The organism is Affinirhizobium helianthi (assembly GCF_042680945.1).
In the GTDB taxonomy this organism is placed as follows: domain Bacteria; phylum Pseudomonadota; class Alphaproteobacteria; order Rhizobiales; family Rhizobiaceae; genus Neorhizobium; species Neorhizobium helianthi.
This window is the reverse complement of record NZ_JBHUEQ010000016.1, coordinates 1-56126: the sequence shown is the minus strand read 5'-3', so window position 1 is coordinate 56126 and position 56126 is coordinate 1. Positions and strand designations below refer to the sequence as shown.

The window sequence follows — 56126 nt, the reverse complement described above, 5'->3', positions numbered from 1 at the left end:
GCTCCTTGAGGAAGGCCGTCGGTTCGCGCGAGCCAACGAAACCGCGTGGCTTGAACAGCATGACCACGACCATGGCCAGACCGAAGATCAGCATGCGGTAAAGCTCGGGCGTGAAATCCTCGCCGAAGACATGCTTGAGGAATTCCATTTCACGAAGCAGTTCCGTGCCACCCACCATGACGATGGCAGCGACGGCAATGCCCGTCAGCGAACCCATGCCGCCGAGAACAACGATCGCCAGAATCACCGCAGATTCCAGGAAGACGAAGCTTTCCGGAGAGACGAAGCCCTGGCGTGCAGCAAAGAACGAGCCGGCAAAGCCGCCGAACATGGCGCCAATGGCAAAGGCCGTCAGCTTGGTCTTGACCGTATCGATGCCAAGCGAGCGGCAAGCGATTTCATCTTCACGCAGAGCTTCCCAGGCACGACCAATGGGCATGCGACGCAGTTTCATCGTCACGTAGGCCGTAAGGAGGCAAAGCGCCAGAATGACGTAAAACAGGAAGATCTTGTAATAGGCGGAAGACATCGGCAGGCCGAAGACCTTGGCGAAGTTGTTCTCCACCCCGACGTCGAAGGAATAGATGCCGAACACCGATGCCTTGGCAATGCCGGAAATACCAGCCGTACCACCCGTGACTTCGGTCCAGTTCATGAGCACGAGGCGGATGATTTCTCCAAATGCAAGCGTGACGATTGCAAGATAGTCACCGCGAAGACGCAATACGGGGAAGCCCAGGATAATACCCCAGAAAGCAGCAAGGATGCCCGCAACCGGCAGAAGGATCCAGAAGGAAAGCCCGAACGTGTCGGAGAGAAGCGCGTAGGAATAGGCACCCACCGCATAGAAGGCCACGTAGCCGAGGTCGAGAAGGCCTGCGAGACCGACAACGACATTGAGGCCCCAGGCCAGCATCACGTAGATCAGAATCTGGATGCCGAAGTTATCGACAAACTTGAGGGATCCCTGAACGCCGTTCAGCGCAATCGCTACAGGCGGATAGAGAACGAGCGCGACAAGAGCAATCTTCAGAAAGTGCTTATGAAAAAAGCCTTTGTCGTCAGAGATCTCTGGAATGCCCGCCTTGGCCTTGGCGAGCTTGCGGCGATCGATATGCGGGGTGATGAAGCCAACCACGAGGAAGCGCCCAACGGCAGCCACCACCACGAAGACAGCCAGCAGGCCCCAGCGCGTGCGCCAGACCAGACGGTTGTCGATGTCCTGGTAGGTTTCAATACCCACATAGAGAAGGAACATGCCGAAGGCAATGGTGCCCGCCAGCAGCCCTTCCTTCAGCGCTTTCACCATCAGGCCGGGCGCGCCCGCAGGGGCGGAATTTTCAACATTCGCCATGAGATTATACCTTCTCCACTTCAGGACGACCCAAAATGCCGGTCGGCTTGAAAATCAGCACGAAGGCAAGGATGGCGAAGGTCGCGACATCCTTATAGGCGATTGAGAAATAGGCAGACCAGAGAGACTCGATCAGGCCGATCAGCAAGCCGCCGAGAACGGCCCCTGGAAGCGAACCGATACCGCCGAGAACGGCAGCCGTGAAAGCCTTGACACCCGGGATGAAGCCATCGGCAAACGAGGCAACACCATAATACATAAGATACATGGTGCCAGCCACAGCAGCCAGAGCCGCGCCCATGACGAAGGTGATCGAAATGGTGCGATCCACATCGACACCAAGCAGAGCCGCCATCTTGCGATCCTGCTCGGTTGCGCGCTGGGCGCGGCCAAGCGGCGTCTTGTTCACGATGTACCAGAAGGCTGCGAGGAGAATCGTGGTCAGAACGACAATCACCAGCTGCTTCAGGGAAACGGTGACAGAGCCAAAGTGATAAACATCATTGACCAGCGGCGGAATCGGCTTGTTGCGCGGACCCTGCGTGACCTGGATGAAGTTTGACAGCACGATGGACATGCCGATGGCCGTGATCAGCGGCGCAAGACGGAACGAGCCTCTGAGAGGCCGGTAGGCGATGCGTTCGATCGTCCAGTTCCACAGGCTGGTGACAAGCATGGCGACGATCAGCATCACCAGAAGCGCCAGAGCGACAGGAATGCCGGCAAAGAAGCTGGTCACGATGAGGAAGATGATCAAGGCAGCGAAGCCGCCAAGCATGAAGATATCGCCATGGGCGAAATTGATCATGCCGATGATGCCGTAAACCATCGTATAGCCGATCGCGACCAGACCATAGATGGATCCAAGCGTCAGCCCGTTCAGGAGCTGCTGGATGAAATATTCCATAAACTTTCCCCCGACGCACAGCGGCCTCATTGCCGCAGCGCCCATGTCTGTGTGGCCCTTAAGGGTTCTTGCATTTGGCGGAAGTCATAACCATTTCTTCAAAAATGTGAAGCAAAAAAGCTTTAATGTCGCCATCATCCCCCAAACAATGCTTGAAGTGATCTCGGAACGCACAAAAGTACTATAATTTCAGCAGCCTGTGCCGAAAAAAGGGCCTCTTGGCCCATCATTCCAGGTTCATTCGAGGTTCATGCCCGGTTGTTGAACATCAGGCATGAACATGCGCTACAGGCGCGACTTTCGCCGCAGCGCAGCAAAAAAAGCCGAGCTATCGCTGCCATTCGGATGGATGATCTGCCACCTCTCCCGCACCACATCAGTACCTTAGCGGAAATAGATCCCCCACTCGGATTCCGGTTTTAGACTGTTGTTCCAGACAACAGCGGAGTTCTATTTATGAATGATGAAAGTAATAATCTAGGTCTTCCTTTCATACATCCAGCGCAAGCGCAGAAGCATGTGAGCTTCAACGAAGCGATTTCCATCCTCGATGGGCTGGTTCAGCTCGTCATTGAGGCACAGGAAACGACGCCACCGGCATCCGCCCTGCCCGGTTCACGCTATATGATTGGCGCGAATGCCACCTCCGCCTGGACCGGCCACGACGGCCACATTGCCGTGCGCGAGGAAAGCGGCTGGGCGTTTCTGGCGCCCCGCAATGGTTTCCTTGCCTGGTTCGCACAGGAAAAGGTGCTGAAGTTTTTCGAGAATGGCCAATGGAAAACGCCTCCCCTGCCGGAGGCAATTTCCACGTCTCGGCTTGGCATTGCAGCCACCGCCGACGCCACCAATCGCTTCAGCCTGTCCTCACCCGCAAGCCTTTTCAATCATGCCGGTGCCTCCCATCAGATCAAGATCAACAAGGCATCGGCGAGCGATACAGCATCCATGCTCTTTCAGAACAATTGGTCGGGACGCGCCGAAATCGGCCTGGCAGGAACTGACGAGTTCGGCCTGAAGGTGAGTGGCGATGGCAGCCAATGGGTGACGGCCCTGACGGTGAGCAGCAAAGGTGTTGTCACGCAAAGCGTTCGTCCGGCAGGCAGAGCCTTCAGCGCAGCGGGCACCTTCAGCCCGGCCAGCAACACGCCGCGCGGCTTTACGGAATTGGCAACGACCCAGGGCGGGGTGAGCCTCGGCGCCACGGTGTCAGGCGGCGGCAATGTCCTGCTGATACCCGAAGAGGGCCTCTACGCCCTCAGCCTCAACATCACGCTGACGGCGGCAAGCGGATATTCCGTCAGCCTCCTGCGCAATGGCAGCGAGACATTGTTCACCTGCCGTTGCACATCTCCTTCGCCGCTGACGCTGGGCAGAACCACAATCGCGAACCTGAACCAAGGCGATGCCCTGACGCTCATCCACAAGGGATCTGCGACACTGGAAGAAGGATCACCAGCAACAGAGCTTGTTATCGTGAGACTATAGAGCCGCATCCTGTGCGCGGCAGCCTGCACCGGAATGAAGGACGCAGAAGCAGCGCGATTACATAAGGATAGGCAAATGTAGAGCTAATTGATGCAAGATTCGAAACGTGATCCGCAAGAACAGCACCTTGTGTCATGATTCATACAAATTGCGGATCACGTTTAGTTAATTGTTAAAGCTGGCGGGTTACCGTCGGCCTCGTGGTCTTGTGTAGTGTAGAGAGTCCAATGACCGAAATGATCCGTCCACGAGTAAAATATGTCATCGGCCCCGATGGCAGCCCCCTGACGATTGCGGACCTGCCGCCGGCCAATACGCGACGTTGGGTTATCCGCCGTAAGGCAGAGGTGGTTGCAGCGGTGCGCGGTGGCCTGCTTAGCCTCGAGGAAGCCTGCGCGCGTTATACGCTGACTGTTGAAGAATTCCTGTCCTGGCAGTCCTCGATCAACGATCATGGTCTTGCCGGCCTGAGAACCACACGCATCCAACAGTATCGCCACTAGCCATTCGCCAGTCCGCTGTTCATTCAGCTTTCTCTCTCGGGTCGCCAGCCGGGAGATTTTGGGCTGAGACAGCACCTCTTGCGATGGCAGATGGAAATAGCAGGCCCACGCCAATGGCGGAGGCCGCATAGAACCAGAGGCCCGGCAAAACCGCAATGGATGCCAGGCCACTGCTCTTGGCCGCGAAAATCGCGATTGCGACCAGCATCACGTCAACCATAGACCACTTCGACAGATGCGGCAGCACGCGGCCGAGCCTTCCCCGCAAGGAAAAGGCACCCATTTCCGTTCCCAGCAGGATCGCAAGTTTGCTGAACGGAAAGACCGCCGAAAACAACGCTATGAGCACGGCCAGCCCGAACTCTCCATCACTCCATAGCTCGCCGATAAGGTCGAGGAGCGACGGCGTGCGGGTGAATACATAAAGCCGTTCGAAATGCATGATTGGCAACGAGATTCCCGCGCAAAACAATGCGGCGATCAACAGGGCAGCCATAGGCCGCCATCGTCTGCGCAACCTGGCTTGCACCATCCCCTCTCCTTTTACCGACAAAATGCTCAACCAAGCGGAAGCGTTTCGCGACATTTCAGATCCACCTGTTGCGTCTTGTTTACCTGTTTGGCGGCCTGTTCCTATTCCATAACCGGTTTCCGCTGAGGCGGGATAGACATCCTGCCACCCCACGCACTTACCGCGAGGGTCCGAATCGGAAAGATCGCATTGCGCTCTTTGTAAAACCTCGGCGATGGCAGCAAAGCACCGGCGCACTTTTGTCTTCGGCCCGGTGCAACCTCGCCTTATCGTTGGCAATGGAATGCTGTGATGATGAAAGGAAACAGGGAATGGACATAGTCCACGAAGAACACCAATCCGGCGGGGTTTATCGCATCAACCTACCGGCGGGATCTGCGGAAATGACCTACTCGCGCAGTTCAACAAAGTTAATCATCGTCGATCACACAGGTGTGGATGACCGGCTGCGCGGTCAAGGTATCGGTCAGGCCCTGGCGGAATATGCGATTGCCGAAGCACGAAAGGGTGGCTGGAAGATCATTCCTCTCTGCCCCTTCATGCGCGCGCAGGCGCAGCGCCACCCTGACTGGCAGGATGTGATCCAGATCTAATACTGCTGGCGTCGATCCCAGCAAGCAGAAAGTTCTCACAAAACGGGTTCACCGCAGAGCGCAAGCGCCTGCGGTTCAACCGGTCGTTCCTAAAGCATGTCGCGGTCTCCAAGATCCGCAATTTACGCTTTAAGTCTTTGTTTTCACGCATGCCACTTTTGCAAAACCGCTACGAAATTTTGCGTGACATGCTTGCCTTCCTCAGGCGCGGGCGCGAACGCCCCCATCCCTCTCTTCCAATGCGGTTGCCTTGGCAAGCTCAGCCTGAGCTTCCTCCAACGCCAGCTCCGCCGCATCCTGCTGCACCCGCAATTCGCGGATGGAAACCTGCAGGTTATCTGCACGCTGACGCGCCGCCTTGGCGAAGGTTGGATAAGCGAAGTGATTCGGGTCTGAGATTCCCGATTTCTTTTCTTCCAGCGAAATCTGGTGCTCCAGCTCTTTCGCCATTCTTTCGAATTCCGACATCATCATCTGCAACTGCTGCAGCTGACGACGCTTCTCATTCACCTGAAATTCCTTCAGGCGTACAAGGCTGTCACGCGTCTTCATACGCAATACTCCCGTGGATAGCGAGACCCCGGCTATTTCACTACTCTCAACCCTGAGTCCGCCGTGCAACACTTGGGACCTAAAAATTGCCACGCCGTTAATTATTTCACGTACGCGGTAACCTTTCATTTACGGGCATCATTAATGATAGGGACGATCATTTAAGGGTCCGTAAATGCCATGGCCGGTTTTCGGCAGACGACAATGATGAGTCGTATGAATCGCTTAGAGGGAAATCTTCCCAAAAAGATTCAGGAATGGCGCTGGCAGATTCACGTGAGAAATCAGGCGAATACCAAGTTTGTTTAACGAATTCCTGTGCCTTGCCAAAGGCGGTGAGATTTTGTTAACCAATTGGTGTCAGCTTCCAAATCAGGCAACGTCTGGATCCGTTTCGCGTTGGGGGGCATTCACAACCTTCGCGGCGGTAAAGGGGAAAATTATGCGGGTTCTACTCATCGAAGATGACAGCGCGACTGCCCAGAGCATCGAGCTGATGCTTAAGTCCGAGAGCTTCAATGTCTATACGACAGATCTCGGAGAAGAAGGCGTCGATCTCGGAAAGCTGTACGATTACGATATCATTCTGCTGGACCTCAATCTGCCGGACATGTCCGGTTACGAGGTACTTCGTACACTGCGTCTTTCCAAGGTAAAGACGCCAATCCTGATTCTGTCCGGTATGGCAGGGATCGAGGACAAGGTTCGTGGTCTCGGCTTTGGCGCCGACGACTACATGACCAAGCCGTTCCACAAGGACGAGCTTGTTGCACGTATCCACGCTATCGTTCGCCGCTCGAAGGGCCACGCACAGTCGGTCATCGTCACGGGCGAATTGATCGTGAACCTCGATGCAAAGACGGTTGAAGTGGGCGGCCAGCGCGTTCACCTGACCGGCAAGGAATATCAGATGCTTGAGCTCCTTTCACTGCGAAAGGGCACGACGCTGACGAAGGAAATGTTCCTCAACCACCTCTATGGCGGAATGGACGAGCCGGAACTGAAGATCATCGACGTCTTCATCTGCAAGCTTCGCAAGAAGCTGGCCAACGCAGCCGGTGGCGCGAACTACATCGAAACCGTTTGGGGCCGTGGCTATGTGCTGCGCGAACCCGATGGTGCCGAATACGCCGAAACGGCCTGACCGGTTGCCACCCGCAGGGTTTAAGAATTCCGCCCGCACCCTCCCGGTGCGGGCGTTTTCATTTCTACGCCTGCGATGAGTTCCTGACTATTTAAAGCACGTCACGCAAAAGTGTGCAGCGGTCTTGGGGCTACGACATGCGTTACAAAACCGCTGCGCATCGGTACGCCACACGCTTTTGCACCGTTGAGTCACACAATTCACCTCAGGAGAATGGTTTGCCGTTACACGCGATAAGCGACGTGGCAGGGCCATCTGACGTTCGGCCAGATCAGGCAACCTTGCTCAGATTGGAAAAGACGGAAAACAGGATCTTTCGGTCGAAGGGCTTCAGAAGAAAGTCATCCGCCCCTGCCCGCTTGCCCACCATCATCTTTTTCAGGTCAGCCTCGATCACGCAGTAATAGATGCGAACATTCTTGCCTTCGGGCAGCGCGCGAACGGCGGCAATTAGCTCAAGAGCGCCTTCCAGCCCGGCATCGACGATGAGAATATTGGGAAGATCGGCCTGGCAGCGCATCAGGGCCTCCCGATCGCCCGATGCTTCCACGACCAGGAAGTTCATTTCGGTCAGAATGCGTTTCGCAACGGTCCGCACGATATCCGAACTATCGGCAATCATCAGGCGCTGCATTCTTGCTTCCTCCCGGCCAGAATGGCCAAACCCGCGCACGACAGGGTACACGGGTTCAGGTTAATCGTCTGTCGCTAACGAAGTGTTACCGTTTGCCTCTCGTTGAGTCAGCCCATCAACGCAGAGGCAAGGGCTTTACTTCACGCAGCCGCAGCTTCCGCCATGAAGGTGATGCGGTCTTCATGCACCACATGCTTCAGCTCCATATTGCACTCGTCTGCCAGCAGAACGGTGTAATAGGGCTGGATCGAATGGGCATCGACCGCCTCTTCCATCTGGCCGGAGCTGACCTCGGCATATTTGGCCGGAAGGCGCAGCATGCGGCCCCTGGCCGTGATGCTGAACTTCAGGTCCGTCTCCGGGTTCTCCAGAACCACATCCAGCGAGCCGCCGCGCGGAATGGCGCTATAGGCAACCATGAACAGATTGAGCAGCAACTTCACCTGGTTCTTGGGAATGATCGCACGCGGGCCGGTCCAGGTCACTTCCGTCTTCTTTTCGGCAGCAGCGAAATCCTTGGCAGCCTTCTCGGCCTCGCCAGTGTCAATCGAAGCGCCAACCGAGCCGGAGGCACCGAAGGCCAGACGGGCGAATTTCAAACGCACGGATGCATTCAGGGCCGATGTGCGGATCAGATCCAGTGCGTCGGCATCGGTACCGCCCTCATCGAGCAGCTCAAGACCGTTGTTGATGGCGCCCACCGGCGAGATGACATCGTGGCAGACGCGGCTGCACAGGAGCGCGGCCAGATCGGGACCGCTCAGCGTCAGGTTCGGGTTCTTCGGCATGGTTCATTCCTGTTCAGGATAGCTTGGCTGTTGCAGCCAGATGACACGACAATATTGCCCCGACCTTTCTGCATCGCGAAAGGAGCGGGAGTTTCGCCGCCATAATGACACCATTTTTGGTAAACCGGTTGTTAACGCGATGGCAGCAAGATAATCCCGCCGTAACAACTGGCATTCGAAATCGGAAGGAACGGACAAAGCTCATGCACTTCGAACGCGTTTCCGCTGTTGCCCGGCTGCTAGCCGTCACAATCTGTTCAGCGCTGCTGGCCCTTCAGGCCGCACCCGCACATGCGCAACAGGGCGCTTCTCAATATTCCGTCCAGGAAATCGTCGATGCAGGTCACGGCTTTTTCGGCTCCACCAGCGGTGGCCTGGCAAAGGTCGTCGAAAATGCCTTCGCGCAATACGGTCTGCCCAACGGCTATATTCTGGGCCAGGAAGGGTCCGGTGCCTTCATAGCGGGCCTGACCTATGGCGAGGGGCAACTTTACACCAAGAATGCAGGGCAACATCCCGTGTTCTGGCAGGGGCCATCGCTTGGTATCGATTACGGTGGGCAAGGCACGCGCACCATGATGCTGGTTTACAACCTGCCGTCCGTCCCCAACCTTTATCAGCGCTATGGCGGCGTCAGCGGTTCGGCCTTCGTCGTCGCCGGCGTCGGGATGACCGCGTTGCGCAACGGAGACGTTACCGTCGTGCCGATCCGCACCGGGCTTGGCGCACGTCTTGGTGTCAATGTCGGCTATCTGAAGTTTACCCAGGCTCCAACCTGGAATCCCTTCTGATCGCAGTAATGAAGGCGGCATGGCCGCAGGTCTGAACAGGCTTAAGCGACCTCCCCAGGGGCTGGCTCTATCTTAATGCTCTTGCCCATATTGCCGAACCTCCTGCGAGGCTTTAGCTCTATCGGAAACACCATCCCACAATGGACCGCCCGTGATACAGTTCGCGCTACTTTTCGGCTTTGGCTTTCTCAGCGCGACGCTTCTGGTCATGATTCTGGCCCCTGCCGTGCATCGGCGCGTCGTCCGCTACACGGAAAACCGGTTGAAGGCGACAATGCCCATCAGTCCGGCGGAAGTGCGCGCGCAACGGGATATGGCGCGGGCAGTCTACGCCGCGGAAAACGCCCGCACCAAGCAAGAGTTGCTGCAAGAGCGGGATAAGGCAGTCGATCTGCAGATCCGCTTCGACAAGCTGGTGCGCGAATCGAGCGAACTGCATTCTTCCAATCACGAACTGCAGATGCAGGTTCAGGATATGAGCACCGAAGCGGCGGAATTGCGCTCCCGTCTGCGTCGGGAAGAAGGTTTCATCCGGCAGCTGAAGGAGTCGCTGGCGGCGGTTGAACATGCAAGTGCCGCCAAGGATGAGGCGCGGGAAGCGCTCGAGAGACGCATGGCCCGGCTTATCTCCGAACTTGACGACGCCAAACTGGACCTTTCCGCCCGGGAAACCGAAATCCAGAACGCCAGACTACGCGCCACCGCCCTGCGGGAAGAGCGCGATACCTTGCGCATGGATGTGAAATTGCTGACGGCGCGAGCCAAGGATGCAGAACTACGGCTGCACGAAACGGAACGCAAGCTTCAGCGGCTGGAGGCCAAGCTGGAAAAGGAAGTGGCAGCAAAGGCCGATCTGCTCTCCCGCCTCGACTGGCGCGAGCAGGAACTGGAGCGACTTCGCTTCAGCCGAGCCGATAGCGCCGACCTTGTACAGCCGGTCACCGGCAATTACCCCCTTCCCCGCAAGAAGCCTGCATCGGCCAAACCCGCCGCCAGGAGCACGCTTCATGCAATTACGGATCTCAACCAGTCCATGATGCAGGCCAGCAGCGAACTCGAAACCAGGATACAGCACCAGGCATCGGCGCTCTCCACGGCCATCCTCGAAGCAGAAAGCGCAGAGGCACAGGAAACCGTGCGTGGCGAACTCGCGGCACTTGCCGCAGATATGGTCGCACTGACAGCCTTGAAGGATGGGGATGCCGCCTCCGTGAAAGCGGCGCTCTCCGCCAAGCTTTCCGAAACGGACCATTCGCGCGAAAGTCTTGCAGCACGGGCCGTCGAGGCTATCGATGCCCTTGCCGTCACGACATCTGCGCGTCAGCTTCCTGCCAGCAAGCTCTGAGCACGAGCCATTTCGTAGAGCGCAATCCCGGTTGCCGTCGCCGCGTTCAGACTATCCAGATGCGGCATCTGCGGAATGCGCGCTGTGCGGAAGCGCTGCATGATATGGGGTGGCAGGCCCTCGCCTTCCGTGCCGGTAACCAGCGCAAGCTTTGAGGTCTGGGCAATCGCGCGAATGTCCATCTCGCCTCTGGGAGAAAGACCCCAGATGGAAAAGCCCGCTGCATCCAGATCCTCAAGCAGCGAAAGCGCATTGCCGCCCCGCGCAAAAGGCACAGACAGAACAGAACCGACGGACACCCGCAGGGCCTTGCGGTAGAGCGGATCGCAACAGGTTTCATCCAGCAGCAGGCAGGATACGCCGAAGGCCGCAGCATTGCGGAAGATCGAGCCCATATTGTCGTGATTGGAAATCCCGCAGCAGACCGCAATCAGGCCGGACTGCCGCACCTGTTCGATCAGAGAAGCGGCATTTGGGCTGGCCCTGCGCCGTCCCAGCGCCAGCACACCGCGATGCAGATGAAAGCCCGCGATCTGGTCGAGCACCGGGGCGGAGGCAACATAGACCGGAACATCCTCGGGAAAGGCAGCCAGCAGGCTCTCGATACCGCTTACCCTATTCTCCAGAAGCAGAAGCTTTTCGGCGGCAAATGCACCATCGACCGCGCAATGGGCCGCGGCCAGCATACGCAGCACCACCGTTCCCTCGGCAATGAAGCCAGCCTGACGCCCGACAAGATCGCGCTCACGGATATCCCGAAATTCGGCGATGCGTGCATCTTGCGGGTCATCGATGCGGATGAGGTTCGGGCGCCCGGCCATCATGCTACTGGTTCGTCACCGCGATATCGGCCACCACGCGACCCACGGCAATATCGAAAATCAGCGCCTTCTTCTGCCCGTTGAGCGTGCCCCAGAACAGAATCTGACTGCCGGAGTGAGAGACAGACTGGATCTCGAAGCCAGCAGGCAATGTCGCCCGTGCCGCAAGCGGCTGATCGGCAGGAACAGCAAAGCTTGTGGGCGCTGCGATCTTTTCAGCTTCCGCCCGACTGCGCACCTTGTAGACAACAGCGAACAACACAGCCATAAGGCTGACAATAATGATGCCGCTGGCGACGATCTGCAGGCGCACCATCTTGCGGCGAACGTTTTCCATCACCGGATCGAGCGGCTCGTCTTCATGCTTCTGCTCGGGTTCAAGATGGGCCATCTGTCAGGCGTCCTTGCTGTCAACGTGTCACTGGAACGAAAAAATGAACGACCCCTTTAACCAAGGCGAGACCGCAAGGAAAGTGCTGACTGCGGGTGAAGACGCCGAAGGACGCCTGGATGCCTGGCTTGTGAGCGTTCTTGATGGCGAATTTTCGCGCAGCCGCATCAAAACACTCATCGAACAGGGGGCGGTGGCACTGAACGGCAAGGTATGCACCGAGCCGAAAAAGAAGGTGCAGCCGGGCACAGCAGTAGAGATCACCCTGCCCGAGCCCGAAGATCCGGAACCCAAGGGCGAAGACATTCCACTCGACGTGCTTTACGAGGATGAAGATCTCATCGTCATCGCCAAGCCAGCCGGTCTGGTGGTCCATCCCGGCGCTGGCAACTGGACCGGCACGCTGGTCAATGCGCTGATCCATCATTGCGGCGACAGCCTCTCCGGCATCGGCGGCGTCAAGCGTCCGGGCATCGTTCACCGCCTCGACAAGGAAACGAGCGGCGTCATGGTCGTGGCGAAAAACGACAATGCCCACCGGCATCTGGCCGCACAGTTTGCCGATCATGGCCGCACCGGCGACCTGGAACGCGCCTATCTCGCACTCGTCTGGGGCAGGCCGCAGCAATTGCGGGGTACGATCGACGCGCCGCTCGGCCGCTCTTCAGCCGATCGCACCAAGCGCAGTGTCAAGCGCGAGGAAAGCATCGACGCGCGGGAAGCCATTACCCATTACGAGGTGGTAGAGCGTTTTCTGGAGCAGGAGGATGCCACAGCGCTTGCCTCTCTGGTGGAATGCCGTCTTGAAACCGGACGCACCCATCAGATCCGCGTGCACATGGCCCATATCGGTCACCCGCTGATTGGCGACCCGGAATATGGAGCGGCCTTCAAGACCAAGGCCAACCGCCTGCCCGAACACGCAAAAGATGTGGTCAGCCGCTTCCACCGCCAGGCACTTCACGCCTATCTGCTTGCCTTTGAACATCCCCGCACAGGCGAAATCATGGAGTTTGAAGCCCCCGTGCCGGACGATATGGAAGCCTTGCTGGAAGCTCTCCGGGCCTGACCCCTTCCCTTAACGAATATGCAGTAAAACGAATAAAGAGGCGCGAGAGACGCCTCAGTATTCGTGCGTAAAGTGCGCCCTAATTCCGCTTTAATCTGGCGCGGTGATAGCAACATCAGGAAGGTTGCTTCATCATTTTTCGTGCAACCTGATGTTTTCTATCTGATCCACGCTCACATGGATTGGCGAAATCTAAGATAGCCGGAGCGGAAACAGCATGGACAAGGCGGATCGGAAGTTTATATTTCAATCCCTCTCAACCATAGAGGGATATATTGATCCTCCCGATGCCTTGGTCTTCCAGGCGCTGCTTCATTGCCAGCAACAGCGGCAAATGGCGGGTGCGCTGGCTGAAATAGGAGTGTTCTATGGCCGCTCCTATTTCCTGATGAAGCAATTGTCGAAAGGGCATTCTCCTATTCTTGCCATTGATCTTTTCGATCTTGACGAGGATCGTGCGGGCGAGCCGCAACAATACCAGCGCTTTCTGGATAATGGCAGGCAGCTTGGCCTTCCCGTCGATGAGACAAACGTCATCCGCGGCGACAGCTGCTCCCTTACACCGGACGCCATTCTGAGCAGGGTTGGCCCGGTTCGCTTCTTCAGCATTGATGGTGGCCACCATCTTCACCATGTCGCATCCGATGCGGCACTTGCGCTGGAATGCATCGCACCTCACGGCATTATCGTCTTCGACGATACATTCAACATAGCCTGGCCGGAGGTGACCGTGGGGGTGGCGGATTTCCTGCGCCAGCATGCCGATACGCTCTGCTGTTTCTGCGTCACGAAGTACAAAACCTATGTCTGCCACCGTTCCTGGCGCGATTTTTACGTCGAAACGATCCGGCAGGCGAAACAATTATCGGCTCTGGAGCGTTCGGAAATCGAGTTCCTGGGGTCCAGCATCATAAAGCTTCATACACCGCTTGGACGCCGGGTCATGTTTGAAATCATGCGACGCTCTGGTCTTGGCAGCCTGTCCGGCCGGGCGTTCCGCTAACCGACCCACTGATCCAAACGTCCGGGCGGACGTAATGGAATTGCAGATGCTTGCCATCTTGAATGGTCGATGCATCGTACTTATCTGTCACATGGCTTGGTGCGAGGTCGGGACAAGACGCGCACCTTCCGGCTCGCCGAGGCAGATGCGCATGGGGGCCGGAGACATAGAGAAAGGGGTGCTTTATGGCCCGTAATACGCTTCCATCCATTACTGCCGGTGAAGCCGGCCTGAACCGTTATCTCGATGAAATCCGCAAGTTCCCTATGCTGGAGCCGCAGCAGGAATACATGCTGGCCAAGCGCTATCATGAACATGGGGATCGTGACGCCGCACATCAACTGGTGACCTCGCATTTGCGCCTCGTGGCGAAAATCGCGATGGGTTATCGTGGTTACGGCCTGCCGATCGGTGAAGTCGTCTCCGAAGGCAATGTCGGCCTGATGCAGGCTGTGAAGAAGTTCGATCCCGAGCGCGGCTTCCGCCTGGCAACCTATGCCATGTGGTGGATCAAGGCTTCCATTCAGGAATACATTCTCCGCTCCTGGTCGCTCGTCAAAATGGGCACGACCGCCAACCAGAAGCGCCTGTTCTTCAACCTTCGCCGCATGAAGGGAAAGATTCAGGCCATCGATGAAGGCGATCTGAAACCGGATCAGGTGAAGGAGATCGCGACCAAGCTCAATGTTTCGGAGGAAGAGGTCGTTTCGATGAACCGTCGCCTGACTGGCGATGCTTCGCTGAATGCGCCCATTCGTGCCACGGAAGGCGAATCCGGCCAGTGGCAGGATTGGCTGGTGGATGACCACGACAGCCAGGAAGAAACACTGATCGAGCAGGACGAGCTGGAAACCCGCCGCCGCATGCTGGAAAAGGCGCTGGGCGTTTTGAACGAGCGCGAACGCCGCATCTTCGAAGCACGTCGCCTGTCGGACGATCCGGTAACATTGGAAGAGCTGTCTTCCGAATTCGACATCAGCCGCGAACGCGTTCGCCAGATCGAGGTGCGCGCCTTCGAAAAGGTTCAGGATGCCGTGCAGAAGGAAGCCCTGGCACAGGCCAAGGCTCTGCGCGTGGTTGACGCCTAACCATTCAGATCATAATTCGCGTCATCGCCGTCATGGAACCTTCTGTGGCGGCTTTTTTGTGCCATTTGTGACAAAGTCACAGACAACTTACCATCAATCAATTCGAATATCGAATTGAGAGTGTAATTCGCATACGACTACAACAATTAGGCTATAAATATTATATTCGTCTAATTAATCTTCGCGTTACCACTCGTGGGTATTTTGAGGTGTAATTCACAAAAACGCTGCGTGGAGAATGACTTGCCGCAACATCTCCTGCACCGCGCAACCCTAGGAGCGCACCAGTTTATGTTTTCATTCGGCTCTGGAACAAACAATGCTAGGTTGAAGGCACTGGATGTCATCAACGCAAATATCATGATCGCGGACGCCAACCTCAACATAATCTATATGAATGAGGCTGTTCGATCCTTCCTTCAGGAGGTCGAAGCAGATCTGAAGAAAGAACTGCCCCGCTTTGACATGAATAGCCTTGTTGGAAGCAGCATCGACATCTTCCACAAGAATCCAGGCCACCAGCGCACCATGCTGGCCTCGCTCACCAAGCCGTATTCCGCCACGATCACCGTGGGACACCATGCCTTCGACCTGAACGTGACACCATTGAAGAATGGTGGGACCACAACTGGCTTTGTCGTTGAGTGGGCAGACGCCAAGATCCGTATGGAAAACAATGATTACCGCAGCCAATTGATCGCGATTGGCCGGTCGCAGGCAGTGATCGAGTTCACGCCTGAGGGTGAAATTGTCCTGGCGAACCAGAACTTCCTGGAAGCAACCGGGTATGCTCTGAGCGAGATCAAGGGGAAATCGCATCGCATCTTTCTGCCGGCGGGGCCGGCGGGCGATGAGGAATTCGAACAGCTATGGTCTCAGCTTCGCCAGAATAAACCGCATATCGGCGATATCCTGCGGGTGCGAAAAGATGGACGGCAGATCTTCCTCAACGCCTCCTACAACCCGATTACCGATGAGAACGGCAAGCTGGTCAAGGTTGTCAAATTTGCAACCGATGTAAGCGACCGTGTGCATGCGGTTAACAAGATCGGCGAGGCGCTGAGCCAGCTGGCCGATGGCGATGTTTCCTTCTCTATCGACACGCCATTTGCCCCCACATTCGAGCCGCTTCGCGCCAGCATGAACAATGCCGTGAAGCGTCTGGGCGAGACACTGGTTTCCGTTTCGCGCGCGGCAGATCTCATCGAAAGCGGATCGCGTGAAACCAGCCAGAGCGCTCAGGATCTCTCCAAGCGCACCGAGCAGCAGGCGGCCTCTCTCGAGGAGACAGCAGCCGCGCTTGAAGAGATTACGGCAAACGTCAAGAATGCTGCACAGCGTTCAGAAGAGGCACGGGGCGCGACCGCGCAAGCCAATAGCAGCGCCTCGCATTCCGGCAGGATCGTATCTGAAGCTGTCGGCGCGATGGCGCGGATCGAAAGCTCGTCCGGCCAGATTTCCAACATTATCGGCGTTATCGACGAGATTGCATTCCAGACCAATCTGCTCGCTCTTAATGCCGGAGTAGAGGCGGCACGCGCCGGGGAGGCAGGCAAAGGCTTTGCCGTCGTGGCGCAGGAAGTGCGCGAACTCGCACAGCGCTCTGCGCAGGCGGCGAAGGAGATCAAGGAACTCATCCGCAAATCCTCGGAAGAGGTGCAGTCCGGCGTTAAACTGGTCAGCGAAACCGGCGAAGCGCTCCAGACCATTCAGGAGCATATCCTGGCGGTGAACGATCATATGCAGGCCATTGCGAATGCTTCGCGCGAGCAATCGATCGGCCTTTCGGAAGTCAACACCGCCGTCAACCAGATGGACCAGATGACGCAGCAAAACGCGGCGATGGTCGAACAATCGACTGCGGCAAGCGCAACCCTTGCGCAAGAGGCAGCGCGCTTGCATGCGCTCATCTCCGCCTTCGCTCTGCCCGTCTCGGCTGCGCGCGCAGCCACCGTGGCAAGACCGAAGACCGCCGCCGCCCCGCCACCACGCGCTCCGGCAGCACCGGCAGCGCCTGCACGGGCACCCGCTCCCAAGCGTCAGCCGGTTGTCAGCGGCAATACCGCCTTGAAAAGCGACGACTGGGAAGAGTTCTGAGCTTGAAAAAAACAATCAAACGTTTTGAAAGGCCGCCCCGCGCGGCCTTTCTTCATGGATCGGCAACTCATCCTGTCCCAGCTGCAGCATAGGCCGCAAGGCGCTGCTCAAGCGTGCCTGTATGCAGCTCGAAGAGATGATTATCGTCATCGTGGAAATAGATGGACAGCCCTTCACCAGCTATGCGGGAGCGACCTTCCCTCACGTCCAGCCCAAGGTGCTCGATGGCACGCAGCCTGGCATCGACGTCTCCTTCGTCGATTTTGAAAGCCACGTGATTATAGCTTCTTTGCGCAAGCGGCTCGCCTTGCATGGCAACCATCCACACGGCGCAATCGCCCTCACCAATCAGATAGAAGCGTTCCGGCGACAGGGAAAAGCCGTGCGGACCACTGGCATAGATCCGTCGCCCTTTCAAAACCTCAAGGACGATTCTCTCCATGCAATCCAGGTTGCGGACGACAAAGGTGATGTGGCTGAGCATGGCAACCTCTCGAATGATCCCGGATTTTGAATCGACACAATCATCATGGCGAGACCGAGGCCTCTTGAAACATTCCTGAGGGTGAGACGCGGGCCTGTGTTTTGGAAAAACATGAGACGTCAAAAGTATCGCGGTAGCTTTTTCCGCCATCAGATCGAGGAAAACGTGGAGCAGGCTACGTTAGCGGTTTTAGAGCATTGTCGCGTTTCTGTGAGATACGAAAACGCTCCAGGCGCCATTCAGTTTCCGGCCAAAAGAAACCCGGCCCTCAAGCGAGGACCGGGTTTCTTTTGTTCTGATGATGCAGCTTACTGGCCCTGTTGGGGGGGCGCGATTGCCTGCCATTCGCGAATGGCTTCATCGAAGGCCTTGCGGCCGTCCTCACCCTTTTGCAGGGTCAAAAGGGCGCGGCGGCCCGTGCCATAGATCAAAGGCACATCCATCCAATCGCGCGTTTTCATGAGATCCAGATTGCGCGCACGCGCATCCGGAAAATCATTCAAGGCGATCATATGGAAATCCGTGGTAATCTTGGCAGGAACGGCAACCAGTGCATCACCGCGATCCTGCTCAGAAGATTTCATCGCAATGCGCTGGACATTATCGATCGATCCACCTTCGAAATTCGGCGGAAGCGAGAAGACGAATTCAACCAGATGACTTGCCGGAAGCGAAGGATCCGTATTGCGCTTGAACGTCACCAGCGCGGTCAGGCCACGGCCCGGCACGCTGATGCGCCCCTGAACCGTTGGCTCGGTCTTGCCGTTCTCGCCGCTTTCCTTCTGGAGAGACCAGGAAACGGAGCCTTCCACCGCCGTTGGCGAGGATTGGCCGATACGTTCCTCATAGAGGAAAATCTTGTCGCCGGCGGTTGCCACCGTATTGGTAGGCTGTTCCGGGCTGCCGACGGGAGGAGTGCCGGTTGAGGTGGCCCCTGCCTGACCGGGCGTTGCCGCCTGCGACACCTCACCGGCTGCACTCACCTGCGCCACCGATTGGTTTTGCGCCGTCGCTGCCGGACCGCCCGTGCCATCGTCAACCTCTGTGCCATCGGCCAGAAGACGTTGGGTGAACTTCTGCGGTCCCGCCTCTTCGCCAGTTGCGGCAGGCTGACCGGGTGTCGCTGCCTGTTGCGGAGGCTGGGTCTGTCCTGCCTGTTGCGCTTCGTTAACGGCTGTATTTGCCGTGCCAGGCGCCTGCTGTGTGGTGCTGCCATCGCTGGCAACCGAGCCGATGACGCCGGTAAGGGCATCCCGGTTCATCCAGATGGCATAGCCACCGCCGCCCAGCAGCAGCAGCCCGACCACTGACAGAATGAGCGGCGCGATGCTGCGTTTGCGCTTTGGCTGCACACGATAGGAGCGCGCGGCAGGCGCTGCCATCAACTCTTCCAGCTCGCGATTGTCGTCAGCCTCGCTGCGGGGGTTGTCCTCATTCAAGGCAACCCGGGCCGCTGGACTGGAAGCAGCTGCCGCACCGGCCGCAGCCGCACCCGCAGTTGCAATACCGTGACGGTCCTGGCCGATAAACTCTTCCAGATCATTCCACGGATCATTGTCTGGCCCGTGTTCCTCGGTCTTGGCTATGCTTTCGCTTCTCGGGGCTTGAGCACGCGGCTGAATAAAGTCCGCAAGCAGATCTTCCGGGTCCTGGCTTGGCTTTGCGGCAGGGCTGCTGTTGAAATCCGGCAGATCGGAAACGGAAGGCATGCGGGCTTGCGCCGATGCATGGTGCTCCTCGGAAAAATGCGCGGAGAAAAGCTCGGCAGCAGCCGAATCGTCAAAGCGTTGGGAAGCAGCCTGCGGTGGCGCCTGCCTCTGATCAGGCTGCTCGCGATAGTCTGCCTCCGGCGCCCAGAAAGCCTCATCTGTCTGCGGCTCTTCGCGACGGGAATGCACGTCCGGAGCGGAAACCGCTGATGCAGCCACTTCCGGCGCATACCAGTCCTGCTGCTGCGGTCCGGCATCAGGCTCGCCAACCAGCGGCGCGGTCGAAGGCGCGTCGGGCCAGGCGGGGGCAGCCTGCGTTGCAGGGCGGAAGCTTTCCGGTTGACCGTAAAGATCCGGCTCCGTCACCGGCTGGGCGGCGTCGACTTCCTGCCAATCGTCAGCGGCTTTCTGCTGAGGCGTTTCGTCTGCGTAATCCCGCTCTGCGGAACGCTGTGGGATGTGATCCTCATCATCGGCGAAAGGATCTGCCTCCGGGTGAGCGCCTTGCACAAACCCGGCAGTGCGAACCGGCTCTGCGCCCTGCGGCTCAGGTTCGGGCCAGGCGGTGTCCGCAACCTGTTGGCTGTCCGCCGCATCATAGGGCTGGACCGGCAAGGGCTCGGGCTCTTCGGGCGCATAGCGCTCCGCCGGGGCCTCATAGGCTTCTTCAGCCGTCACCGGGGAAGCGACGGGCTCGGGCTCTTCGTAAGTGGCATCCGCAGGATCGGTCTCCTGCGGCTCGGCCTGATAGGTGGCCTCATTCTCGTAAGACGCCGCTGGTTCTTCGTAGGCCGGTTCTTCGTAGACCGGCTCACGGTAGGACGGAGTCTCGTAAGACTGCGACGCGTAAGATTGGGGCTCTACCGGAGCGGCAAACTGCTCTTCAGCCGCGGCCGGTGTGGAGACCGGCTCCTGATAGGCTGGCTCCTGGCGAGGCTCTTCCTCAGCGTGAACGGGTTCCGGCTGCACAAATGCAGACGCCGCCGCAGATGCAACGGGCATTGCATCTTCCGGCGGCAACGCCTCCTGATGTTCGGCCTCCACCTCCCTGATGGCAGCGTCAAGCTTCTCCATCTGGCGGCGCAGCATCTCGTCGGAAGGGCGCGGCTTCATATTCTCCAGCTGACGCTGGACTGCACCGCGCGCTTTCTCGTACACCCGGATGCGCATTTCGGGAGTATTGTTCGCCAGCCCATCCACGGCCCGACGAATAACCGCTACAAAATCAGCCATTGATACTTTCTCTTGCTCACCGGCATTCACGCCGAGTGAAAAGGCAAATAGTGCTGAAGCTTAGTCTTCAAACGGGTCCGTCACAAGTATTGTGTCGTCCCGCTCAGGACTGGTTGAAAGAAGAGCCACCGGCGCGCCAATGAGTTCTTCGACCTGACGGACGTATTTAATGGCCTGTGCCGGCAAATCAGCCCATTTACGTGCGCCGACGGTCGATTCTTTCCAGCCTTCCAGCGTGATGTAAATCGGCTCCACCCGGGCCTGCGCTGCCTGAGCTGCCGGGAGATAATCGATCTCCTGACCATCCAGCCTGTAGCCAACACAGATCTTCAATTCATCCAGGCCGTCCAGAACATCGAGCTTGGTCAGCGCAATGCCGGTAATGCCGTTTGTGGCAACCGACTGGCGAACCAGAGCCGCATCGAACCAGCCACAACGACGCTTACGCCCTGTAACTGTGCCAAATTCATGACCACGCTCGCCCAGGAACTGGCCGATTTCATCCGTCAGCTCCGTCGGGAACGGGCCTTCGCCCACGCGGGTGGTGTAGGCCTTGGTGATTCCCAGGATGTAACCGAGCGAGCCCGGCCCCATGCCCGAACCGGCTGCAGCCTGACCGGCCACCGTATTGGAGGACGTCACGAAGGGGTAGGTTCCGTGGTCGATATCGAGCAGGGATCCTTGCGCACCCTCGAACAGAATGCGCGAACCCTTGCGACGCTCCTTGTCCAGCAGACGCCATACGCTATCCATGAAGGGCAGTACGCGCTCGGCGATGGAGGTCAATTCCTCCATGATCGTCTTGTGCTCGACTTCGGCCACGCCGAAACCACGACGCAGCGCATTGTGGTGAGTGAGGATACGCTCTACCTTGCCTTCCAGCGCCTCAAGATCTGCAAGATCCATGACGCGGATGGCACGACGGCCAACCTTGTCCTCATAGGCCGGGCCAATGCCGCGGCGCGTGGTGCCGATCTTCGTACCGCTGTTGGAGGCTGCGTCTTCACGCATGCCATCGAGTTCGCGGTGCAGCGACAGAATGAGAGTAGCGTTTTCAGCGATGCGCAGGTTCTCCGGCGTGACATGCACACCCTGATCCTTGAGGCGCCCCATTTCTGCGATCAGCGCGTGTGGGTCAACCACCACACCGTTGCCGATAACCGCCATTTTGCCGGGGCGCACCACGCCGGAGGGCAACAGGGAGAGCTTGTAGCTCACGCCATCGATGACGAGCGTATGACCGGCGTTATGGCCGCCCTGAAAGCGCACGACAATATCTGCGCGCTCGGAAAGCCAGTCGACAATCTTGCCCTTGCCTTCGTCACCCCATTGCGAACCGATTACCACCACATTGGTCATTGCCTGTGTCTTCCTGCTGTGCTGCGAGCTTCCGTCACCCGCTCAAACCGGCGCATCTATACTGTGTCATTTTACGGAAAGCGACCCGTTTATGCGTATTATGGCGTTTTTGCGTGACATATCACAAGCCGAAAGGCTATTTCAGCGCAACCATTATCCACGCGCGGCTTCTGTGTCGCCTTGCTGCGGATTACGAAAGTGCATTTCAGAGCCTATTTTTTCCTGTCTGTCGCTGCGCTCTGCTGGGGCGGAAATGTTATTGTCGGCAAATTGGCAATCGGGCATATCAGCCCGATGATCCTCACCATGTGGCGCTGGATTTTTGCCTGCGCCATCATCTTTGCGATCTCGCTTCCGCAATTGAAGAAGGATTGGCCGGTGGTGAAAAATCACCTCCCCCTCCTCTTCTGCCTGGGGGCCATCGGCTATACGCTTTTCAACGTGCTGCTCTATTCCGCCGTTCATCATACCACGGCAATCAATGTCACGATCGAACAGGCGGCGATTCCCTTCCTTATCTTCATTGCAAATCTCGTTCTGTTTCGCATCCGCATTTCTCTGGCACAGGTGCTGGGTTTTTCACTGACACTCATCGGCGTCGCACTCACCGCCTCGCATGGCGATTTGAAAAGCCTGCTGCAGCTGGAACTGAATTTCGGCGATGCCCTGATGCTGGTGGCCGTTGCCGCCTATGCCACCTACACAATTATGCTGCGCTGGAGACCGCCGGTGGACTGGCGCACGCTGATGGCCATTCCCTCTCTTGCCGCACTTGTCTGCACAATTCCGCTGGTGAGTTGGGAAATCTCAAACGGAAATGCCGTGTGGCCGGATGCCTATGGCTGGGTTGCCGCGCTCTATACAGCCCTCTTCGCATCCCTGATCGCGCAGGTCTTCTACGTCCAGGGCATTGTGCACATCGGCGCCAATCGGGCGGGTCTCTTCATCAACCTCGTTCCCGTCTTCGGCACCCTTCTCTCCGTTATTATTCTGGGTGAAGAACTGCACACCTATCATGTGCTGGCACTGGTTCTGGCTCTTGGCGGCATTGCCATTGCAGAACGTTGGAAGCCCTCGCAGGACTGACAGGAAGTACGGGCCGGATCTGTAAACGTTTAGTTAAATCTTACCGGTTATTAATCCTCTCAGATCGAGAGGATAAGCGATGCGTTATGCGTTTTTCATCGCCCTTCTCTTTCTTGCCGGTTGCGGAACAGCACCCAGCAGGATTGATAATGCATGCGCCATTTTCGCGCAGCGTGACGGGCTCTTCAATAACTGGGCGCGAGAGGCGAGACACGCTTCACGGCAATATGGCGTGCCTGTTCCGGTTCTGATGGCGACCATCTATACGGAATCCAGCTTCAGGCCCTATGCCAAGCCCCGCCGAACCTATCTGCTCGGTTTCATTCCGTGGAAGCGGATATCCTCTGCCTATGGCTATGCCCAGGCTCTGGATGGCACATGGGCCACTTACAAGCGGGAAACCGGCAATTGGGGTGCCAGCCGCAGCAATTTCGGCGATAGCATCCACTTCGTCGGCTGGTATCACAACAAGAGCAACAAGCGGAACGGCATCGCGCTGAACGATACCTACAGGCTCTATCTCGCCTATTACGCAGGCCACAAGGGCTATGCACGCGGCGAATTCACCTCCGCCATCCGTGGAGCGGCACAGCGATCCGCACGCATCGCGGAACGTTATGAGCGGCAGCTTCACGCCTGCGGCTATTGAAACGCAAGAACCGGAGCAGCACCTGCCGCTCCGGTTTTGTCGGGCTTCAAGCGGCCGTTCCAAAGCCGGCAAGAAACAGCTTCACCGCCTCGATTTCATTGCCGCGAATTTCATGGCCGCCGGGATGCCATTCCAGCTGCACCTGTTCGCCGCTTTCCGTGAAATAATCGGCCAGCGCCTGAGTGAGCGGCACAGGACAGATCGGATCTCTTTCGCCCGCCGTCATCAGCACTTTACCGTGGCCTTTTCGAGCCTTTGGCTGGAACGGGATCAGCGGGTGCATCAACACCGAAACGGCAAAGAGGTCCGGTCTTTCGATCACGAGATTGGTGAGAATATTCGCACCGTTTGAAAAGCCGAGACCGATGACAGGCCCCGCCTGATAGTGATCCCTGCAAGCGGCAATGAAGTCTGCCATTCTCTCTGTTGCTCTTGCCAGATCCTCCAGATCGTAGACGCCCTCCGCCTTGCGGCGGAAGAAACGGGCAGCCCCATGTTCAGAGACATCGCCGCGCGGTGAGATGACGGTCGCATCGGGCAAAAGCCGGCTGCCGAAATCGAAGAACTGGTTTTCATCGCCGCCGGTCCCGTGGAACACGAAGAAGATGGGTGCGCCAGCTGCACCGGGTCTCGCCCGGTGCACATAGTTTTCCATGCTCATGAGCCGATCCCTCAGCCTTCCAGCTTTTCCAGATGTTCTTCCAGATAGGTGCGCAGATGCGCATGCTGCGTCGGAAGCTTCAGTGCCTCGCCCAGATGCGCCCTATCCTCATCACGGTCGAAACCGGGTTCGTTGGTGGCAATCTCGAACAGCACACCGCCCGGCGTGCGGAAGTAGATGGCCCAGAAGTAGTCGCGGTCAATCACGGGTGTGACCTGATAGCCGGTATCCATCAGGGCTTTGCGCACTTCCAGCTGCTTTTCCCGGTTCTCAACCGCGAAAGCGATATGATGCACGGAGCCGGCACCCAGATTGGCGCGACTGATATTCGGCATGGTTTCGATGTCGATGACATCGGCACCGTTGCCGCCGGGAATGGCGAGCCGAACCACACCGTCCTGACGATCGACTTCCTCATAGCCCATGAACTTCAACAGTTCTGCGGTCGCACCTTCATCGCGAAGGCGAAGGGAAGCGGAGTGAAAGCCACGAATGGCATGATCCTCGGAAACACCGTTGCCGGTCCACGCGGCACGCGGATCGTCCTTGACCTCCACCAGTGCGAAACCATCGCCGTCCGGCCCGAAGAAATGCAGGCGCTTCTCGCCGAAGGCTTCGGCATTCTTCAACTCGAGGCTACCCTTGGAGACCAGCCGATTGGCCCAGAAACCGAGCGAACCTTCCGGAACCGAAAAGAGGGTCGTGCCCACTTCGCCCGTTCCCGGACGACCCTTGGCAATGTGGGGAAAGGGAAAATAGGTCATCACCGAGCCCGGCGTGCCAAGCTCATCGCCATAATAGAGGTGATAGACATCCGGTGCGTCGAAATTGACCGTCTTCTTCACACGGCGAAGCCCAAGCGCATCGGTGAAGAACCTGTTATTCGTGCGGGCACTGGCTGCCATCGAGGTGACATGGTGCAAGCCCCTGATCTGGTTCAGCATTGCAAACCCTCCTGATCGATTACGGCGCAGAGTTCGCGCCGTTTCCATGGCAGGCAAGATGGTCGCAAAAGCCCGAAACGCCTAGACTGAACAATCAGAACGGATTGTTCACAAAACAGCTATTGCTCATTTGCCGTTTCCGGCAATTGCCAATCCACCGGCTCACGTCCATTGGATAGGAGATAGGCATTGGCCTTGGAAAAATGGCCAGAGCCGAAGAAACCGTTATGCGCCGAAAGCGGCGATGGATGCGGGGCCTTCAGCACCAGATGCCGCCTCTGATCCACAAAAGCGGCCTTCTTCTGGGCATAGGATCCCCACAGCATGAAGACGACATGATGGCCCTGCTCGTTCACAGCCCGGATCACGGCATCGGTAAAGCGTTCCCAGCCTTTGCCCTGATGGGATGCGGCCCTGGATTCCTCCACCGTCAACACGCTGTTTAACAGCAGCACACCCTGCCGCGCCCAATGTTCCAGAAATCCGTGGCGGGCGGGCTTGATGCCGAGATCGCTCTGCATCTCCTTGTAGATATTGACCAGCGAAGGAGGAATGCGCACGCCCGGCCGCACGCTGAAGCACAGGCCATGCGCCTGGCCTTGGCCGTGATAGGGATCCTGCCCCAGGATCACGACCTTCACCTCTGGCAGCGGCGTCAGGTCCAGGGCGCGAAAATACTCTGCACCCTTGGGGAAAATGCGCTTGCCCGCTTCCTTTTCCCGCTGAAGAAACTGGCGAAGCTCCCCCATATAGGGGCTGGAAACCTCCTCACCCAGTGCCTGTTTCCAGCTTTCCTCAAGCCTCACTGCCGTCTCGCTCATATCCCGCCTTCCAAGTCAAAGCACGTGGTTGCTGCGCGAATGCCAGTTCCACGCAGACTGGATAATATCGTGCAGCGTGTAGCGCGGCTCCCAGCCCAGCACGGCCCGCGCCTTCTCGTTATTGGCCACCAAAGAGGTCGAATCCCCCTCCCGTCGCGCGGCATATTCCACCGGGAAAGGCCGCCCCGACACATCCGATATCGCAGCCAGCAATTCCTTTACAGTCGTGCCCGTGCCGGTGCCAAGGTTAAGCTCCACCGTCTCCCCGCCCGCCAGCAGATAATCAAGCGCCCGCACATGGGCATCGGCAAGATCGAGCACGTGGATATAGTCGCGCACGCAGGTACCATCGCGTGTGTCGTAATCCGTACCGAACACCTTGAAGCCTTCGCGCCGCCCCAGCGCGGCCTCGATGGCCAGCGGAATGGCATGCGTTTCCGGCGTGTGCCATTCGCCGATACGCCCCTCGAAATCGGCACCGGCAGCATTGAAATAACGCAGCATCACCGAGCGCAGGCCCTTGTAGGTGCTGTAATCCTTAAGCGCCTGCTCGATGATGAACTTGGTGCGGCCATAGGGGTTGATCGGGGCTTGGGCGTGCGTCTCATCCATCGGCACCTGTTGCGGCAGACCATAGGTGGCGCAGGTGGAGGAAAAGACGAAGGCCTTCACACCCGCGTCCATGGCAGCGGAAAGAAGCGTCAAGGCACCGATCACATTGTTATCGTAGAAGGCGACCGGGTTCTTGACCGATTCACCCACCTCGATCAGCGCGGCGAAGTGCAAAACCGCATCCGGCTGATGTTTGGCAAAGACCTCATCCAGCCGCGCCCGATCACGAATATCACCCTCTTCCAGGGGGCCCCATTTGACGAATTCCGCATGTCCGTTGGTCAGATTATCGAAGACAATGGGCTGATAGCCGCGTTCTGCAAGAGCAAGACAATTGTGCGAACCGATGTAACCGGCGCCGCCGACGACGAGAACCTTCTTGACTGACATGAAGGGTGCGAACTCCGTTGGACGTTGAGGGCGAATATAGACACCGGACCTTAGAAAGAAAGCCTGCGGCAAGATCATGAACTTGACCATTCAAGAAAGGATTTTGCACCGCCCGGGCCTTGCGCTATGGTCGCGCCCAAAAAGAGGTTGATGCAGCGCAATGCGGTGGCTTTTTCTCATTCTCGGCTGGCTGTTTGTGGGCCTGGGGGTTCTGGGCGCCTTCCTGCCGATTTTGCCAACCACGCCTTTTCTGCTGCTGGCGGTTGCCTGCTTCACCCGCTCGTCTCCGAGGCTGGAAGCCTGGCTTATCAACCATCCGCGCTTCGGGCCGCCCCTGCAGGACTGGCGTGCGCATGGCGCCATTCCACGCCGGGCCAAGGTGCTGGCAGTCTCGATGATCGCTGTCAGCTATGGCCTCTTCGTGCTTGGAACATCGCCGCCGCTTTGGCGCGCCCTGATCGTTCTGGCCATACTCTGCGCCTCATCCCTTTTCATCGTCACGCGGCCGGATAGCGGCTGACCAGCAACAAGGAGTGCATATGTATATCGCGATGAACCGGTTCCGGGTTGCTCCAGGCTTCGAGCAGGCCTTCGAGGATATGTGGAAGAACCGCGAGCGGCATCTTTCCACCGTTCCGGGCTATGTGGAATTTCACATGTTGAAAGGCCCGAAGAAAGAGGATCACACGCTCTATGCCTCCCATACCATCTGGGAGAACGAGGAGATGTTCACCGCCTGGACAAAGTCCGAACAGTTTCGCGCCGCTCATTCCCGGGCGGGCGAGAACCGCAAACTGGTGGAATATCTGGGACCGCCGCAATTCGAAGGCTTCGAGGTCATCATCAGCGAGAACCGCGACGGCCAGTCAACCTTGTAAAACCAGTCAACCTTGTAAAATCAGTGGCTGGCCGCGTGCTGCGGCTTGCCTTTCCGCTTGGTGGAAGCCATGTCGTGAAGCTCCTTTTCCGACATGGATTTCTCCATGCTTTTCGATGCTCCCTTCAGTTCGCTCTTCTTGAGGTCGCCCCGCTTGGCGGCCAGAGCCGCGCCAGCTGCCTTCTGCTGTGCCTTGGATTTTGCGGGCATGTTCCTGCTCCCTTGGATGATTGAAGCCATACGCGATCAACTGCGCGCCCTGCATTCTGTTCCGCCCCGGACGCCAATCATTGCAACGGAACCGGAAGGCAATGCCGGGGGTTTCCTTATCCAGTGCGGTCGAAGCGACCGCTTGCCAGGAAAGGAAAGACTGATGGATGCCAAGGATCACATGGATGCGCGAGACAAGATGACGGACGAAGGCTCGCGCCGTTTCGAGCAGGATGACCGCGAGCGGGTGGAAGACGCCCTGCACACGCAGCTCGATTCCACTAATATGAAGGCGGTCCATGAGGCATCACGGCTTGGCGGCGGCGATACCTATCTCGTGGAAAGCGACCTTGAGGATCTGGACGAAAGGCTGGATAGCGACGGGGCAGACGGCCGCCCGAGCCCGATGGCCAATGCCGACAATCCAGAGCGATAAGCAGCAATCGAGCCGGATGTGAAGGAACAGATCCCGCATCCGGCTGTTTCTTTGCGCCAGACGCAAAGGCCCCGGAGATCCCATGAACGCACCGACTGACCCAGGAACTGCCAAAGAGGCACGGCCAGCCGACCCATCCATGAAGGCCGTTCCCCACATTGAGGCGCAAGCGGCACCGACGCTTGCCACTGCGGATGCGCAGGATTTCGTGGCCCTTTCGGTCAATGAACTGGTGGCCTCGCATATCCCCTTCCTGCTGGCAGGAACCTATGCCGTCAGTGCCTATACCGGCATAACCCGCCCCACCAAGGATCTCGACATCTTTTGCAAGGCGGGCGATTTCAACCGCATCCTGGCGCATTTCAAGGCGAAGGGCTTCGACATTGAGGTGGAGGACGATCGCTGGCTTGGCAAGGTAAAGCGCGGCGAGCATTTCTTCGATGTCATCTTTGCCGGCTCCAACGGCACCATGCCGATTGGCGATGCCTGGTTCGAAAATGCCCGGCGGATGGATTTCAACGATCAGAAGGTGCGTATCGTCGCGCCGACAGAGCTTATCTGGTCGAAATGCTTCGTGCAGTTGCGCCACCGCTATGACGGAGCGGACGTGGCCCACCTCATTCTCCGCGCGCACGACCAAATCGATTGGCAGAGGCTGCTGGGCCATATGGAAGTGCATTGGGAGGTGCTGTTGATGCACCTTCTGAACTTCCGCTGGATCTACCCCACAGAGCGCGACAAGGTGCCGGACTGGCTGCTGGACGAGCTTCTGGAACGGCTGGCAGCCCAGCGCGAATTGCCCCTGCCCCAGATGAAGATCTGCCGTGGCCGTATGTTCTCGCGTATCGATTTCGAGATTGACGTGAAGGAATGGGGTTTTGCCGATGTGGGCGGCGAAGGGGAGCTGAGACAAGACCAGGAAGGAGCCATGCTGTGACAAAACCGGCCCAGACCAGGACGCCAGCGAAGGGACAAAAGCTCAGGATCGCAGCAGTGGCGGATCTGCACGTCAAGGAGAGCGGCTCGGAGAGCTACCGCGACCTTTTCACCGAAATGTCCACCAAAGCCGATGTTCTGGTCATGGCAGGCGACCTCACGGATCTTGGCAAGAAGGCCGAGGCGGAACGCCTTGCCAGCGATCTGCGCTCCTGCACCATTCCCATGGTCGCCGTTCTCGGCAACCATGATTTCGAATGCGGCGCGGTCGATGATGTGCGCTCGATCCTGAAAGATGCAGGTGTGCATCTGCTGGAAGGCCAAGCGGTCGAGATCAACGGCGTCGGCTTTGCGGGCGTCAAGGGTTTCGCGGGTGGTTTTGGGCGGCACATGCTGGGCAGTTTCGGCGAACCCGCCATCAAGGCCATGGTTGCGGAAAGCATGGAGGAGACCATGCGGCTGGAAAATGCGCTCCGGCAGGTACGCTCCGAGCGGGCCATGGTGGTTCTGCATTACGCGCCAATCGCCGAAACTGTGGAAGGCGAACCGAAGGAAATCTATCCATTCCTCGGCTCGTCGCGACTGGCGGAAACCATCGACCGCTTCCCCGTCAGCGCCGTGGTGCATGGACATGCCCATCGCGGCCGCTTCGAAGGGCGCACCCCCGGCGGAGCGCCTGTCTATAATGTCGCCGCACATATCGAGAAGCCAACCGGCAGGCCCTATGCGATAATTGAGTTGTGACGCATCAGCGCGGGAACCGCTTTCCCCCGACGACGTTTCAGTGGGCTCGGAAATCTCATTGAAAATCGCGTCGGAGGCGCAGCCAGCTTGACGATTCCCACATCCACCTACCGGATTCAGTTCCGCAACGGCATGACCTTCGACAAGGCGGCGGAACTTGTTCCCTATCTCAACTCCATGGGAATCAGCCACCTTTACGCATCCCCCATTTTCACGGCGGCCAAAGGCTCCACGCATGGCTATGATGTGGCCGATGCCAACGAAATCGAACCCGAACTCGGTGGACGCGAAGGCTTCGACAGGCTGAGCACACAGCTAAAGCAGGAGGGCCTCGGCCTCATTCTCGATATCGTGCCGAACCACATGGCATCCGGCCTGGAGAACCGCTGGTGGCGCAGCATTGTGGAATGGGGCAAGGACAGCCGCTACCACCATTTCTTCGATGTGAACTGGATGCGCCGCCTGACGCTGCCCTTTCTGGGCGATGACTTCGATAAGGTGCTTGCCGATGGCGACATCACACTTCTGCTCGACACAGAAGCGGGCTGCCTCGCCTTCGGTTATTTCGAAAGCCACTACCCTCTTTCACCCGCCACCTATGCCATGGCTCTCGGCAGCATCGAACATCCTCTGGCCGACCAGTTGATCGCACTTGCGCGCGATGCCCGGGCGGAAGCGGAAGAGGATTTCCACGACCGCGTGCGGGAGCTTGCCCGTCAGCACGATATGGATGCTTTCAATCGGGAGCTTGCGCAAGCAGCGCACGGCCCGGGCCTGATGAGCAGCCTGCATGAGGCGCAACCTTATCGCCTGATGTCCTGGCGGGATGCGCCGCGTGACCTGAGCTACCGCCGCTTCTTCGAGATTACCGGGCTTGCCGGGCTACGTGTGGAAGAAGAAGAGGTCTTCCTCGAAAGCCATCGTCTGATCCTCGACCTCGTCCGGTCAGGTCAGGTGGATGGGTTGCGGATCGATCATGTGGACGGCCTTGCCAATCCGGGTGATTATCTTGCCCGCCTGCGGGAAGAGGTCGGGCCGAAATGCATTCTGCTGGTGGAAAAAATCCTGGCGCATGGCGAACATCTTCCGCAGAAATGGCCGATCTCCGGCACCACCGGCTATGAATTCATCGCCACCGTTTCAGATGCCTTGATCGAGCCGGAAGGTCTGGAACAACTTCGCCATACCTATGCTGAACTGGCGGGCCGTGAAATCGACATCGAGGAAGAGGTGCGCAAGGCCAAAGGCCTGATGGCGGATGTGAACTTCGAGGGCGAGTTCAGCACACTGGCCATGATGGGGCAGGAAATGGCGCAAGGCCATGGCATGGTGACGGCAAGCGACGCCGAGACTTTTGCACGCGCCCTGCGCGAATTGCTGATCGCCTTCCCGGTCTACCGCACCTATGGAAACAAGCTTGGGCTTGAACCGGCGGACCGACAGCGCCTCACCGACATTCTCACCCAAATCCGGTCAAAACCCACCGCTCCCGATGCGGAAGCGCTGTCCTTCATCGCCCGTATTCTCGCAGGCGATGTGAACCAGGAATTCGACGCAAAGGCCGCTGTCTTTCGCACCCGCTTTCAGCAACTGACCGGGCCGCTGATGGCGAAGTCGATTGAAGACACGCTGTTTTATCGCATCAACCCCGCCATTGCCCTGAACGAAGTTGGCGCGGAGCCGCTGCCGCGCAGCTTCAGCCTGCAAAACTTTCATGCAGACATGAAGCAGCGGCAGGCGCTTCAGCCGGAGGGCTTATCTGCCAGTTCCACCCACGATACCAAGCGGGGTGAGGATGCGCGTGCAAGGCTCTATACGGTGACAGAGGAACCGGAACTGTTTTCTCAGGCATTCGCCGAATGGCAAACCATGCAGAAACCTGCTTTGGTTGACCTGAACGATGGTCCCGCCCCGGAGCCGGAAGTGGAATGGCTGATCCTTCAGGCTCTTGCAGGCGTATGGCCACATAATCTTGGAGCCGGCGAAGCAGAGGCCCTTAAAGCACTCGAAGAGCGGCTGCTGCCTTATGTGGAGAAAAGTCTGCGGGAAGCAAAGCTGCGCACAAACTGGAACGGCCCGAATGAAGGGTATGAAAAGGCGGTTGGTGCTTACATCCGGCATCTGCTTTCGCCAGAGGCTTTGCCGTTTCGCGAGCATTTCCTGCGCGTGATGAAGCCTGTTTTCATGGCGGGCGCGGTTAATTCCATCACGCAGACCCTGATCAAGCTGACGGCACCGGGCGTGCCGGATATCTATCAGGGCAGCGAGACCATGGACCTCAGCCTTGTCGATCCCGATAACCGCCGGATGCCGGATTACGCGCGGCTGACGCGCTTGCTCAATGAGCCCGCGGACCCGGCCACGCCTGAAACCTGGCTCAACGGGCACCTGAAGCAGCAAATCATCAAGGCCCTTCTGCATGTTCGCCGCGAGAATCCCGATCTTTTCTGGCACGGCGAATACATCCCGCTCTATGCTGCGGGTGAAAAGGGTAGCCATGTGGTGGCCTTTGCCCGCCGTCTCGGCAAACAAAGCCTGGTGACGATTGCCCCACGCTTCGTGTTGGAAACAATCCGGGAAACCGGTGGCCTGCCGCAGGCATCCTTCTGGTACGGCACAAGCCTTACGACCCGGGAACTGACAGGAACCACACCGTTTCGCAATCTCTTCACAGGTGAGACTGTCGAGCGAGACGAGCGTGTTTCCATGGAAAAGCTCTTCTCTCGCCAGCCCTTTGCGGTGTTGCTGTCAACCTGACGGCAACATCTTTTTGGTCCGACAAGAAAAAGCGCCGGTCGTCAGACCAGCGCTTTTTTAAGTTTAGCTTTTGTCTCGTTCAGGCGATGCCGACGAATGACAGAACTGCAATCACAATAACAACGGCTCCAACGAGCCATACGATGCTGTTCATGTGTTCCTCCCTATTTTGAGGTCGTTGAGCGGCAGAAGGCCGCGGGCTTGTTTCAAGGTGGCGATCAGGAAAGACCGATCAGATTCAGGATCGCGATCACGATAACAACGGCTCCCACGAGCCAAACGATGCTGTTCATTCCCAAGCTCCCTTTCGTTTCGGCTAATCAACGAGATCGTGAAGCAAAGGTTCCGCTCGCATCGCGGGAACCTTCGTTTGGCGCTGGTGTTCACACGAATGCCCGTTTGGCCCGCCCCTGTTGGCCAGACCCCTTCTGCACGGCCCATCGGCAAGGCCCAGGATGAGGAAAGACGCTACATGTCCATGACCCCCGACACCTCCGCGCTCAGTGTTCCGCCTTTGCAAGAACGCAAGCCGCAGCGGCCTCAACGGGTGGTGATCGTGGGCGCTGGCTTCGGCGGCCTTTCAGTGGCGAAAGCGCTTGGAAATTCGGTTCTGGATGTCACGGTCATTGACCGGCGCAATCACAACCTGTTTCAGCCACTTCTTTACCAGGTGGCAACCGCCGCTTTATCACCTGCCGATATTGCCGAACCCATTCGGCGCACGCTTGGCCGGTATCACAACATCAAGGTCATGCTGGCGGAGGTCACCGGCATTGATCGGGTGAACCATCAGGTTCTCCTCAATCAGGCCAATCCGGTTCCCTATGACCGGCTGATCATCGCCACTGGCTCCGAATATAATTATTTCGGTCATGACGAATGGCGTGCCTTTGCTCCCGGCCTGAAGACGATCCACGAGGCGAGACTGATCCGCCAGCGCCTGCTGCTTGCCTTTGAGAAGGCAGAACTCTCCCGCGATCCGAAGGAAAAAAAGGCGCTGCTGACAAGCGTGGTGATCGGCGGCGGCCCCACCGGCGTGGAAATGGCAGGCGCCATTGCAGAGCTTGGCCGTTTCATGATCACGCGTGATTTTCGCAAGCTCGCGCCGGAAGATTTTCGCGTTGTGCTGATTGAGGCGGGTCCGAAAATCCTGGCCGCCTTCCCGGACGACCTGACCGATTACGCCCATGCGGAACTGGAAAAACTGGGCGTGGAGGTGCAAACGGGCCGCATGGTCGAGAGCATCACCAAGGATAGCGTGATTGCCAGTGGCGAGACCATTTTCGCCGGCAATATTCTTTGGGGTGCCGGGGTGAAAGCGTCGCCTGCCTTTCGCTGGCTGGGGCTCGACCCGAAGGCGGGCGGGCGCATACCCGTGGGGCCAGATCTTCGCGTGGAGGGCACCAGTGATATCTATGCCATTGGCGATACAGCGCTTGGACTGGGCGAAGATGGCAAACCCCTGCCTGCGCTGGCCCAGGTGGCAAAGCAGCAGGGCGAATATCTGGGTCGTGCCTTGCGAAACGAGCTTCTGGAAGGGCGAAAGCCCGAGCCGTTCCGGTTCCGCAATCGCGGCAATACGGCAGTCATCGGCAGACACGCGGCGATCTTCGACTTTGGCAAGCGACGCCTTAAGGGGCGCGTGGCCTGGCTGCTCTGGGCCATCGTCCATGTCTACCTGCTGGTGAATTTCGAAAAGCGCCTGCTCGTCAGCATCCAGTGGCTGTGGCGTTACGCGACCCGCCAACGCGGGGCGCGTCTCATCGACGAGAATGCGGGAAACATCGTTCCGGCAACCACGCAAAGGAGTGAAACATGAACACGGCCAATCCGCAGCTGGAAGGGCTCTACATGGCCATTGCGGGCATCAATCGCCTTCTGGTGGAAAAGCAGCTGCTGACCCATGAGGAAATTCGCGAAATCCTCGGGGAAGTGGAACGGGCAGTGCTGACAGACCCCAAGTCGCAAAGCGTTTCCGCGTCTCATGTCAAGGCCATGGCCTTTCCAATCCGCCTGCTTCTTCTGGCAAACGATGCAGCGGAAAAGGGCGCGCAACCCAGTTTCGAGGCCCTCGCCCGCAAGATCGGCCAACAGGAGCAGAAGGAGGTTTTATAGGTCCTTGCCCATGATTGTCCTGCCCCATGAGTGTCTGGGCCCATGAGTGTCTGAGCCATGAGTATCCTGTCACCCGACGGATCAGATCCGGCAAACCGTAAGACTTCTCCGCAAGGCAGAAAACCGGCGACAGACAATGCCCGTGGCCGGTCTTCACCTTCAACAGGAAGACGCTCTGACAATCTCTCAAGAGCGAGCGCCTAGCTGTTGAAAAGAATGAGAACTTTAAATAATCGGCTTGCCGCCAGTGACGGCAATGGTTGCGCCGGAGACGTAGGATGACAGTGGATCGGCCAGCATCACATAGGCCGTTGCCAGTTCTGCGGGCTGGCCTGGTCGCTTCATCGGCACCTGCTTGCCGAAATTCTTCACCGAATCCTCCGGCAGAGTGGACGGAATCAAGGGCGTCCAGATCGGCCCGGGAGCCACGGCATTCGCGCGGATACCCTTTTCCGCCAGCATCTGGGCAAGCCCTGCCGTGAAGTTCTGGATGGCGCCCTTTGTCGTTGCATAGGCAAGAAGCGAAGGGTTGGGGCTGTCCGAATTGATGGACGCTGTATTGATGATGGAGGAGCCGGGCTTCATGTGCGGCACCGCAGCCTTGGTGAGATAGAACATGGCGTGGATGTTGACCTTGAAGGTCAGCTCCCATTCTTCGTCCGGGATTTCCTCAATGGTTGAGAACGTCGCCTGGTGGGCTGCATTGTTCACGAGTATGTCGATACGACCAAGCTCGTTGACGGCTGTTTCAATCACCTTGCGGCAATGATCGGCAGATTGAAGATCGCCGGAAAGCAGAACAGCCTTGCGCCCCGCTTCTTCCACCAATCGCTTGGTCTCCTTGGCATCCTCATCTTCATTGAGGTAGGAAATCAGCACATCCGCACCCTCGCGCGCAAACGCAATGGCCACCGCGCGGCCAATACCGCTATCGCCTCCGGTAATAACGGCCTTCTTGCCCTGCAAGCGGCCGGAACCCTTATAGGATTTCTCGCCGTGGTCCGGCGCGGGCTGCATCTGGCGCGTCAGGCCCGGCATCTCGATCTTCTCTTGCGGAAAAGGCGGCGTGGGATGGTTCTGGTTCATGAAAATCACCTCTGGTCGTTGGGGATGTGAGGTCCAACGTTGGCGATCCGTCGATGTTCCAACTTCCCGTTAGACAGCCCAGCGGAGAATTTGGGGCAGCGCGCCTAGAAATGTCGCTCCATGCACATGCCCTTCCAGCACGTCCGACGAGACCGAAAGGGCAGGAATTTTGGACAGACGTGCTATCAGATCCATGGTCTCTGGCGCTGGCCCTGTTGGAGCGGGGCCCTTGTCGTTCGAACGCTGCTCCTTATCGCCGAGCGCAATAAACAGTCTGATCCTGTCTGCATCCGCCTTCGGCCAGACGGCTTGACGTTCCAGCCTGCGCATCGGCTCCTGCGCCCACCAGATCGAAGGGCTGACAGGCGCATAGGCCGAGAAGGCACGTGGCTGGCGAAAGAGCGCAATCAGCGTCATCAACCCGCCAAAGGAGTGGCCGCCCAGCACGCGCCGCGATGGGTCCACCTTGAGGTCGCCTTCAGCGGCGCTGCGCAAGTCGCCAGTCAACATGGTCAGAAATTCAAAGCCGCCGCCAATCTTCCGCTCCGGTCTGGCCGGATCGACATGAGGACCATTGCCTTGCTTTGGCGGGGTATAATCCAGCGTGCGCTCCACCATGGCAAACTTGCGCGGCGTATCATAGCCCAGGCCGATCACCACAAGATCGGGCACGAGCGCCAGAAGCTCCGCCGTCAGATCATCGAACACGGCATTGCCGTCCAGCAGGGTGAGCGTTGGATATCCCGTGGCAGGCGCAGCTTTCTTCGGAATAGCGCGGAAAATGCGAAATTTGCGTCCATTCGCCAGGGTCACCACCCGATCATCCAGCCTGTGAGTCGCCACATCGACCTTGAAGATATCGAGGGTCGTCTCCGCAACGCGCATCTGGGCATAAGTCAGGCTGGGCTTCATAAGGCTTGGCATGGTCATGAAGGGCAGAGCAGTAAGCAGTTGACGGCGGCGAAGGGTGAAGCTTGGCATGGAAGCGATGACCTCGGCGATGCGGACCTATGGGAAAGCATGGAAACTCCCGCGCTTTTGATGACAGCCTCCATATAATTCTTGACGAATAGATACCGCTTTAAATAAGTGAACCCGACTTCTCAACTTATAATCGCCCGTTCGCCGCTTTTTCCGCGAAGGGGCCAGGCGCAAGGATCATCCCATGCTGCTCTCTTCGTTCCGCTCTCTCACGCTTGCCATCGCACTGGCTGCGGCCGCGCTGCCTGCGCTTGCGGCAGATATCACCATTCGCCACGCGCAGGGGGAAACGAAACTGCAGGCAACGCCGAAAAAGGTCGTAACCTTTGATCTTGCGGCGCTCGATACGCTGGATGCACTGGGCGTTACCATCGCTGGCGTGCCGGAAGCGCCCATGCCCGATTATCTGGCAAAATATGCAGGCGACGGCACCCCGAAGATCGGCTCGCTGTTCGAGCCCGATTATGAAGCCATTGCCGCCATGCAGCCGGACCTCATCATTGTAACGGCCAGATCCGCGACAAAATTCAAAGAGTTGTCGCAGATTGCTCCGACCATTGATCTATCGATCGCTGGCACGAACTTCCTCAAGCAATCGGAAGACAATATCCGTATGCTGGCGCGCATCTTCGATAAGGAAAGCGAAGCTAACCGCTTGATTGACAAGCTGAATGCGTCGACATCCGAGTTGAAGCAAAAAACGAAGACCGCTGGCCGCGGCCTGATCGTGCTGACCACCGGTGGCAAGATGAGCACCTATGGCCCCGGTTCGCGTTTTGGCGTGCTGTTTTCCGATTACGGCATGACGCCTGCCGACGACAGCATCAAGGCGGATACGCACGGCCAGCCCATTTCCTATGAATATATTCTGGAAAAGAACCCGGACTGGCTGATTGTGATCGACCGTGACGCAGCCATTGGCGGCAAGGGCGAAGCCGCTGCCAAGATGCTGGACAACGATATCGTTCACCAGACAACCGCCTGGAAAAAGAAGCAGGTGGTCTATCTTGACGGGCTGGCGCTCTATGTCGTCGGCGGTGGCCTGACGGCCCTGCAAAAGACCGTGGACCAGCTGAACACAGCCATGGCCGGCGATTGAGGCAGGCAAGGCCGGTCCCCGCGGATCGGCCTCTCCTGATTGCATCCCATGCGCCTTGTCCTCGCCGCCCTTGCTCTTTTCTGTCTTGGCCTGCTCAGCCTGTTCTTTGGCGTCAGCGACGTGTCGCCGCTTGCCGTTCTTACGGGTCAGGCAGATGAAAAGGCCGTGCTTGTTCTTCTGGCCAGCCGCCTGCCCCGTACGCTGGCGCTGGTTCTGGCCGGTTCCGGCCTCGCCGTTTGCGGAACTCTCATGCAGATGCTGGCGCGCAACCGCTTCGTGGAGCCTTCGACGGCCGGCACGGTAGAATCGGCAAGCCTTGGTATGTTGATCGCGCTCATCGTTTCGCCGGGAATGCCGGTTCTGGGCAAAATGGCCTTCGCGGCGGTCTTCGCACTGGCGGGCACGGCCCTTTTTCTCGCCATTCTCCGGCGCATTCCCCTGCGTTCCGTGGTCATGGTGCCGCTGGTCGGCCTGATGCTGGGTGGTGTCATCTATTCCGTTGCCGCCTTCATCGCCTACCGGCTGAACATGATGCAGACGCTCGCAGCCTTCCAGGCCGGAGATTTCTCCTCGGTCCTTCGCGGTCGCTATGAAATCCTCTGGCTCTCTTTCGCTATGACGGTGGCTGCCTATATTGCCGCCGACCGCTTCACCCTGGCCGGATTGGGCGAGGAGTTCGCGACCAATCTCGGGCTGAACTATCGGCGCATCCTCATGCTCGGCCTCATCATCGTCTCCATGGTCACGGCCTGCGTGGTGGTGACGGCCGGTATCATTCCCTTCCTCGGCCTCATCGTGCCGAATGTCGTCAGCATGGTGATGGGCGACAGCCTTCGCCGCACCCTGCCCTGGACCGCACTCCTGGGGGCTGGGCTGGTGCTTGCCTGCGATATCATCGGGCGCATCGTCGTCTGGCCTTTCGAAGTCCCGGTTGGCGCGGTTCTCGGTGTCCTTGGCAGCGCCTTCTTCCTCTTCCTTCTGACGAGGAGGCAGAGCCGTGCGGCGTAACCCTTTGCTTATCGTCGGCGTTCTAGGCTTTCTCTGTCTTGCCGCCTGCCTTGCTTTCATGACGCTTGGCGCACGGGGAAGCTGGACCTTCATTCTCGGTTTTCGCGGCACGAAGCTGCTCGGCATCCTGCTTGTGGCCTATGCGATTGCGCTTTCCACGGTGCTGTTTCAAACCATCACCAACAACCGCATTCTCACGCCCTCCATCATGGGCTTCGATAGTCTTTACGGCCTGCTTCAAACACTGCTGGTCGCCGTTCTGGGCGCGGCCAGCCTCAGCACAATGGAACCCCGGCTGACCTTCGTGCTCAGCATCGCCATCATGATGGGCTTCTCGCTGATCCTGTTCCGCCTTTTGTTTTCCGGCGCGCTCAAAAGCCTGCATCTGCTGATGCTGTCCGGCATTGTGTTGGGTGTGCTGTTTCGCAGCCTTTCCGGCTTCATTCAGCGCGTTCTCGATCCGAATGATTTCGTCGTCCTGCAAGACAGGCTGTTTGCCAATTTCAACTCCATCGATGCAGAGCTTCTCGGCGTTTCCTTTGCCCTTGTGGGCATTGTCTCGCTGGTTGCCTGGCGGATTGGCCATTCCTTCGATGTGCTGGCGCTTGGACGCGAAACCGCAATCTCCTTAGGATTGGATTACAAGCGGTTGACGCTCATCATCCTCATTCTGGTCTCCGTGCTCGTCTCAGTCTCAACGGCGCTTGTTGGTCCTGCCACCTTCTTCGGCGTTCTGGTCGCCAATCTGGCCTATATCCTGATGCCCTCGCCCAAGCACCGCTTTGTCATTCCCGCCGCCGTTCTGCTGGCAGTGCTTCTGCTCGCCGGAGGTCAGACACTCTTGGAACACGTGTTCAGCTTCAACACCGCACTGTCCATCATCATCGAATTCGCGGGCGGCATTTTCTTCATTCTTTTCCTGCTCAGAGGAGCCATCCGATGATCGAGATCCAAAATGTCCGCAAGGCCTATGGGGAAACGGTGGTGGTCGATGGCGTGTCGCTGACCTTGCCCAAAGGGGGTCTGACCTCCATCATTGGTCCCAATGGCGCAGGAAAATCCACCCTGCTCTCCATGATCGCCCGGCTGCTGCCGATGGATCAGGGAAAGGTCATGGTAGATGGGCTCGATGTGGTGCGCACGGCAGGCGACGTTCTGGCAAGGCGTCTCGCTTTCCTCAGGCAGGACAATCATATGGTCGCACGCCTGACGGTGCGCGATCTCGTGACCTTCGGCCGCTATCCCTATTCGAAAGGACGCCCGACGCGCGAGGATGCGCAGCATGTAGAGCGGGCACTCGGATATCTCGGGCTGGAAGAGCTTGCCGAGCGGTATCTGGACGAGCTTTCCGGCGGCCAGCGGCAACGTGCCTTCGTGGCCATGGTGCTGTGCCAGGATACCGATTACATGCTGTTCGACGAGCCGCTGAACAATCTGGATATCCGTCACGCGGTCGGCATGATGAAGCTTTTGAAGGGCGCTGCCCGCGACTTCAACAAGACGGTTGTCGTCGTGCTGCACGATATCAATTTCGCCTCCTGTTACTCCGATCACATCGTCGTCATGCGGGAGGCAAAACTGTTTCTGCAAGGCAAGCCGGACGATATCGTACGCCCGGAGATCCTGTCTGCGATTTATGATACGCAGTTTACCGTGCATCATCTCGATGGGCACAGGATTGCCACCTATTTCACCTGATGGACTTTGCCATGCAAGACGCCTATCCCGGTCTCGATATCTTTCATCAAAGGCACCGGACTCGGCTGAAATGGCATCGTCTGCGGCGTAGGCTTGATGCGCCGCTCTTTTCGGCGGAAACAATGGCAGACGGGTTTCGGCTCGGGGCCTCCATGGAACTGGACCTGCGGGTGCGCGCCGATGGCGGCTTTGTTGTGCTGCACGATGCAGACCTGCAAGGAGAAACGAACGGCCAAGGCCCGGTCCGGCTGGCAAGGACGGAGACCATCCGTCCGCTGACGATGAAAAGTGGCGGAACAGCGCCCATTCTCAGCGAGGATCTCGCTCACCTCATGCAAACCGCACATCCACAAGCATGTCTGCAGTTTGATATGAAGGATGATCTTGCCACCATTGGCGAGGCGGGTCTTGCCCATCTTGAACGCCATTTCAGCGAAATCGGCCAGTTCATGATTGTCAGCGGCGCCGATCTCAGCCTCATCGAAGCCATCCGCGACCGATTGCCCAACCTGCGGCGCGGCATCGATCCGACCGACAAGCTGTTCGATATGCTGCGGGCTGAAGGACCGGAAGCCGTGCAGCGCGAACTTCTATCCGATCTGGATGGCCCGACGGACCCACATATGGTCTATCTTTCCTGGCCGCTTCTGCTTGCCGCGAAAGAGGCAGGGCTCGATCTGGTGGCGCTTTGCCATGGTAAAGGTCGAACCGTCGATGCCTGGACATTCAATCTTGCCAGCAGGGATCTCGGCTTTTCAGAAGAAGAATGGGGCCGCTTTTCCACCCTGATGGCCATGGGTGTGGACCAGATCACAACGGATGAGGCACCTGCGACCGAGCGTGCCTGGCGGGCAAGGCAGTAAGGAAAAGCCCGCCATAGTAGCCATGGCGGGCAGCGGCCAGTTTTCAGATTACATCTCGGGACAGCCACGCTCGTTGGCGAAGGTCACCCGCCGAATACCCCGGCGGGTTTCCCCTTCCACAACCACGCGACCGGGCGTCACGCGAACCACTTCCGGATCGCGCAGTCCCAGATCGCGCGCGGCGGCACGGGCTTCCCGCTCGGAACATCCGCGCCCTGGGCCGCGGCGCATATCCCGCTCGCGGTCACGCACAACAGGGCGAATACCGTCTGGCCCGATACGCAGCTCAACATCCTGAGCGCTTGCTGGCGTGCCAGTCACGACGCCTGCCATCGCCATTGTCAGCGCCAGTGAGGCTGCCTGCAACGCCTTGAACATGTTTCCTCCTTGTGCCCGTCCATCCGGACACGATGATCATTACGCGGGCCGATAACGCGCTGAAGGCAGGCAGGTTCCGCAAAAAGCAGAGCATCGTGGAACAGGAGGGAACCCGGTCAGCAACACCCGCCGGGAAGCTTGGAAGCATGACGAGCAAAACTGAACGGTTGCGAAACGCATTGAGGCGCCCTTCCCCGCCAGGAAGGGCGCCTCATCTTTGGCATAACGCTCGAACCCGGATAGAAGCCCTGCCCTCAACCACGGGGAAGAGAGGCTCAGGGCAGGCTCCGCTCTCCTATCCCGGCGCCCTTATCTGGCGATAAACACCGGCAAAGGTGCATCTTCAACAAGGGCCTGCGTTACACCGCCGAAAACACGCTCACGCAGACGAGAATGGCCATAGGCCCCCATGACGATCAAATCGGCCCCAATCTGCATTGCGTGATTCTTCAGAATAGTCTCCACCGGACGACCGCCGCCCGGCACTTGATCGACCACCACATTGACCCCATGTCGCGCCAGATAGGCGGCCATATCGGCGCCCGGTTCGCCGCCGCTCGCCAGATAGGAGGCATCGGGATCGACCATGGTGAGATGCACTTCGTCTGCATGTCGCAGAATATCCATCGCTTCGCGTGCAGCACGGCCTGATTCCGGCCTGGAATTCCACGCCAGCAGCACCTTGCGCACCTTCATCGAGGCCGTTTCCTTGGCCGGCAAAAGCAGCAAGGGACGCTGCGCATCGAAAATGGCTCCATCGATCACCGCGCTGAGCAGTTGCGAATTGGAGCGCGTGCGCTTGCCCACAATCACCAGATCGGAATAGAGCGCCCGCCGATAGACAATGTCCGCAACAAAGGGGCGCTCGGTGTAGAAACGCTCCACATCGAAGGAAATCTGCGCCACCTTGCATGCGGCCTCAGCCTTGTCTGCGGCCGCATGCAGATCCGTCATGTCTCCGACACGAAGATCGAGCCAGCTCACATCCACCGGATAATCGGCGAGGCTCGGCGTCACAGCAATATCCATCACCAGAACGGACAGATGGGCCTCCATCTGCGCAGCAAGATCGATGGCCCGACCGAGATCTGCCTCCTGCTCGCGATTGCCGATCACAGTCAGCATGGTTTTGAAGGACATGACTTCCACTCCTCATCCGGTGAGAGACGCAAAGGCAGCAGGCGCGCCGCTGCTCATGTCAGCCAAGCTAATTGAAATCGAAAGGCGAGGTTTTGATCTTCCTCAACTGACGCGCGGCAGTTCAAGATGCGTTCGATGAAAGACGAGAAAGAGACCGGGGCGGAACAAACGCCCCTGTCGCGCATTGCAACGGAAACTCACGATCTCCTTCATTAGGAAATCCTGCGTGATTTTGTTGAACATGCGCGCAATAACGTTTAGTTATGCTGCGCTGCGAAGAAAGTTGGATTGGGGGCTTCGCGGCATCCTTTGGGCTTATGCCCGAAATTTCCGACCAAGGTCGGCATACCAAAGGAGTATTCCATGACAATCTCTCAGACTCATTTCAATCATCACAACTCAATCTCTCTTGCAGAAGCTATTGCCGAAGGCCGCCGTGCAGCAGGCTACAGCTTCGATGATCTGGCCATCGCATGTGGTCTCACAGTCAGTGAACTGGAAGCATTGGAAAAAGGCAGGGATCAGGACCCTGTGCGGCTGAAAAGAGTAGCTTCAGCTTTGCAATTGCATCATCTCGTCGTGTGAGTTCCCCCAGGAACCTTCATTCGACAACCTGAGTTTCTACCCTCGAGCCTGTCCGGCTGAACATCAGCCGGACAGGCTGTTTTGTTTCAACCGCCCTCTCCGGCCACCGGGCTTCGTCCATAAAAAACGGTGGGAAGCGCCGGACACTCTGCGGTACTCGGTACCTAAAGCCGATGACAGGAACAGATTGCGCACCGGAAAGCCTCATGCCGGGCAAGCCACGAATGTCTAGTCCGGTATCGGTCCATGTAGATTGGAATAATCACGCGTGATCCGAGCGAATAATTCCCGTCAGCGAACACAATTGGGAATTGCCTGCCACATATCGGCACAGAAAGGCGAAAAACAAATCAAGAGATCATTAAAAAATACGTCAATCCGAGAGTAGAACAGACGGACAGCCTCAAGAAAAACAAGACGGACCTCAACGCAGGTAGAATTAGACAGAATAAAGGAAGGATCAAAATTATTATCGATTAAAATTTTACATTGATTTGCATAAAAGGTCGCATATAGTCATTACATAGTTAACAATGACTTACCTCATAAAGAAACATATAATAAATATTTGCATAAGTTAGTGTTAACTACATTAAGGGGCCACAGTCTGCAGTAACACGTTATTTTGAGGAGCGGGAAATGCGTACAGGTAACGACAGTGCACGCACCAGCAATCTGGATTTATTTAGAGCGGCAAGCCAAGGGGGCGCCAGTTCCGCCAGCAGCAGCAGTTCATCCCGCGGGGGTAGCGCATCCAGCAGCGCCAGTGCATCGGGTGGTGCGAGCGCCGCAAGCAGCAGCAGCGCCGCAGGGGGCGCAAGCGCGGCCAGCAGCAGTGCTTCAGCAGGTGGCGCCAGTGCAGCCGCCAGCGCCAGTGCTTCGGGTGGCGCAAGCGCCGCAAGCAGCAGCGCCGCAAGCGGGGCCACGGGCACCGGAAAAGTCTCCCCCGGCGGCATGAACCATGGCACGCCACAGGGCTCCAAGGGAATGGCCAATGCCAGCGGAGCCTCACAGTATCGCTCCAGCGTTTCCTTCAACGCCAGCCAGTTCAGCGGCCAAGGCAGCAGGAACATAGATCCACGCACGCAATCCGCACCGTCATTCCACTTCCGGGCACAATTCGGTTCAAGCAACGGCCAGATGGGAGCACACACCGCCGGCTCCAGGCAGGGCGCAGCCGCTGCATCGAGTTCGTCTACGACAGGTGCACAGCAGGGGCCACGTTCACAGGGCGATAAGCCCGGTCATCATGGCATGCGCCCGCAGGATCACCATAACGGGGTTCATGGTGCCCAGGGACAAGGCAAGACCAACGACAAGCACGGCGGCAAGGATGGTCAGGCTGGAAAAGCAGGCCAGCAACCGCATTCGGCTGGCGGCGCAAGCGGATCACCAAAGGGCATGCATGGCGCCTCGGCACAGACGGCCAGTGCAGGCGCTCCCCAGCAACATCATGGGTGCGGCCAGCCCCCGAAGGGCATGACATCTGAGCGTCCCGCCATGCAGAACGGCCACCAGAGCAGCAGCGGCACAGCACAGCCGGGAACCGGCCATCAGGCAGGTGGCGCAGCCCAGGCGGGCCAGGGCCAGGGCCAGCCCCAAAACCAGGCACCGAAAGGCGCGGCACCTCAAGGCACATCACCACAGACAGCTCAAACCGGCGGAGCCAACGACCTCGCAGGTAAGCCAGCAAAAAACTCCCAACCGTCTACGTCCGCGGGCAGCGGGAGCGGGAATGCGCCTGCGGGCGGGACCCCTGCATCTGTGACGTCCCAAGGCTCATCCGGCCAGCCTCACCACGCCTCGCATCAGGATCCGAGCGACTCCAGGTCGGCGGCACCCTCCAGCCGTGCCGATGGGCAGGCACAGGCAAGCCAGACGGGCTCTGCGACATCTGCGGGCTCGTCGGCGAACGCGACAGCGACATCCGCAGCGGGGTCACAATCTGCTGGTTCGCAAGCGTCTGCAGGTCAAGCCCCTTCAGCTAAGGGCGACACGGCAAGCGCCAATGGCGCAAGTGCGGGCGGTGCGAGTGCTGGCGCAGGCGCATCCTCCACTGGCGCATCCTCCACGGGCGAAACGCATGAAGCCGCGGGCAATGGGGCAAAGGATAAGGCCGCCGATGCCTCGATCAAGAACTGGCAGTCGGAAGGTAACACATCCAGCTGGCCCACGAATGGGGGCCTCAGCCAGAAGGGCACCGAAGCGCTTTCACAGCGGGCGGAAGCCGGTGGTTACGGCGAACATCTGTTTGATCCCGCAGCCGCCCGCCAGAACGGCTTCGATCCGGGGCGCACGCAATACATCGCCCAGGGTGGATTGGCGGACCCTGCCAAGGGTATCCAGGGCAACTCACTCGCAGCCGTGGATTTTGCACGCCAGAACAACTTCCAGGGTGTAGAGCTGAACATCGGCTCCACAAAGGACGGTCAGGCATTCCTCTGGGATGGAAAGACCGTTGGCCGCCAGACAGGTGATCCTCAGAACCGCGAGCTTTCCGCGCTGGACAGCAAGGAACTCTCGAAGATGTCGATGAGCAACCTGAACCCTGTGACCGGAGAGCGCACGCCTGCCTATGGTTTGGCGGGCGGCACGCAGAAGCCGGAATCCTTCCAGCAAACCCTCGACTATGTTCGCGCGAACATGGCCAAGAACGGCAAGGAAGCGTCGAACATCATTCTCAACCCGAATGACCGGGATTCCGCACTCAACATCGTCAACATGCTTTCGAAGCCGGAGAATGCGGATATTCGCGGCAATTTCGGCATCAAGATCCATTCTGACATGCTGCCTTCCTTCGGAAAGGATGCAAACTCAGACCTCTTGAAGCAACTCACAGCAGCCAATGAAGCGGCAGGCAAGGATGCCTCCGCCCGCCTGAACCTGATCCCCGTTCTCGGCAATCTGAAGGATCTTTCTCAGGATGGATCCCGCGTTACGCCGCAACAGGGTTCGGAATGGCTTTCCGGCTTCAGCAAGCTCGGCAATGTGTCCATGGCGGAACTCTCCCGCACGGGCAACAATCAGGCCATGGACGACGTGCTGAAAGCCTTCCGGGCCGCGAACCCCGACCAGAAGAACCTTCCGATTTCGGTGACCCAGCGTCAGGAAGACTTCTCGGTCAACGGGACGCCTTATGCCTTCAATGACCGCGGCCAGCCCACCAGCATGGAGAAGGCGCCCCCGCAGCCGTTCAATAGCATGAGCCAGTACGGCAATATCGTTATCAGCAACAACCCTTACGTGGCCATGCTTTCGGACAGACAGGCAACGAAGGGCCTGGATTTTGCCGCACTCGGCATCGATCCACGCCTTGGCAATGGCAGCATCAACCCGGCAACCGATCTGGCCGGACCTCCCGGCTTCACCGGCAAGCCGAGCTGGCAGGACACTGCCGCAACCGTCTGAGTGAAAAGCAACGTGGCCCTGCCGGATGGGGAACCCGTCAGGGCCGCGTGATCAATGCAGATCGAAGCCTCAGGGACAGGGGTCCACCCGGCTTCGCGCTTGAGACGTGACACGGCAGACGCCCCGGTTCTCTTCTGGAACCGGGGCGCTTACGTGCGAACTGGCACGTTCTGTCTAAACTGCAGATATTTGTCCAAAGGGTCGCGCGAAGACGAACCGACATTCAACGCGGTCCAAAATCGTCATGAATTCTCAAAATCAAATGGAAAATGGTAGCGGGGGGCGGACTTGAACCGCCGACCTTGGGGTTATGAATCCCACGCTCTAACCACCTGAGCTACCCCGCCACGACCGCGATTTATCGACTGTTCCGCAGAACCGCCCGACGCGATGACGGGCTTATAAAGGGATGCTCCCGGCAGTGTCAAGCGCGTGTCACACAAAAAGAAACACAGTTCGCAAGCACCTGTGGAGCGTTGTCTTCAAGCCACTTGCGATGCCTCCAGCAGCGCCTTCAATGAGGCCTCGGCATCGGCAGAACGCTCGGACCGCTCAATGAAACCACCGCCCCAGACACGGGCATCCGGCCCTTCCGCCGAATAGAGCACGCAAGCCTGACCGGGGGCAACACCCGCCTCACCCATCGCGAGATCCACATAAATCCCGCGCTCATCCACATGCAGCGTGGCCGGAGTTGGCGGGCGCGTGGAGCGCACCTTGGCGAAACAGGCAAAGCCACCTTTCGTATCCGCTTCCAGTGTGGAATCGCCGATCCAGTTCATGTCACGCAGATAGACGCGGTGCGTATCCAGCGCCTCGCGCGGGCCAACGATGACACGTCTGCCACGAGCATCGAGATAGACAACGTAAAGCGGCTCACCCGTGGCAACGCCCAAGCCCTTCCGCTGGCCAATCGTGTAATGCACAATGCCTTCGTGACGGCCCAGCACACGCCCATCGATATGCACGATGTCTCCGGCCAGAGCCGCATTCGGCTTCACTTTGTTGATGATATCGGCATATTTGCCCTGCGGCACGAAACAGATGTCCTGGCTATCGGCCTTCTTGGCAACAACCAGCCCCATTTCCTCCGCCAGCGCCCTCACCTCCGCCTTTGACATGCCGCCAAGCGGGAAGCGCAGGTAATCGATCTGCTCCTGCGTGGTGGCAAAGAGGAACCAGCTCTGGTCGCGGTCGCTATCGATGGGGCGATAGAGTGCGCGGCGATGCGGCGCATCAGGTGTAGGATTGGCGCGCGAACGAATATAGTGGCCAGTCGCCAGCGCATCGGCACCCAATTCTCTCGCCGTCGCCAGAAGATCCGCGAACTTGACCGTCTGATTGCAGGCAACGCAGGGGATCGGGGTTTCGCCCATGGCATAGGCTTCCGCGAACGGATTGATCACGGTTTCACGAAAGCGCTTTTCATAATCCAGCACGTAATGCGGAATGCCGAGCGTCTCCGACACGCGGCGCGCGTCGTCGATATCCTGCCCGGCACAGCAGGAACCTGCGCGGTGGACGGCAGCCCCATGATCGTAAAGCTGAAGCGTGATGCCGAGAACATCATAGCCTTGGCGTTTGAGAAGCCCTGCCACGACGGAGGAATCCACCCCACCGGACATCGCCACGACAACGCGCGTATCCTCCGGCTTCTTGTCAAAATCCAGCGTATTCACAGGAACTCTCTCGATTTGGTTCGGGAAGCGCCATCCGTGCCAGTGGCGCCATGTCCGGCAAAGGGCGGCGGGATCGTCCGCCACCATGCATGTTTGTGCTGATATAGAAAGGAAGGGTTGCAAACGCAAGCGGCACCGCTGAAAGCACCGCAAGCTGGTACTGTCAAAATGGGTGCCGCCCCGATTAGCCAGCAGACATGGTCATGACTGCATGACACGCGCCGAATCCCCGGCAGCCACAGCGTTGTTGTGCGGATGACCATCCAGACCCTGCGCCCGCACCTTCGGAAGCGCGTCGGGATAGGTGCGCTGAACATAGTCGATCAGCTTTTCGCGCACCTCGCACCGGAGATCGAAAGTCCTTCCACCATCTGCAGCCGACACAAGGATGCGGACCTCCATGACAGTCTCGCGAAAATCCGTCACGGCGACATTCACCACCTGACCGTCCCAGAGGGGGGAATGGGCGGCAATCTCTTCCACCTTTCGGCGGATGTCGGCCACGGGTACGGTGTAATCCAGATAGATCATCACGGTACCGATCAGGGCGGCCCCTTCCCGCGTCCAGTTCTGGAACGGCTTCTCGATAAAATAGCCGAGCGGCAGGATGAGGCGTCGCCAATCCCACAGCTTCACCACCACATAGGTCGAGGTGATTTCCTCCACCTTGCCCCACTCCCCTTCCACGATCAGCGCGTCATCAATGCGGATGGGCTGCGTAATTGCCAGCTGAATACCCGCAAGCAGGTTCTTCAGCACGGGCTGGAGCGCAAGGCCCAGCACGATACCGGCAACCCCGGCAGATGCCATCAGGGATACGCCATACTGGCGAACCGCCGGAAAGGTCATCAGTGCCGCAGAAAGGCTGACCGCCACGATCAGCGTTGCGGCAACACGTTCGAGAATGCGGGACTGGGTGACGTGCTTTCTGGCCAGCAGATTATCTTCTGCATCCAGCTTGAAGCGCCGAAGGTAAACCGTCATCCAGATGTGCAGGGCCGTTCTCGCAATCCAGCCCACCAATATGATGAAGGCCAACAGCAATAAATGCCTGATGAAATCGGCCTGCGAATCCGTCAGCGGTGCAATCGTCACGGCGGGAGTAAGCACCCAGACCACGATGGCGAGCCGCATGGGGCGGCGGTTGCGCGAGACGAGCGAACGCCAGAAGAGGTCCCGCGTCGCCACAATGCGCGTCAAAAAGCGAAAGACGAGACGATGGATGAAATAGCCCACGAAGATGGCGGCAATCAGCACGATCATGCTCAACAGCCAGTCCGGGGTGACGCGGATGATGAAGTGCAGAGTATTTTCCAGTCGCTGTTCCATCCGGGGCCAGTTAGCGTGCGCAGCCGGGGAGAAAAGGCTGGAGAGCTAACAAAGCCGTGAGGTCGCGGGAACGGCTGGTTCATCATCTGGTTGTTGCGGCAGGAGAACATCACGATGCAATTCGATCTGGACCGCTTCATCACCGCACAGGCGACACTCTATCCTCGCGCCCTTCAGGAACTGCGGGAGGGGCGAAAGCAAAGCCATTGGATGTGGTTCATCTTTCCGCAGCTGGCCGGGCTTGGCCGATCAGAGACCGCGCGCTTTTACGCTCTGTCGGGAAAAGCAGAAGCGCAAGCCTATCGTCAGCATCCGCTACTGGACTCGCGGCTGGTGGAAGCGACAAGGGCCATGCTTGGCCATTCTTCAAAGTCCGCTTTTGCCATTCTGGGTTCGCCGGACGATCTGAAATTCTGCTCCTGCATGACCCTCTTTGCCGCCATCAGCGAAAAGGGCTCGCCTTTCGAGCGAGCCCTTGAACAGTTCTGTGACGGAAAACCAGACCAGACGACGCTTGGCCTGCTTGCAGATCAATCCGTGCCCTGAATGGCGGAAAGCTTCCAGTCTTCGCCCGGCTTGCGAACGAAGGTCCAGATCTCGGTCGATTCCGTCGGCGTTGCCGGATCGCCGTGAACAACTGCACCTGTGTTGCGGTTGCGCATGACATCGATGCTCTGGTAGCGCAGCGCAACCGTCGCATAGTCCTGACCGTTTTCGCGCCAGGATTCGGCAAGATCGCCCTGCAGAAGCTGCACATCGGTCACATCGTTGCGAACACCCTGTGTCGCGTTCTCACCCAGTTCCTCGGCGAGGTAGGACATGGCTTCGGGCGTGGCCACAGCGCGCAGCTTGGCATAATCTTCCGCGCCGTAAGCTGTCTGCACGTCCTTCAACAGCGCCTCGAAGCGATCAAGATCAGCATTGGTGATGCCGATTTCATCTGTCGCCTTCGATGCAACACGAGGACGCGCCGCAGCACTTGCCGCCGCCGTTGCGCCCGCGCCCATTTGCGGGATCTTGAAACGGGAGCCCTGCGCATTGGGCGCATCATAGGCATAGCGGCCTGCATTACCAGCACTCCGGCCAGAGGCTGGCTGCGAGCGACGCGCAAACATGCGCATCAGGAAGAAGATCAGGCCACCGATGAGCAGCATCTGGAACAACATGCCAAGCATACCGGCCATGCCGCCAAAGCCATTACCCATCATCATACCGAACAGACCACCGAGGAACAGTCCACCCAGGATACCGCCGCCAAAGCCACCAAAGAGCCCACGTCGTGCCTGCTGGCCCACTGCCTGCTGGCCTGCCGCCATTCCAGGATTGGTCGCGTTATTCTGCTGCGTGTTCGGTGTCATCGAGCGCTGGATTGGCGCAGATGTGCCGGGTGCAGTGTTGGTGGAAGGGGCCGCATCATAGGTGCGCGTGCCCCGGCTGCCGAAGCCGCTGGATCCGGCACGGCGGGCCTCAGCGAAGTCAACGGCAGCAAGAGACACGACCAGACCGATGGCCATCACCGATGCGACGTGCTTGAAGCGCCGAAGCTTTGAAAACATTTCTCTCTCCTCACATGCCCGTCCTGTGCGGGCGTCGGAGCTACATATAGAGAGTGTATGATCTCAGTTTTAGTGGCATTCGTTCGTTCTGACGCGCTTTTGATCAAAAGTGCGCGATGAAAAGCCCGGCAGATACCAATTTACCGGGCTTTGACAATTGGGATATGGTTTTATCAGTCGACGTTGAACGTCAGCGGCTTTGCCTGCTTGATGGCAGCATTGGCAGTCAGTTGATCCAGCACGGCCTTGTCCACGGTACCATCCACATAAAGAAGGGCGATAGCATCGCCGCCTTCCTTTTCACGGCCCAGCTGGAAGTTCGCGATGTTAACACCGGCATTACCGAGCGTGGTACCCACAAAGCCGATCATGCCAGGCACGTCGGTGTTGGAAATGTAGATCATATCCGCACCCACATCAGCATCCATATTGATGCCCTTGATCTGGATGAAGCGTGGCTTGCCATCGGAGAAGACGGTACCGGCAACCGAGCGCGACTGCTTTTCAGTCGTAACCGTCAGCTTGATATAGCCATCATAAACGCCGGTCTTATCCCGCTTGACCTCGGACAGAACAATGCCCTTTTCCTTGATCATGATCGGAGCGGAAACCATGTTCACATCCGCAACCTGATTGCGGATCAGGCCCGCCAGCAGCGCAGATGTCAAAGCCTTGGTGTTCATGCCAGCAGTCTGGCCGTCATAGAGAATCTCGATAGCCTTGATCGGGCTTTCGGTCACCTGACCGGCAAACGAGCCCAGCACGTCCGCGAGCTTGATAAATGGCTTCAAGATCGGCGCTTCTTCAGCCGTGATGGATGGCATGTTGATGGCGTTTGAAACGGCGCCCTTCACCAGATAATCCGCCATCTGTTCGGCAACCTGCAGCGCCACATTTTCCTGAGCTTCCGTGGTGGAGGCGCCAAGATGCGGTGTGCAGACCACGTTCGGCAGGCCAAAAAGCGGGCTTTCCGTGGCAGGCTCAACCTCGAACACATCGAAACCAGCACCGGCAACATGGCCTGACTTGATGGCTTCGGCGAGCGCCGCCTCATCCACCAAACCACCACGGGCACAATTGACGATGCGAACGCCGGGCTTGGTTTTTGCTAATGCTTCCTTGGAAAGGATGCCACGGGTTTTGTCCGTCATCGGCACGTGGAGCGTGATAAAGTCCGCCTGCGCCAGCAACTCATCCAGCTCCACCTTGGTCACACCCATTTCCTGGGCGCGCTCAGCGGAGAGGAAGGGATCGTAGGCCAGAACGCGCATCTTCAGGCCAATGGCGCGCGAGCAAACGATGGAGCCGATATTGCCGGCGCCAATGACGCCAAGCGTCTTGCCGGTAATTTCAACACCCATGAATTTCGACTTTTCCCACTTGCCAGCCTGCGTGGAAACGTCGGCAGCGGGGATCTGGCGGGCAACAGCAAACATAAGCGCAATGGCATGTTCAGCCGTCGTGATGGAGTTGCCGAAAGGCGTGTTCATCACAATGATACCGCGCTTGGAAGCAGCCGGAATATCGACGTTATCGACGCCGATACCGGCGCGGCCAACCACCTTGAGATTGGTTGCGGCAGCAATCAGCTTTTCCGTAACTTTGGTGGCGGAGCGAATGGCAAGACCATCGTAATTGCCGATGATCTCCTGAAGTTTTTCCTTGTCCTTGCCAAGCTTCGGCTGGAAATCGACTTCAACGCCGCGATCACGAAAAATCTGGACGGCGGTTTCCGAAAGTTCGTCGGATACGAGAACGCGAGGTGCCATGAGAGGCCTCCTTCAAAAGAGCTCAAGCGAAAAGAGGGAATGATTGTTCAGTCAATACGACCCTGCCTTTGGCGGCAGGGCCGAGAATGCCAGATCAGGCAGCAGCCTTGGCAAGAGCCGCCTTCTGCGTTTCAAACGCCCAGGACAGCCACGGCATGACAGCCTTCATGTCAGCCGTCTCGATCGTTGCACCGGCCCAGATACGAAGACCCGAAGGAGCATCGCGGTAGGCACCGATATCAAGAGCGACATTTTCCTTTTCGAGAAGGGAAACAATACCCTTCGCAAAGGCAGCCTGCGCATCCGCATCGAGAGCCGCAACCTGCGGATCGACGATCTTGAGGCAAACGGAAGTGTTGGAGCGAGTGGCTGGATCAATAGCGAGGTTGGCAATCCAGTCGTTGGCGTCAACGAAATCGAAGATTACCTTGGCATTGGCATCAGCCCGCGCCACAAGAGCATCGAGACCGCCAAGCGACTTCGCCCACAACAGCGCGTCGATGTAGTCCTCAACGCAAAGCATTGAAGGCGTATTGATGGTCTCGCCGGTGAAAATGCCCTCGATCAGCTTGCCGCCCTTGGTCATGCGGAAGATCTTCGGCAGCGGCCAGGCAGGAACGTAGGATTCAAGGCGCTCCACAGCACGCGGGCTGAGGATGAGCATGCCGTGACCGCCCTCGCCGCCCAGAACCTTCTGCCAGGAGAAAGTCACAACGTCGAGCTTGGAGAAGTCCATATTCTGGGCAAAGGCAGCCGAAGTGGCGTCGCAAATGGTCAAGCCTTTGCGGTCAGCCGGAATAAAGTCGGCATTGGGAACGCGCACACCAGATGTCGTGCCGTTCCAGGTGAAGACGACATCACGATCGAAATCGACCTCGGCGAGGTTCGGAAGGAGGCCGTAATCAGCCTCGAACTTGCGAACATCTTTCAGCTTGAGCTGCTTGACGACATCCGTCACCCAGCCAGCGCCGAAGCTTTCCCATGCGAGCATATCCACACCACGCTCGCCGAGCAGAGACCACATGGCCATTTCGACAGCACCGGTATCGGATGCAGGCACGATGCCAATACGGTAATCCGCAGGAACGTTCAGAATTTCGCGGGTAAGATCAATGGCCTGCTTCAGCTTGGCCTTGCCCACCTTGGCGCGGTGCGAACGACCGAGCGGGGCATCGGAAAGCGCATCGAGCGACCAACCGGGGCGCTTCGAGCATGGGCCAGAAGAGAAATGGGTATTGTTCGGACGTACGTCCGGCTTTGCGAGATCCGCCATATGGCTATCCTTCCAGATAGAAAGCCTCTCGTTGGGGAGAGGTGTCCCGCCGTCGCTTCTAAGGGATCGGCGCATGGGCGTCAAGCCGGCACGACGCTCTTTTGAGAAATTACGCGCAGATTGTGAAACTTGACCTGAATCAACAACGACAACAACCGAGCATGCGTAAGTTCCTGTCGGAGTGCGTGGGAGGACGCACCCGCTGACACCAGACGATGCTTGAGCGGCAGCTTCATAAGCCCTGCAGCAAGGCACGGAAACGACAGACCCGAGCAGTAAGGCGAACGCGGTTTCGCAGCACACTGCTCCAGCCCAACGAGGCATGATATGACCGTCGAAACGATTTTTGCCCCTTCCACCCCCAATCCCAACGCCAGTTCAAAGCCCGCCGCAACGCGCGAGACCTCCTATCTGATACCCGCGCTCTCAGGCTTCTATGCCAGATTTGCGCAGCCGCTCGCCTGGGTCGCCTTCCGCGTCGCCATCGGCGGAATGCTGATGATCGAAGGCTACCCGAAAATCGTATCGCCGATGGCCCAGGTGGGTTTCGTGGAAAAGCTGGGTTTTTATCCCGGCTGGGTCTGGTCTCCGCTACTGGCTGGTATGCAGTTTTTCGGCGGAGCGCTGATTGCACTTGGCCTGCTGACAAGACCCGTTGCACTTGCCAATGCCGTGATGCTGGCTATTACCCTGTGGTTTCACGTCACCTTTCCCTACGGCCACGCGTTTCTGACAGATTCCGGCATAGCCGCCCTCAAGGCTGGCAGCGAGTTCTTCACTCCGCAGGCCACCCAGCGCCTCATGGATGGCGGCGTAAAGTTCCTCGGCCAGGTGCAGACCAAGGCTGAACTGGCCTCGTTTTTCTGGTGCGGCGGCGCCTTCTTCTTTGCCGCATTCGGCGGCGGCTGGGGTTCGATCGATCGCCACCTGATCAAGCGGGAATTCTGATAGAGCGGAAACTGGCAAGAACGCGATTACCGTTTACCAGTTGGAGCAGAATAATCTGCCCACACAGCAGTGAGCCAAGTGGGAAGAAAACAGCTAGAAATCGCGCAAAAAGAGAAGGCCGCCCTTTCGGCGGCCTTCAGACCGCTGACAAACCCGCCGATTTTTTCTCGGCGGGTTTTCTTGTTTCTGAGGTGCGCGCTCAG

55 protein-coding genes and 1 tRNA gene (1 of these 56 running past the window's edge) are annotated in these 56126 nt (G+C 58.3%); 29 read left to right on the top strand and 27 right to left on the bottom strand.

All coding sequences use genetic code 11. From position 1 onward, the window contains the following. Both livM and ACFSE1_RS09615 read right to left on the bottom strand, forming a co-directional pair. Window positions 1-1354, bottom strand: partial view of a high-affinity branched-chain amino acid ABC transporter permease LivM gene (livM, locus tag ACFSE1_RS09620; protein ID WP_377399958.1) — the 5' portion only. 44 nt of this gene lie to the left of the window's left edge; 1354 of the gene's 1398 nt are visible here — the first part of the coding sequence; the start codon lies at window positions 1352-1354; its stop codon lies off the left edge, out of view. A 4-nt stretch (window positions 1355-1358) separates the two neighbouring features. Further along, window positions 1359-2261 (bottom strand): branched-chain amino acid ABC transporter permease, encoded by a 903-nt coding sequence (locus ACFSE1_RS09615; protein ID WP_377399955.1) that lies wholly within the window; start codon window positions 2259-2261, stop codon window positions 1359-1361. A 456-nt stretch (window positions 2262-2717) separates the two neighbouring features. On the opposite strand from ACFSE1_RS09615, the gene ACFSE1_RS09610 reads away from it, so the two are divergent. Both ACFSE1_RS09610 and sciP read left to right on the top strand, forming a co-directional pair. Continuing rightward, window positions 2718-3749: a DUF2793 domain-containing protein gene (locus tag ACFSE1_RS09610; RefSeq protein ID WP_377399952.1), complete on the top strand. Its 1032-nt coding sequence runs from the start codon at window positions 2718-2720 to the stop codon at window positions 3747-3749. A 227-nt stretch (window positions 3750-3976) separates the two neighbouring features. Then, window positions 3977-4252 (top strand): CtrA inhibitor SciP, encoded by a 276-nt coding sequence (gene sciP / locus ACFSE1_RS09605; RefSeq protein WP_062555519.1) that lies wholly within the window; start codon window positions 3977-3979, stop codon window positions 4250-4252. Between the two features lie 19 nt (window positions 4253-4271). Here the strand turns inward: sciP and ACFSE1_RS09600 are convergent, their stop codons facing one another. Continuing rightward, complete coding sequence (locus ACFSE1_RS09600) at window positions 4272-4694, bottom strand: paraquat-inducible protein A (protein ID WP_377399949.1); 423 nt, start codon at window positions 4692-4694, stop codon at window positions 4272-4274. Between the two features lie 401 nt (window positions 4695-5095). Here ACFSE1_RS09600 and ACFSE1_RS09595 point away from each other — a divergent pair, with 401 nt between their 5' ends. Beyond that, entirely contained in the window at window positions 5096-5377 is a 282-nt protein-coding gene (locus tag ACFSE1_RS09595) for a GNAT family N-acetyltransferase (RefSeq protein WP_377399946.1), read from the top strand. 201 nt (window positions 5378-5578) lie between these two features. Here ACFSE1_RS09595 and ACFSE1_RS09590 read toward each other — a convergent pair whose 3' ends face one another. After that, window positions 5579-5929, bottom strand: a complete 351-nt coding sequence (locus ACFSE1_RS09590; protein ID WP_377399943.1) for a flagellar export protein FliJ — start codon at window positions 5927-5929, stop codon at window positions 5579-5581. 442 nt (window positions 5930-6371) lie between these two features. On the opposite strand from ACFSE1_RS09590, the gene ctrA reads away from it, so the two are divergent. Next, window positions 6372-7073, top strand: coding sequence for a response regulator transcription factor CtrA (gene ctrA / locus ACFSE1_RS09585; protein ID WP_112562832.1), 702 nt, complete (start codon window positions 6372-6374; stop codon window positions 7071-7073). A 271-nt stretch (window positions 7074-7344) separates the two neighbouring features. On the opposite strand, the gene ACFSE1_RS09580 is transcribed toward ctrA, so the two are convergent. Next, a complete protein-coding gene (locus tag ACFSE1_RS09580; RefSeq protein WP_377399940.1) occupies window positions 7345-7707 on the bottom strand; it encodes a response regulator in 363 nt (120 codons plus the stop codon). A 140-nt stretch (window positions 7708-7847) separates the two neighbouring features. Further along, window positions 7848-8495, bottom strand: coding sequence for a histidine phosphotransferase ChpT (chpT, locus tag ACFSE1_RS09575; RefSeq protein ID WP_377399937.1), 648 nt, complete (start codon window positions 8493-8495; stop codon window positions 7848-7850). A 203-nt stretch (window positions 8496-8698) separates the two neighbouring features. Here chpT and ACFSE1_RS09570 point away from each other — a divergent pair, with 203 nt between their 5' ends. Both ACFSE1_RS09570 and ACFSE1_RS09565 read left to right on the top strand, forming a co-directional pair. Continuing rightward, window positions 8699-9286 carry a DUF1134 domain-containing protein gene (locus ACFSE1_RS09570; protein ID WP_377399934.1) on the top strand — a complete coding sequence of 196 codons (588 nt, stop codon included), beginning with the start codon at window positions 8699-8701 and terminating at the stop codon, window positions 9284-9286. Window positions 9287-9437: 151 nt separating this feature from the next. Continuing rightward, window positions 9438-10631: a coiled-coil domain-containing protein gene (locus tag ACFSE1_RS09565; RefSeq protein ID WP_377399931.1), complete on the top strand. Its 1194-nt coding sequence runs from the start codon at window positions 9438-9440 to the stop codon at window positions 10629-10631. On the opposite strand, the gene ACFSE1_RS09560 is transcribed toward ACFSE1_RS09565, so the two are convergent. Together ACFSE1_RS09560 and ACFSE1_RS09555 are read right to left on the bottom strand one after the other, a co-directional pair. Next, window positions 10607-11452 carry a TrmH family RNA methyltransferase gene (locus ACFSE1_RS09560; RefSeq protein ID WP_377400205.1) on the bottom strand — a complete coding sequence of 282 codons (846 nt, stop codon included), beginning with the start codon at window positions 11450-11452 and terminating at the stop codon, window positions 10607-10609. The genes ACFSE1_RS09565 and ACFSE1_RS09560 overlap by 25 nt on opposite strands. A gap of 4 nt (window positions 11453-11456) precedes the next feature. Beyond that, on the bottom strand, window positions 11457-11843 hold the full coding sequence (locus tag ACFSE1_RS09555; protein ID WP_377399928.1) for a hypothetical protein: 387 nt from the start codon (window positions 11841-11843) through the stop codon (window positions 11457-11459). Between the two features lie 43 nt (window positions 11844-11886). Here ACFSE1_RS09555 and ACFSE1_RS09550 point away from each other — a divergent pair, with 43 nt between their 5' ends. The 4 genes from ACFSE1_RS09550 to ACFSE1_RS09535 all read left to right on the top strand — a co-directional run bounded on the left by ACFSE1_RS09550 (window position 11887) and on the right by ACFSE1_RS09535 (window position 17100). Then, the gene (locus ACFSE1_RS09550) at window positions 11887-12912 is read left to right on the top strand and encodes an RluA family pseudouridine synthase (RefSeq protein ID WP_377399925.1); all 1026 of its coding nucleotides are present in this window, start codon (window positions 11887-11889) and stop codon (window positions 12910-12912) included. A gap of 217 nt (window positions 12913-13129) precedes the next feature. Next, complete coding sequence (locus ACFSE1_RS09545) at window positions 13130-13915, top strand: class I SAM-dependent methyltransferase (RefSeq protein ID WP_377399922.1); 786 nt, start codon at window positions 13130-13132, stop codon at window positions 13913-13915. A gap of 185 nt (window positions 13916-14100) precedes the next feature. Continuing rightward, window positions 14101-15003 carry an RNA polymerase sigma factor RpoH gene (rpoH, locus tag ACFSE1_RS09540; RefSeq protein ID WP_377399919.1) on the top strand — a complete coding sequence of 301 codons (903 nt, stop codon included), beginning with the start codon at window positions 14101-14103 and terminating at the stop codon, window positions 15001-15003. A 291-nt stretch (window positions 15004-15294) separates the two neighbouring features. Then, window positions 15295-17100 (top strand): methyl-accepting chemotaxis protein, encoded by a 1806-nt coding sequence (locus ACFSE1_RS09535; RefSeq protein ID WP_377399916.1) that lies wholly within the window; start codon window positions 15295-15297, stop codon window positions 17098-17100. Between the two features lie 67 nt (window positions 17101-17167). Here the strand turns inward: ACFSE1_RS09535 and fosX are convergent, their stop codons facing one another. The 3 genes from fosX to ACFSE1_RS09520 form a co-directional block, all read right to left on the bottom strand. Then, window positions 17168-17584: a FosX/FosE/FosI family fosfomycin resistance hydrolase gene (fosX, locus tag ACFSE1_RS09530; protein WP_377399913.1), complete on the bottom strand. Its 417-nt coding sequence runs from the start codon at window positions 17582-17584 to the stop codon at window positions 17168-17170. 308 nt (window positions 17585-17892) lie between these two features. Beyond that, the gene (locus ACFSE1_RS09525; RefSeq protein ID WP_377399910.1) at window positions 17893-20526 is read right to left on the bottom strand and encodes a hypothetical protein; all 2634 of its coding nucleotides are present in this window, start codon (window positions 20524-20526) and stop codon (window positions 17893-17895) included. Window positions 20527-20586: 60 nt separating this feature from the next. Beyond that, a complete protein-coding gene (locus tag ACFSE1_RS09520; RefSeq protein WP_377399907.1) occupies window positions 20587-21885 on the bottom strand; it encodes an adenylosuccinate synthase in 1299 nt (432 codons plus the stop codon). A gap of 198 nt (window positions 21886-22083) precedes the next feature. Here ACFSE1_RS09520 and ACFSE1_RS09515 point away from each other — a divergent pair, with 198 nt between their 5' ends. Both ACFSE1_RS09515 and ACFSE1_RS09510 read left to right on the top strand, forming a co-directional pair. Then, window positions 22084-22971, top strand: a complete 888-nt coding sequence (locus ACFSE1_RS09515; RefSeq protein ID WP_377399904.1) for a DMT family transporter — start codon at window positions 22084-22086, stop codon at window positions 22969-22971. A gap of 79 nt (window positions 22972-23050) precedes the next feature. After that, entirely contained in the window at window positions 23051-23620 is a 570-nt protein-coding gene (locus ACFSE1_RS09510; protein WP_377399901.1) for a transglycosylase SLT domain-containing protein, read from the top strand. 46 nt (window positions 23621-23666) lie between these two features. Here ACFSE1_RS09510 and ACFSE1_RS09505 read toward each other — a convergent pair whose 3' ends face one another. The 4 genes from ACFSE1_RS09505 to galE all read right to left on the bottom strand — a co-directional run bounded on the left by ACFSE1_RS09505 (window position 23667) and on the right by galE (window position 27048). Further along, window positions 23667-24281: an alpha/beta hydrolase gene (locus tag ACFSE1_RS09505; protein WP_377399898.1), complete on the bottom strand. Its 615-nt coding sequence runs from the start codon at window positions 24279-24281 to the stop codon at window positions 23667-23669. A gap of 11 nt (window positions 24282-24292) precedes the next feature. Continuing rightward, entirely contained in the window at window positions 24293-25225 is a 933-nt protein-coding gene (locus ACFSE1_RS09500; protein ID WP_377399895.1) for a VOC family protein, read from the bottom strand. A 119-nt stretch (window positions 25226-25344) separates the two neighbouring features. After that, window positions 25345-26046 carry a uracil-DNA glycosylase gene (ung, locus tag ACFSE1_RS09495; RefSeq protein WP_377399892.1) on the bottom strand — a complete coding sequence of 234 codons (702 nt, stop codon included), beginning with the start codon at window positions 26044-26046 and terminating at the stop codon, window positions 25345-25347. 15 nt (window positions 26047-26061) lie between these two features. Next, window positions 26062-27048, bottom strand: a complete 987-nt coding sequence (gene galE, locus ACFSE1_RS09490) for a UDP-glucose 4-epimerase GalE (RefSeq protein ID WP_377399889.1) — start codon at window positions 27046-27048, stop codon at window positions 26062-26064. A 160-nt stretch (window positions 27049-27208) separates the two neighbouring features. Here galE and ACFSE1_RS09485 point away from each other — a divergent pair, with 160 nt between their 5' ends. Together ACFSE1_RS09485 and hmuQ are read left to right on the top strand one after the other, a co-directional pair. Continuing rightward, window positions 27209-27568 carry a YbaN family protein gene (locus tag ACFSE1_RS09485; protein WP_377399886.1) on the top strand — a complete coding sequence of 120 codons (360 nt, stop codon included), beginning with the start codon at window positions 27209-27211 and terminating at the stop codon, window positions 27566-27568. Between the two features lie 19 nt (window positions 27569-27587). Next, entirely contained in the window at window positions 27588-27926 is a 339-nt protein-coding gene (hmuQ, locus tag ACFSE1_RS09480) for a heme-degrading protein HmuQ (protein ID WP_377399884.1), read from the top strand. A gap of 20 nt (window positions 27927-27946) precedes the next feature. On the opposite strand, the gene ACFSE1_RS09475 is transcribed toward hmuQ, so the two are convergent. Beyond that, window positions 27947-28135, bottom strand: coding sequence for a DUF3008 family protein (locus ACFSE1_RS09475; RefSeq protein ID WP_377399881.1), 189 nt, complete (start codon window positions 28133-28135; stop codon window positions 27947-27949). Here ACFSE1_RS09475 and ACFSE1_RS09470 point away from each other — a divergent pair. The 6 genes from ACFSE1_RS09470 to ACFSE1_RS09445 all read left to right on the top strand — a co-directional run bounded on the left by ACFSE1_RS09470 (window position 28134) and on the right by ACFSE1_RS09445 (window position 35123). Continuing rightward, window positions 28134-28571 carry a hypothetical protein gene (locus ACFSE1_RS09470; protein WP_377399878.1) on the top strand — a complete coding sequence of 146 codons (438 nt, stop codon included), beginning with the start codon at window positions 28134-28136 and terminating at the stop codon, window positions 28569-28571. The genes ACFSE1_RS09475 and ACFSE1_RS09470 overlap by 2 nt on opposite strands. A gap of 139 nt (window positions 28572-28710) precedes the next feature. Next, complete coding sequence (locus ACFSE1_RS09465; protein WP_377400201.1) at window positions 28711-29508, top strand: nucleotidyltransferase family protein; 798 nt, start codon at window positions 28711-28713, stop codon at window positions 29506-29508. Next, window positions 29505-30251 carry a metallophosphoesterase family protein gene (locus tag ACFSE1_RS09460; protein ID WP_377399875.1) on the top strand — a complete coding sequence of 249 codons (747 nt, stop codon included), beginning with the start codon at window positions 29505-29507 and terminating at the stop codon, window positions 30249-30251. Before ACFSE1_RS09465 ends, ACFSE1_RS09460 begins: the two co-directional genes overlap by 4 nt. Before the next feature lie 87 nt (window positions 30252-30338). Further along, a complete protein-coding gene (gene treY / locus ACFSE1_RS09455; protein WP_377399872.1) occupies window positions 30339-33008 on the top strand; it encodes a malto-oligosyltrehalose synthase in 2670 nt (889 codons plus the stop codon). A 472-nt stretch (window positions 33009-33480) separates the two neighbouring features. Further along, complete coding sequence (locus tag ACFSE1_RS09450; RefSeq protein ID WP_377399869.1) at window positions 33481-34827, top strand: NAD(P)/FAD-dependent oxidoreductase; 1347 nt, start codon at window positions 33481-33483, stop codon at window positions 34825-34827. Beyond that, window positions 34824-35123, top strand: a complete 300-nt coding sequence (locus tag ACFSE1_RS09445; RefSeq protein ID WP_377399866.1) for a hypothetical protein — start codon at window positions 34824-34826, stop codon at window positions 35121-35123. Before ACFSE1_RS09450 ends, ACFSE1_RS09445 begins: the two co-directional genes overlap by 4 nt. Before the next feature lie 225 nt (window positions 35124-35348). Here ACFSE1_RS09445 and ACFSE1_RS09440 read toward each other — a convergent pair whose 3' ends face one another. Both ACFSE1_RS09440 and ACFSE1_RS09435 read right to left on the bottom strand, forming a co-directional pair. Then, complete coding sequence (locus ACFSE1_RS09440) at window positions 35349-36209, bottom strand: SDR family oxidoreductase (protein WP_377399863.1); 861 nt, start codon at window positions 36207-36209, stop codon at window positions 35349-35351. Between the two features lie 69 nt (window positions 36210-36278). Further along, window positions 36279-37190: an alpha/beta hydrolase gene (locus ACFSE1_RS09435; protein WP_377399860.1), complete on the bottom strand. Its 912-nt coding sequence runs from the start codon at window positions 37188-37190 to the stop codon at window positions 36279-36281. A gap of 184 nt (window positions 37191-37374) precedes the next feature. On the opposite strand from ACFSE1_RS09435, the gene ACFSE1_RS09430 reads away from it, so the two are divergent. From ACFSE1_RS09430 to ACFSE1_RS09410, 5 genes are read left to right on the top strand one after another with little or no spacing between them, the layout of a single operon-like run. Continuing rightward, window positions 37375-38289 carry a siderophore ABC transporter substrate-binding protein gene (locus ACFSE1_RS09430; protein ID WP_377399857.1) on the top strand — a complete coding sequence of 305 codons (915 nt, stop codon included), beginning with the start codon at window positions 37375-37377 and terminating at the stop codon, window positions 38287-38289. 48 nt (window positions 38290-38337) lie between these two features. Further along, window positions 38338-39297, top strand: a complete 960-nt coding sequence (locus ACFSE1_RS09425; protein ID WP_377399854.1) for an ABC transporter permease — start codon at window positions 38338-38340, stop codon at window positions 39295-39297. Further along, window positions 39287-40240, top strand: coding sequence for an iron chelate uptake ABC transporter family permease subunit (locus ACFSE1_RS09420; protein WP_377399852.1), 954 nt, complete (start codon window positions 39287-39289; stop codon window positions 40238-40240). The genes ACFSE1_RS09425 and ACFSE1_RS09420 overlap by 11 nt, the downstream gene beginning before the upstream one ends. Next, a complete protein-coding gene (locus ACFSE1_RS09415) occupies window positions 40237-40995 on the top strand; it encodes an iron ABC transporter ATP-binding protein (protein ID WP_377399849.1) in 759 nt (252 codons plus the stop codon). Before ACFSE1_RS09420 ends, ACFSE1_RS09415 begins: the two co-directional genes overlap by 4 nt. Window positions 40996-41006: 11 nt before the next feature. Continuing rightward, window positions 41007-41858: a glycerophosphodiester phosphodiesterase gene (locus ACFSE1_RS09410; RefSeq protein ID WP_377399845.1), complete on the top strand. Its 852-nt coding sequence runs from the start codon at window positions 41007-41009 to the stop codon at window positions 41856-41858. 48 nt (window positions 41859-41906) lie between these two features. On the opposite strand, the gene ACFSE1_RS09405 is transcribed toward ACFSE1_RS09410, so the two are convergent. Together ACFSE1_RS09405 and ACFSE1_RS09400 are read right to left on the bottom strand one after the other, a co-directional pair. Beyond that, a complete protein-coding gene (locus tag ACFSE1_RS09405) occupies window positions 41907-42197 on the bottom strand; it encodes a hypothetical protein (RefSeq protein WP_377400198.1) in 291 nt (96 codons plus the stop codon). Between the two features lie 348 nt (window positions 42198-42545). After that, on the bottom strand, window positions 42546-43376 hold the full coding sequence (locus tag ACFSE1_RS09400; protein WP_377399842.1) for a universal stress protein: 831 nt from the start codon (window positions 43374-43376) through the stop codon (window positions 42546-42548). 363 nt (window positions 43377-43739) lie between these two features. Here ACFSE1_RS09400 and ACFSE1_RS09395 point away from each other — a divergent pair, with 363 nt between their 5' ends. Next, window positions 43740-43961, top strand: coding sequence for a helix-turn-helix domain-containing protein (locus tag ACFSE1_RS09395; RefSeq protein ID WP_377399839.1), 222 nt, complete (start codon window positions 43740-43742; stop codon window positions 43959-43961). A gap of 620 nt (window positions 43962-44581) precedes the next feature. Here the strand turns inward: ACFSE1_RS09395 and ACFSE1_RS09390 are convergent. Then, window positions 44582-45046 carry a hypothetical protein gene (locus ACFSE1_RS09390; protein WP_377399836.1) on the bottom strand — a complete coding sequence of 155 codons (465 nt, stop codon included), beginning with the start codon at window positions 45044-45046 and terminating at the stop codon, window positions 44582-44584. A 55-nt stretch (window positions 45047-45101) separates the two neighbouring features. Between ACFSE1_RS09390 and ACFSE1_RS09385 the strand changes: the two genes are divergently transcribed. Then, a complete protein-coding gene (locus tag ACFSE1_RS09385; RefSeq protein ID WP_377399833.1) occupies window positions 45102-47369 on the top strand; it encodes a hypothetical protein in 2268 nt (755 codons plus the stop codon). 270 nt (window positions 47370-47639) lie between these two features. On the opposite strand, the gene ACFSE1_RS09380 is transcribed toward ACFSE1_RS09385, so the two are convergent. The 3 genes from ACFSE1_RS09380 to ACFSE1_RS09370 form a co-directional block, all read right to left on the bottom strand. Continuing rightward, a tRNA-Met gene (locus ACFSE1_RS09380) sits at window positions 47640-47716 on the bottom strand. 135 nt (window positions 47717-47851) lie between these two features. Then, window positions 47852-49048 (bottom strand): tRNA 2-thiouridine(34) synthase MnmA, encoded by a 1197-nt coding sequence (mnmA, locus tag ACFSE1_RS09375; RefSeq protein WP_377399830.1) that lies wholly within the window; start codon window positions 49046-49048, stop codon window positions 47852-47854. A 201-nt stretch (window positions 49049-49249) separates the two neighbouring features. Next, entirely contained in the window at window positions 49250-50377 is a 1128-nt protein-coding gene (locus tag ACFSE1_RS09370) for a mechanosensitive ion channel family protein (protein WP_377399827.1), read from the bottom strand. A gap of 114 nt (window positions 50378-50491) precedes the next feature. On the opposite strand from ACFSE1_RS09370, the gene ACFSE1_RS09365 reads away from it, so the two are divergent. Then, window positions 50492-50923 (top strand): DUF1810 domain-containing protein, encoded by a 432-nt coding sequence (locus ACFSE1_RS09365; protein ID WP_377399824.1) that lies wholly within the window; start codon window positions 50492-50494, stop codon window positions 50921-50923. On the opposite strand, the gene ACFSE1_RS09360 is transcribed toward ACFSE1_RS09365, so the two are convergent. From ACFSE1_RS09360 to ACFSE1_RS09350, 3 genes are all read right to left on the bottom strand, one after another. Then, a complete protein-coding gene (locus tag ACFSE1_RS09360) occupies window positions 50908-51933 on the bottom strand; it encodes a Tim44 domain-containing protein (protein WP_377399821.1) in 1026 nt (341 codons plus the stop codon). The genes ACFSE1_RS09365 and ACFSE1_RS09360 overlap by 16 nt on opposite strands. Window positions 51934-52106: 173 nt before the next feature. Next, window positions 52107-53702 (bottom strand): phosphoglycerate dehydrogenase, encoded by a 1596-nt coding sequence (serA, locus tag ACFSE1_RS09355; protein WP_377399818.1) that lies wholly within the window; start codon window positions 53700-53702, stop codon window positions 52107-52109. A gap of 94 nt (window positions 53703-53796) precedes the next feature. Then, a complete protein-coding gene (locus ACFSE1_RS09350; protein WP_377399815.1) occupies window positions 53797-54975 on the bottom strand; it encodes a phosphoserine transaminase in 1179 nt (392 codons plus the stop codon). Between the two features lie 327 nt (window positions 54976-55302). Here ACFSE1_RS09350 and ACFSE1_RS09345 point away from each other — a divergent pair, with 327 nt between their 5' ends. Beyond that, window positions 55303-55923 carry a DoxX family protein gene (locus tag ACFSE1_RS09345; RefSeq protein WP_377399812.1) on the top strand — a complete coding sequence of 207 codons (621 nt, stop codon included), beginning with the start codon at window positions 55303-55305 and terminating at the stop codon, window positions 55921-55923. The last annotated feature ends 203 nt before the right edge of the window (window positions 55924-56126 follow it).

Excerpts from the sequence above, each read along its gene's own strand:
- ACFSE1_RS09560 (WP_377400205.1), bottom strand. The coding sequence starts at position 11,452 with ATGGCCGGGCGCCCGAACCTCATCCGCATCGATGACCCGCAAGATGCA.
- ACFSE1_RS09345 (WP_377399812.1), top strand. The coding sequence starts at position 55,303 with ATGACCGTCGAAACGATTTTTGCCCCTTCCACCCCCAATCCCAACGCC.
- ACFSE1_RS09505 (WP_377399898.1), bottom strand. The coding sequence starts at position 24,281 with ATGAGCATGGAAAACTATGTGCACCGGGCGAGACCCGGTGCAGCTGGC.
- serA (WP_377399818.1), bottom strand. The coding sequence starts at position 53,702 with ATGGCACCTCGCGTTCTCGTATCCGACGAACTTTCGGAAACCGCCGTC.
- ACFSE1_RS09580 (WP_377399940.1), bottom strand. The coding sequence starts at position 7,707 with ATGCAGCGCCTGATGATTGCCGATAGTTCGGATATCGTGCGGACCGTT.
- ACFSE1_RS09365 (WP_377399824.1), top strand. The coding sequence starts at position 50,492 with ATGCAATTCGATCTGGACCGCTTCATCACCGCACAGGCGACACTCTAT.
- ACFSE1_RS09610 (WP_377399952.1), top strand. The coding sequence starts at position 2,718 with ATGAATGATGAAAGTAATAATCTAGGTCTTCCTTTCATACATCCAGCG.
- chpT (WP_377399937.1), bottom strand. The coding sequence starts at position 8,495 with ATGCCGAAGAACCCGAACCTGACGCTGAGCGGTCCCGATCTGGCCGCG.
- ACFSE1_RS09400 (WP_377399842.1), bottom strand. The coding sequence starts at position 43,376 with ATGTCCTTCAAAACCATGCTGACTGTGATCGGCAATCGCGAGCAGGAG.
- ACFSE1_RS09500 (WP_377399895.1), bottom strand. The coding sequence starts at position 25,225 with ATGCTGAACCAGATCAGGGGCTTGCACCATGTCACCTCGATGGCAGCC.
- ACFSE1_RS09475 (WP_377399881.1), bottom strand. The coding sequence starts at position 28,135 with ATGCCCGCAAAATCCAAGGCACAGCAGAAGGCAGCTGGCGCGGCTCTG.
- ACFSE1_RS09510 (WP_377399901.1), top strand. The coding sequence starts at position 23,051 with ATGCGTTATGCGTTTTTCATCGCCCTTCTCTTTCTTGCCGGTTGCGGA.
- ACFSE1_RS09440 (WP_377399863.1), bottom strand. The coding sequence starts at position 36,209 with ATGAACCAGAACCATCCCACGCCGCCTTTTCCGCAAGAGAAGATCGAG.
- ACFSE1_RS09425 (WP_377399854.1), top strand. The coding sequence starts at position 38,338 with ATGCGCCTTGTCCTCGCCGCCCTTGCTCTTTTCTGTCTTGGCCTGCTC.
- ACFSE1_RS09370 (WP_377399827.1), bottom strand. The coding sequence starts at position 50,377 with ATGGAACAGCGACTGGAAAATACTCTGCACTTCATCATCCGCGTCACC.
- ACFSE1_RS09415 (WP_377399849.1), top strand. The coding sequence starts at position 40,237 with ATGATCGAGATCCAAAATGTCCGCAAGGCCTATGGGGAAACGGTGGTG.
- ACFSE1_RS09445 (WP_377399866.1), top strand. The coding sequence starts at position 34,824 with ATGAACACGGCCAATCCGCAGCTGGAAGGGCTCTACATGGCCATTGCG.
- ACFSE1_RS09535 (WP_377399916.1), top strand. The coding sequence starts at position 15,295 with ATGTTTTCATTCGGCTCTGGAACAAACAATGCTAGGTTGAAGGCACTG.
- ACFSE1_RS09405 (WP_377400198.1), bottom strand. The coding sequence starts at position 42,197 with ATGGCGATGGCAGGCGTCGTGACTGGCACGCCAGCAAGCGCTCAGGAT.
- ACFSE1_RS09545 (WP_377399922.1), top strand. The coding sequence starts at position 13,130 with ATGGACAAGGCGGATCGGAAGTTTATATTTCAATCCCTCTCAACCATA.
- ACFSE1_RS09485 (WP_377399886.1), top strand. The coding sequence starts at position 27,209 with ATGCGGTGGCTTTTTCTCATTCTCGGCTGGCTGTTTGTGGGCCTGGGG.
- ACFSE1_RS09350 (WP_377399815.1), bottom strand. The coding sequence starts at position 54,975 with ATGGCGGATCTCGCAAAGCCGGACGTACGTCCGAACAATACCCATTTC.
- ACFSE1_RS09520 (WP_377399907.1), bottom strand. The coding sequence starts at position 21,885 with ATGACCAATGTGGTGGTAATCGGTTCGCAATGGGGTGACGAAGGCAAG.
- ACFSE1_RS09570 (WP_377399934.1), top strand. The coding sequence starts at position 8,699 with ATGCACTTCGAACGCGTTTCCGCTGTTGCCCGGCTGCTAGCCGTCACA.
- ACFSE1_RS09430 (WP_377399857.1), top strand. The coding sequence starts at position 37,375 with ATGCTGCTCTCTTCGTTCCGCTCTCTCACGCTTGCCATCGCACTGGCT.
- ACFSE1_RS09470 (WP_377399878.1), top strand. The coding sequence starts at position 28,134 with ATGTTCCTGCTCCCTTGGATGATTGAAGCCATACGCGATCAACTGCGC.
- galE (WP_377399889.1), bottom strand. The coding sequence starts at position 27,048 with ATGTCAGTCAAGAAGGTTCTCGTCGTCGGCGGCGCCGGTTACATCGGT.
- ACFSE1_RS09600 (WP_377399949.1), bottom strand. The coding sequence starts at position 4,694 with ATGCATTTCGAACGGCTTTATGTATTCACCCGCACGCCGTCGCTCCTC.
- ACFSE1_RS09450 (WP_377399869.1), top strand. The coding sequence starts at position 33,481 with ATGTCCATGACCCCCGACACCTCCGCGCTCAGTGTTCCGCCTTTGCAA.
- ACFSE1_RS09465 (WP_377400201.1), top strand. The coding sequence starts at position 28,711 with ATGAAGGCCGTTCCCCACATTGAGGCGCAAGCGGCACCGACGCTTGCC.
- ctrA (WP_112562832.1), top strand. The coding sequence starts at position 6,372 with ATGCGGGTTCTACTCATCGAAGATGACAGCGCGACTGCCCAGAGCATC.
- ung (WP_377399892.1), bottom strand. The coding sequence starts at position 26,046 with ATGAGCGAGACGGCAGTGAGGCTTGAGGAAAGCTGGAAACAGGCACTG.
- sciP (WP_062555519.1), top strand. The coding sequence starts at position 3,977 with ATGACCGAAATGATCCGTCCACGAGTAAAATATGTCATCGGCCCCGAT.
- ACFSE1_RS09595 (WP_377399946.1), top strand. The coding sequence starts at position 5,096 with ATGGACATAGTCCACGAAGAACACCAATCCGGCGGGGTTTATCGCATC.
- ACFSE1_RS09525 (WP_377399910.1), bottom strand. The coding sequence starts at position 20,526 with ATGGCTGATTTTGTAGCGGTTATTCGTCGGGCCGTGGATGGGCTGGCG.
- ACFSE1_RS09550 (WP_377399925.1), top strand. The coding sequence starts at position 11,887 with ATGAACGACCCCTTTAACCAAGGCGAGACCGCAAGGAAAGTGCTGACT.
- ACFSE1_RS09410 (WP_377399845.1), top strand. The coding sequence starts at position 41,007 with ATGCAAGACGCCTATCCCGGTCTCGATATCTTTCATCAAAGGCACCGG.
- fosX (WP_377399913.1), bottom strand. The coding sequence starts at position 17,584 with ATGCTCAGCCACATCACCTTTGTCGTCCGCAACCTGGATTGCATGGAG.
- ACFSE1_RS09385 (WP_377399833.1), top strand. The coding sequence starts at position 45,102 with ATGGGAGCACACACCGCCGGCTCCAGGCAGGGCGCAGCCGCTGCATCG.
- rpoH (WP_377399919.1), top strand. The coding sequence starts at position 14,101 with ATGGCCCGTAATACGCTTCCATCCATTACTGCCGGTGAAGCCGGCCTG.
- ACFSE1_RS09590 (WP_377399943.1), bottom strand. The coding sequence starts at position 5,929 with ATGAAGACGCGTGACAGCCTTGTACGCCTGAAGGAATTTCAGGTGAAT.
- ACFSE1_RS09555 (WP_377399928.1), bottom strand. The coding sequence starts at position 11,843 with ATGGCCCATCTTGAACCCGAGCAGAAGCATGAAGACGAGCCGCTCGAT.
- ACFSE1_RS09395 (WP_377399839.1), top strand. The coding sequence starts at position 43,740 with ATGACAATCTCTCAGACTCATTTCAATCATCACAACTCAATCTCTCTT.
- hmuQ (WP_377399884.1), top strand. The coding sequence starts at position 27,588 with ATGTATATCGCGATGAACCGGTTCCGGGTTGCTCCAGGCTTCGAGCAG.
- ACFSE1_RS09435 (WP_377399860.1), bottom strand. The coding sequence starts at position 37,190 with ATGCCAAGCTTCACCCTTCGCCGCCGTCAACTGCTTACTGCTCTGCCC.
- ACFSE1_RS09615 (WP_377399955.1), bottom strand. The coding sequence starts at position 2,261 with ATGGAATATTTCATCCAGCAGCTCCTGAACGGGCTGACGCTTGGATCC.
- ACFSE1_RS09360 (WP_377399821.1), bottom strand. The coding sequence starts at position 51,933 with ATGTTTTCAAAGCTTCGGCGCTTCAAGCACGTCGCATCGGTGATGGCC.